Source organism: Pseudoalteromonas sp. M8 (genome assembly GCF_018141365.1).
Classification (GTDB): domain Bacteria; phylum Pseudomonadota; class Gammaproteobacteria; order Enterobacterales; family Alteromonadaceae; genus Pseudoalteromonas.
In genome coordinates this window covers 826,200-883,870 of the sequence record NZ_CP047239.1, presented here as the reverse complement: position 1 = coordinate 883,870, position 57,671 = coordinate 826,200, and the positions used below count along the sequence as shown (strand labels likewise).

The following is a 57,671-nucleotide window of genomic DNA, read 5'->3' as shown; positions in this document are numbered from 1 at the left end:
CAAGCACAGGGTGCTGATTTTCAGTGCGGTGATAGGTTTTGTTATCCGATACACTTAGGCAAATCACCGGTAGCTTACTAAAGTGACTCTTGTAAGCTTCTGAATCAACGAAGTATTTAAATAGCTTACCATGTAAGTCGCCAAAGTTAGCTGGGATGCTGAATTTAGGTTGATCTTTATTATGATCAAGTAATAGCACGCTAAAGTCGTAGTCACGTACGTAAGATGAGAAATTGTTACCAACAATTCCCTCAATACGTTCATTGGTTTTGTGGTCAACAATATTAGTTTTTAACACTTCAATTGACGGGAAAGTTTGCCCACTGCCTGCAATATCCATATCAACCGAGACTATCTCAAGTTCAACAGAATAACGGTCGCCTGTTGGGTTATCCCAGTTAGCTAATGCGTTAAAGCGATTATCAATCATCTTTAGGGCATTGCGTAAGTTTTGTTGGCGGCTTTCGCCTCTTGCTAAGTTAGCAAAGTTGGTGGTGATCCGCGTGCTGTTTGACGGATGGTAATTCTCGTCAAGACGAATGCTCTTAATAGTGAAAGTAAACTCGTTATTCATGTTCTTCAGGTATCCAATTCTAATGCTAACGCGCTCGGTAATTACGTTTCACTGCGATAAACAGATATCCACGGGACGCAGTGAGAGTGCCGAACATTAAGTGATGTAAGATTTATACGTGGATCACAAGATGAAGAAAAACGGTTTTATTTCACATAAAACATGAGTCTGATTCATGAGTTACAAAAATAGATGCCGCTTATTGAGTCGCATATGCAGAAAATATGAGCAATTGTAGAATGAAACCCACTGGAAATCTGAAAGTCTAGACTGCTAAATGTCTAAGTTGCATTTGTTTCAAGTAAAACGTGAGGAATATTCAAGGCTTATCTAAGTCAAAAGCACCAATGGCAAAGCGTTATGTTGTTATACTCGCCAGCGCTTAGGTGGCAGAAAGGCTAAAAGCAACGGCCATATTGCTCACTTAGGTGATTGCGCCTCAATTAAAAGAAGAGATAAGTGGAATGAGTGAGTTGATATTGTTGTTTGTGTATTGTGCACTACTCGGTAGTGTTGTCGGCTTTTTAGCCGGGTTGTTAGGTATTGGCGGTGGGCTGGTTATTGTTCCGGTGCTTAGCAGTATTTTATTGTACTTTAACGTGTTACCAACGGAGCAAGTGGTGATAGCCGCCGTAGCGACATCGCTGGCATCCATTTTATTTACTTCTACCTCATCGGCAATCGCGCATCATAAAAATGGCAATGTACCGTGGGATGTAGCGCCGTGGATAATGACGGGCGTTGCACTAGGCGCGCTTATCAGTGGTTTTTTGGCTGCGCTGTTACCCGAAAACGCAGTGCGCATTGTATTTGCAGTAAGTGTGGTATTGATAGCAATAAAAATGTTTTATAGCAGCAAAAATGAGAGCACAACCCAAAGGCAGCTGCCAAATAAAGGCATACTTACGGTATTAACGACGATCACCGGTGGTTTATCTGCCATGATAGGCATTGGCGGTGGGGCGCTTTTGGTACCGCTGTTGACGTTTTTCTCTGTTGATATGAAAAAGGCCATAGGATGCGCTTCTGCATGTGGCATTGTTATCGCGCTCTTTGGTTCCGTTGGCTACATTAGCTCGGGCAGTGCGCACTTTGCACTTTCGGATGGTTTCGCCGGATTTGTTTATTTGCCAGCCCTGTTAGGAATTGTGTGCACGTCTTGGTTTACCGCTCCAATGGGGGCTAAAGCCACGCATCACTTGCCTGTTGCCACGATTAAAAAGGTATTTGCTGTGCTGCTGTTAGTGATGGCTGTGAATATGGCGGTGAATTAAGTACTTTTGAGCCAAAACGAACTATGGCGTGTTTGGCTCAGAAGCTCTGCTAATCTTACTTTTTGAACGGATCTTCGGTTGGTTCAAAATGCTTGTTTAACTTGCCATTTCTGGTGCTATTGATGTACTCCCCAGATGGATCTTCGCTTATCAGTGTGAAGGCACTGACTGGCGATTCAAAGTTAAAGTTTGTCAATTCCACCCAAGCAACATGAGGCGTGCGGGCATTGCAAAAGTAATAGGTTTGGCTCCTATGCGCTGCAACGGTTGTCCACAAGGTATTAGATATATTTGGGCTGGCACTGCTTGTAAAATTATAGCCAAGGGGTACTGATGCACTTGCAGCAACCGAGCGAGCCTGTGCAAGGGCATCATGCTCATCGTTTGGTAAATCTAAGTGATTAAGATAAAACGCAGCGCGCTCGAATCTATCGGTTGAGTATGGACCGCCAGGGATCGTATGGCTCGGCTGACTGTTTTTATCACTCCATTGCCACAGCCAATAATCATTAATCCTTAGCTGATCTTCATAACTTGGTTCATTGGTAACTACGCGATAGTCAGCGCTGTGATGGATCTTAAAAACCCCATTCTCAACTTCGATAATGGCTGAATCGCCACTGATATCCGACACTATTAAATGCAATGCTGCGGTTTTACCTTCGCTGTTAGGTACTTCTGCACCAACGATCTGAATTTCTTGTTTGCTGAATACGTCAACGACTTCCTTGACGAGTACAAATTTGTCTAACACATACTGCAACCATCTCAGTACGCTCAGCTGCTTTTTACTTTTGCATGCTGATTTACCGTATGTCGCGCCTGAGTCGTACAATACATTTGCGACAAGCCCCATAGAGTTCATGCCATCGGAGGCTGCCCAGCCGCTGCAATCATCTCCTACCATAGCGACCACACTACTATAGGAAGATGTCCACGTAAGTGGGTTGCGAGTTCTCTCGCTTGCTATTGCCTCTAGCTCAGAAACTGGCTCAAGCCCCGATTTTTTTAGTCCTTTTTCAAGTACAAACAAGCTGGTAGGTAATATAAACATCCAGTCCATATTTCTGGCAGTAGCCAAATATGCTCTATTCCAGTTATTAAAAGCTCTAGTACACATAACAACCTCACAAGAAAATTAAATATCCTTTTGATGAGTGATTTCTCATCAATCTACTGTTTCATACTAGGCTTTGAAAAAGGCTAAATACATTACAGAAAGTTACAGTGCATTACAGGAGTGGTAAGTCAGTAACTATTAGCGTGAAAAACTAATGATTCGACAAGTATTCGTCTCGGGTTCCCTAAAACAAAAGTGGTGTGAGGTTAGTAGAATGAGTATATTTGCAAGAATTGGGTTAATTGCTATCAGGTATGACGTTTAGAGGAAATGGGATGATAAGAGAGATAACTCGGGAAGATTTTGAGTCGTTTTGGCCAACGTTTTCAGAAGTGATCCAAGCGCAAGAAACGTATGCATTTGACTCAAATATGAGTATAGATCAGGCATTTTTACTTTGGTGTGAAACGCCGCTCAAAGCTTTTGCATATGTTGAAAATGGGCAAGTACTTGGCAGCTATTATTTGCGACAAAATGCGATGGGTCCGAGTAGCCACATATGTAACTGTGGTTACATGGTGTCGAGTTTGGCTCGTGGTAAGGGAATTGCACGGCTGATGTGCGAACATTCCCAGCAACAAGCATTAGCGCTGGGATTCGAAGCCATGCAATTTAATAGTGTGGTATCGACCAATGAACTGGCGATTAAACTATGGCAAAAGCTTGGTTTTACCATTGTGGGCACCATTCCCAAGGCATATAAACACGGGAAATTGGGTTTGGTAGATAGCTATGTTATGTATAAATGGTTGGCTGATTAAAGTGGACAGGATCTGAAAGCTTTATTATATAGCCATCAAATCACAGGTGAAACTGGCTTGTTATCGCCAAAATAGCGATAGTCGAAAATCAGCAACAATGTAGTGCGGGATTTCGGATTGAAATAGAAGTAGCAACCCTTACTCTATGGTCTAACTCAAACCGTTAAGGATTGTTATGACTTCACTTGCTAACATGCCATTTTCTTTGCTCGAATTAAGCCCGATGAAAGAGCAAGATACCGTTTCACAAACCCTCGCTAACAGCGTGGCTTATGCGCAAAAAGCGGATGAACTTGGCTTTAAACGCTTTTGGATGGCTGAGCATCATAATATGCGTGGCATCGTCTGCGCAGCAACCTCCGTATTGATAGGGCATATTGCCGGACACACTCACAATATTCGGGTAGGGGCGGGTGGCGTGATGTTGCCAAACCATCCACCGTTAGTCGTCGCTGAGCAGTTTGGCACCTTAGAAAGCCTCTATCCAGGCCGTATTGATTTGGGATTAGGGCGCGCGCCTGGCAGCGATCCTATTACCAGCCGAGCACTACGTCGCGATGACAGACGTGCGGAGCAATTTGACGATGAAGTTGCTGAATTACAAGCCTTGCTCGGTCCTTATGACGGTAGATCCTCGGTGCGTGCCATTCCGGGCGAAAACACCAAGGTACCAATCTGGTTGCTTGGTTCGAGTCTTTATAGTGCCCAGCTCGCCGCAAAGCGAGGTTTACCTTATGCATTTGCGGGTCATTTTGCGCCACGATTCGTGCATGATGCTATTGCGCTTTATCGCCGCGATTTCCAACCATCAAAGGTGTTAGATAAACCTTATGTAACGCTTGGCTTACCGGTAGTTGCAGCCGATACCGACGAACAAGCGCAGTATTTAGCTACCACGTCAAAGCAACGTATCCTAGCGTTGATGCGAGGTCAGGCATTATGGTTGAAACCCCCGTTGATTCGATGGAGGGTCTATGGAATGCCCAAGAGCAAATGCAAGTTGAAAGCTTTTTAGGCCTATCTGTGGTTGGAAGCCCCGCGACTGTCCACCATAAACTCAGCATGATTAAACGTGAGTTAGCGGTCGATGAGTTTATTTTTACCAACGATTTATACGAGCTAAGTGATAGAAAACATGCGCTTGAAATCTTGGCGAGCTTAACGTAAAAGTCTGAGTGCGAAGGCAGTACTTAAGAGAAGGTTTGCGGTACACTGCGAGTTAAAAATTTACAAGGAACGAAAGTTGAAAACGATTTGGTTGTGTATCCTTTCTCTACTTATTCTGCCTTTATGTCGGGGCGAAAGAAATAGCGCGGACCTTTGATGACGCCCCATTACCGAGGAGTAAGTTGATGTCAGGTACGGAAAAACGACGCTCCGTGATGAAAATGAAGCACTAAGGTACTAGAAGCTAAACTTGCTGAGCTCGGGGTGTTTAAATCACCCTGAATAATAAGTTCAGCGAGTCAATATTTGCAGTAACAGTTAAAGGAAAAATAATGGATCAAGTCGTACGCGTCGGGGTTGGCGTGGTAATAATGCACGATAATAAAATTTTGCTTGGTGAGCGCATCGGCGCTCATGGCGCACATACTTGGGCAACCCCTGGTGGCCATTTAGAGTATGGAGAGGACATTGAGGCATGCGCGATAAGAGAGGTGCATGAAGAAACGGGGCTAGATGTTGTAAACGTTGAAAAGCTTGGTTTTACTAATGATTATTTTGCCAATGAGCAGAAACATTATGTCACTCTGTTTGTCATGGCAAGGTGCGATACTCATGATGCAGAAGTTAAAGAGCCAAATAAATGCAAACAATGGCAGTGGTTCTCGCTTGATGAATTGCCGCAGCCCCTGTTTTTGCCTTTGGTGAACTTTTTAGAAGAAAACAACACACTTTATCAAGGCTAAAATGGTAATTGGGGCACAGCATGGAAGAAATAGTCGTTAGATATATTCACTTTCTCGGTATTTTATTTTTGGCATCGACGCTCGCGATTGAAAACGTGTTACTCTCTAAATCAATGAGTAGTCAGAGTATTAAGCGGTTAGCGGTAGTTGATGGCTTGTATGGTGTCAGTGCGCTGGTAACACTTGGCGCGGGGTTAACGTTGTGGTTTGTAGTTGGCAAGCCCAGTGAGTTCTACACTAAAAATCCGATTTTCCATGCCAAAGTCGGACTATTTTTGTTAATCGCTTTGCTGTCTATCATTCCGACTGTGTTTTTATTGAAGCACCGTAATACAACAAAAGATAGTTTATTTGTGCCCCAGCGTATTATCGTCATTAAAAGGCTAGAAATGCTGTTACTTTTAGTTTTACCGCTACTTGCTGCACTTATGGCAAGAGGCTATGGGTTGCCCTCATCATGAAACAAAATATTGTCAATATTGCGCTCGTCGTCAAAGACTACGATGAAGCCATCGACTTCTACGTCAATAAACTAGGTTTTGAATTAATAGAAGACACCTATCAACCCGAGCAAGATAAACGTTGGGTGGTGGTGGCACCACCTAATTCTCATGGTACTGCGTTACTACTTGCCAGAGCTTCTACGCCAGAGCAGCAGGAGTTTATTGGTGATCAAGCTGGTGGGCGGGTATTTTTATTTTTAAATACCGATGATTTCTGGCGTGATTATGAGCGCATGACATCTATTGGCATTCGGTTTATTCGCGAGCCGCAAGAGCAAGATTATGGCACGGTTGCTGTATTTGAAGATCTCTATGGCAACCGCTGGGACTTACTGCAACTAAACCCTGATCACCCAATGGCAAAGAGATGATCTCTAAGTTACCAAAATGGGTTGAGATCGGCGCTTTTATATTGGCGCTCGTTGCTGGATTTGTGAATGCAATCGGCCTACTTAGCTTTGAGCACCAATCCGTTTCTCATTTATCCGGCACTGCGACTATGCTCGGAACTAGTTTTTTAGGTGGCAGCCTTAAAGAAACCCTGCACTTATTTGGAGTGTTACTCGCGTTCTTGCTTGGCTCTGCACTTGCGGGGTTTTTGCTGCATGGCACTACATTAACCCTTGGCAAGCATTACGATACCGCGCTGATACTTGAAGCTATTTTGCTTACCGTGTCTCTCGTCTTACTGATGCAAGGCTCATTTTACGGCCACTTTTTTGCCTCAGCCGCTTGTGGACTGCAAAACGCATTGGCCACCACGTACAGTGGAGCTGTAGTGAGGACAACCCATGTAACAGGAATATTCACCGACTTAGGACTGATGATTGGGGCATTGTTTAGAGGCGAGCCTTTGGATACCAGAAAAACAAAACTGTTTGTGTTGATCATTTCAGGGTTTGTGGCAGGTGGCGTGTTGGGCGCTTGGCTTTACAACAAGTTTCACTTTCAGGCGCTGTGGTTACCTATAACCATCTGTTTGCTAATTGCTGGTGTTTACCGCTTTGCGCTTAGGGATAAGGGGTAGCACACCGCTGTGTTGACGTATCTTGGTTTGGATTATTGACTACTTAATCGACATCGTATACATTGGCGCGCGATTTTAATTTGGATCTTTCCACGATGTTTTACATCCTATTTAAGAATTTTGTTAGAAGGCTTTGCTCCGCGCATTAACACGATGAAGTGTTGCTCGGAGCTTACTTTCTAAATCTTCATCAGAGACATTGGCGACTACTTGAATAAAGGTGGGCGGCGGCAGTGTATCTGATGATTGGAAAGACGAAGCCGGCGATGATACTTCATCGCCGGCTTTTTTGTGCCCGAAATTCAGTGGCACACATTTTCAAAGTTTTTTGAAACGGGAGGTCGGCATAACTGTCGACCTCCCGTTGTTTTATGGATGTAATTTAATGAATTTGCTTTTAAATGACCTGATGACGTCAGGTAGTGGCTCATACAAACACAAGCTTAATTTTAGCTTTATTTCTTTTGCTTTGCTGAACACCTGCAAGGTAAACGTTTGCTGCGCAAAAATGGGGTAAAGAGATGTTATTGACTTTATTACTCGCCTTTATTGCGTTTTTAGTCGGGGCCGATGAGCTGATGCTTGGGCCTATTCTTGAACCTATTGGACTCGAATTAGGTGTAAAGCCTGAGCGAGTTACACTGTTTATTACCACTTACAGCGTTGCCCTAGCGATTGTGGCTCCACTATTTGGGGCGCTCTCGGATAAAGCAGGGCACCGCGCTATCATCTTACCTGCAATCGTGGTTTTTGGTGGTGCCTCCATCGCGACAGGGCTTGTCACTTCATTTGAGTGGGGCTTAGTTGCTCGTGTGATCACGGGGATTGCCAGTGCTGGCATGCTCCCGATTGCGTTTGCCATCGCGGCAAGCTCTGGTGGAGATGCGCTCAAACGGATCGGTTGGGTGCAAGCAGGCTTAACTCTTGGCATGATCTCAAGTCCTGCGTTTGGCGCGTTTTTAACGCATTTAATGTCGTGGCGAGCGGCTTTTGTTGCACTCGGGATCGCCACTTGGGTTGTGGCGTTATTACTTACCGTAAACCGCCGTGCGATCCCAAGTGACAAAGCTGGAGAAGGCACCAAGATATCAGTCAAGCTATGGCAAATCCCCGGTGTTGTTGGCGCGTTACTTACCATGTGTATCGGTTTAGGTGGTGGTATTGGTTTGTTCAATTTGGTTGGGCAGCATTTACGAGATACACAAGCACTGTCAGTGTGGTTTATTGGTGTACTGTATGCCTTATTAGGCTTAGTGAGTGTTGCTGGAAACCTGATGATGCCAAAACTCGCAACCCACTTTGAAAGTGGGCGGCAGGTCATGCGTGCGTCATTGGTCGTTTGCCTCATTGCCAGTAGCGGTCTTTATTGGTATCAAGGTATCTCTCTCATACCGTTATACTTTTTGATGACACTTTGGGCATTGGCTGGCGGCATTGGTTCACCGGCATTACAGGCATATATTTCAGAACTTTCGCCTGCACATCGTGGTGTACTTATCTCACTGGCCATGAGCATGATGCACATTGGTGTGGCGATTTGGTCTGCCGTCGCAGGTTTTGCTTACAGCCTTGGTGCGGCCGCAATGGCGCTGCTTGCTATTATTTTGTTTAGTCTTGCCATTTTGTGTTTACGCCCCGTAAAAGGCGCATCAATTTAGGAGGTAACTAGTACCAATTAGCCTTAATACTTGCTCAATTTTAAGGAGCAAATCTGACGCTAACGGCGTTAAAAATTTCTCATTTAGAACAACTGAATAGCAAAATTTTCGCCCTGCCTACATGGATGTAGGTACCTTGGCGGTAGCGGTGTTATCGACAAGATTCTCTCGCCTCAAAATTGGAAGCTGAATTAAGCGAGTTGGTATGCCAGCCTGCATATTCAATTGAACACGAGTGCTTTTGATTGAGTAGAAATGTTTTAATCTGTGTGGACTTTCATTAGACGAAATAAATTGCTAGTATCATTTTTGATATTAATTCTCATTTTCATTTGCTTTGGGTTTCATGGTATTTGCAAAGTTGGTACATGGTTTGATCGGATGATGTTGCGTCTATATATGTGAGCACTGTAAATCAACAACTTGTTTTCTTTCTTTGCCAAATGGGTGGTTAAGCTAGGTTCCTTGTGGAGGAAATATGGAACAACTTATTCAAGATTATAAAATGCTACTAATCGGAGAGCCTAACATTAGGCCCATTGTTGCGGCTATGCAGCTAGGTGTGAGTGAAGCTGAGTTGCTAAACGCACAGCTGGATGAGCCTGTTACGTCTCGAGTTACCAGATTAGATGAGCATAAAATCGCGGATTTATTAAAAGGATTTAAAAAGCTTGGAAAAGTGATGGCTTTGACTAGAAATGGCTCTGTGGTGAGCGAGATAACTGGTTTGTATGAAAAGCTCTATGTTACAGGGCACAGTAACAAACTTAGTGCCGTGGCCATCAATCCAGGAGGGATTGATCTGCGGCTTTTCTTGCACAAATGGAAAAGTGTATTTCTTGTTGAAACGGATAAGCATACTAGTTTTCAATTTTTCGATGAAAATGGTCGCGCTGTACATAAGGTATATATGACTGCAGACGCCGACTTTAACGAGTTTGTGAACCTTAAAGCACGCTACCAGCTAACACATAGTCACAAGTTGGATGTAACGCCTTTTGAAGTCCTAGATACTAATATTAGGGACTTGAGTACTGCGCAACTAGATGATTTTAGGTCGCAGTGGGGCGAGTTAAATGATGTCCATCATTTTCCAAAGCTTTTAGAGACATACAACCTTGAACGCTTGCAGGCCCTTGAAATCGTTGGCTCACCATGGAGCTTTGAGCTACAAAGCTTTGACCTTGCAGATATATTTCAGCAAGCAAACATGTTTAAGCAAGAGATTATGGTATTCGTTGGCAATCCAGGTGCGGTACAAATCTTCTCTGGAAAGGTTGAAAACCTCAAACAAGTTGGCCCTTGGTTTAACGTATTAGATCCTGAGTTTAGCCTGCATATAAAAGCAGACGACCTAACCCGCGCGTTCGTGGTCAGAAAACCCACGGATAACGGCAATACTGTGGTTACCTCTATTGAGTTTTTTGATGCCAATCGCGAGACTGTATTAACGCTGTTTGGTCGCCGAATTGAAGGCAAAAAACAAACCGATGAGTGGCAGGCGCTATGTGAGCGATTGATCCATAAAGGACGGGTTGCGGCGTAATACTTGAGCTATAGAAAAGCTATCCTCTACAATCAGCTAAATTGAAAAGGGCTCTATAAAAGAGCCCTTTGGTTTTCTAGTGCCAAATAGGCGTGACTTCTGAGACCAAAATTATTCGTTTAGAGACGGTATTTTGCTGCACATTCTCCATTCTTGTCGCCATTGCACTATGGCAAAGTGGGCGGGAAGTACCACGTTGACACTCGTCCATAATCACTCCTGACCCCACTGGTAATTCAGCAAAGAGCCGAAGATCTTGGGTACTGACATTATCTATAGGGGTGTTTACCGCGACACCGTCAGCTATCACAAACTCCCCGCCTGACACATTCTCTCTGGCCAGCGTAAGGATTGAGGTAATCGTTTGATGACTTAACCCGTCGAAATGAAGCGTATTTGGGGTTACTAAGCAATCCGCATGAGGTGTCGGATAATAGCCAATAAACTGATGCTCAACATGGTACGACGGTGCTGGAATTGAATGTTGGATCAAAAATTCAGTCAGCGCTGCTATTACTGGGTGGTTGCAAATCAATGTACCGTCAGTGCAATGTGTTATTGCTTTGAACCATCTTTGTTTACCCCTGCGTCCGGGTTTAGTTGTTGGGACAAGCCGTAAACATAGTATTGGCCTCCTTGTCTATTTTCGGGGCTAATAAGGTGAGTGTTAGCGTCCTTGACGGTATAGCGCACGATACCTCTTGCATTTTGGCCGGATGGAATATAGGTGTCTAAGCCTAATTCAGGTTCTACCTGCTTCAGTAACGACTCAATATCTTGTCGTGAACCAACGTTTAAATTTGGCAAAGAATATTGGCAGAAACCATTTCTTAACAATGTAGTTTTAGTCATCTTTGATTCTCCTATCTGTCTTTGTTGATTTGTTTTCTTAAAAATTTCAATAAGCTTTTTCATATTCACCCCATCTGATGTGTTTTGGTATTTATAGGTTTTCATTTAACTGTATGATTGTGAAGGAAAAATAAGGAATAAAAACGGAATGGGAACGGAAATTTATAGTGGTTTTATAAGTGAGTTATTTATTACGTTGCTAAGCTTTGATGTCTAGATAGGGGCAGTGAGCTTTGTGAACAGCCTTCAGTAAATTGCAAATTATAGAAGGTTGCCAATTCAAACCCGCATTGCATCCAGGAATGATATTTCTGCAATTTTGTGCCAAGCGATAGGGGTGGTTATTTCTACCTTGACAGACTTGTTCGGCAATGAATTTGCGTCTGGTTTCGCTGACAAAGTCCGATTGATAAATGTGCAGAACAGTTAGTTAGCTAGTATCGGTATGATTTTAAATAATTTTATTTCAGTGCCAAGTAATGGTCATTGATATTCACAATGATGCAAGTTACCGAATGGTAGTTACCTTCATAATTTATATTTAAGTAACAAAGTGAAAATAGATTTGAAAATTGTGTTCTAATTGTATAGAAATGTAATCTAAATGTGGTTTTTAGATCTGTAAGCGAGATTTTTGATATGCCTAAGGGTAAGGAGCGCGAAATGGAACAAGTTTATAACTTTGCGGATGAGGTGCAATTAGAGTCCTTAAGGCAGCTGATTGTTGAGAAGATTAATCAAAACGGACTGTCCGAGCAGCAAGTTACAGACAGTGCTTACATGAGTGATAGAAGTCTTCGCAATTATAAGACGGAAGGCTACTTAGCCAGTTTAGCGCCACTCTCGTCATCGACGGTAAGTAAGCTAAAGAATCTATTGACTGCGCTTAATATTGAGCCTGAAGAAGCGCTGGAATACCACCAAAAGCGAATAGAAAATCAACAAAACAACCACCACTCAGACCCTACAAATCAAAATGGCCAGCAAAGCAATACTCAGTTTCAAGGGTGCACCTTTAACGGCGGGGCGAATGGCCCAAATGTTATCACTGGTAATAGGGATATTACGCTTAATTTTGGTGCTAAAGATTAAAGGTAATCTTAAATTCTGATAAGGGGTGGCTTAACCCTGAAAATGTAAGCTAGTTAAGAAGCTTGTATCTCTATAACGAAGTGCTCGTTTTTAGAAGCTATTAAGGTTTAATTACTTCTTTTTTATATTTAAAAGTGATTTTATATGAGTGCGGATCCAAAGGAAGCGGAAGCTGGTTCAAGCATTGGCATCGAAACCAATGCATATGAGAATGATGTTCCTCAGCAACTGAGCCAGTTTGATAGTAGTACGTTTGAAGAGGCCGTGATCCAAGGGAACAGAGATGTTCAGGTCAATAACTATTTTTCAAACGCTGATAAGAAACCACTGAAGTATGAAGCACTTCAGTTAAGAACGTTTCCAAAAATTGCGAGTAATGAGGTCATTTTAGATGACATCAAGTTAGCCGAACTTAACAACTTCCTCGTTTGTCACAACTGGCTGATTATTGGAAAAAATAACGAGAATGCCTTTTATCTCTCAGAGGCTATCGCTGCTGCTTTACAGCACACCGACATATCATCTTACTACATACGTCACAATTCATGTCGAATGACTGAGTATTTAGAAGCAAGATTTCCTTACGTAGAAAGTCAACACGCTTATGTTATTAGGCAACCAATAGAAGACCTAGAAAGTTTCGAGCGCTTTATCGAAACCCGTGAAAATCTAAATGCACTGACGTCTAAACTAAAAGCACGTAAGGCAACGCTGCTTATGGTATTGGATAGTAAAGGCGATAGTGACTGTCCTAGAAGGATCCAGGAATACCTGCGTTTCAACTCTGTAAGTTCTATGCTTGGTTATTGGCAGCCTGCAGTTCACTTTACACATGACCCATTACCTGTGGCAGCACTAGATAACGACGACTGGTTGGACTATTTAGTTATTACACTAACTTGTTGGTTTAACAATATGCCACTGGTGTTGTTTCAAAATGCAATTGCTAAGGCATTTGACCATAAATTAAAACAAGCTAAAGAAATAGGAGAAGGAGTCGAAGCGTTAACTCATGCTTATGCTCGTTGGCAGCAAGATCCTGATGCGTTTTTAAAATTAGCTGGGCTTGAGCTCACATCACCGTCGGGCTTAGGTATTTGTTGTATCAGGCTAAGTTCGATTAAGCAGGCAAGCGTATATCGAGAAAAGTTGCTTACAAACAATCCATTCCAACTAGCTGTACTCTCGCCAATTATTGAGGAAGTCATTTTTGATCAGGATATAACAAATGAACTCATTGACATAGATGCACTTTTTTCAGACCTCGCCTACTTCTACTTAAAGCTTTCTGAAGTCGGGGTAATTACTATTAACAGTGACTACCTATTAAAATTATTTGAACGTTATCGTCAGTGTCCAAATTCAAAAATAATTCATTTTATCTCATTTGTTAGGGCGCTCTCTTATCAAGATAGATTCAAAATAGCCATCGATGAATTTATTTATCAACTACTAGGGCAAGTGGAAAAGAAAGAGAAAGATTTAATATCTATTTCAGACTTAGAAATTCATATTGACAACTGGGTGCCAGTATTTAAATCAACCTATGAAAATAAGCTTAAAGAGATGGTGTGTGATTTCAAAAATCACCTCTATTTTTTGTTTAATACTCTAGCCTATTCAATTGAATTTGAAAGTGAGTCTGAAGTTTTGTCATTAGAGTATATATTTTCTAAAAGCTATGAGCTTGGGTTGGATAAGAGTAAGAAATGTCCTAGCTTTGCGCTGCTTCGCTACTATTTTTCAGGGTATTTATATAGCGACTCCTTTCACTTATTAAAAATACTAAAAAGTATACCTTCCGATAGTGAGAAGTGTGTTTTAACTTTAATGATTGTGAGACTTTTTGTTTTTAGTCTTATGCATCGTGTGTTAGAGGGAAATAACCAAGTTGATGATAAGGCTACCTCCTACTTGATTACGTTAATGTTTGAAGAGGGGGCGGAAGAGTTAATTTACCAATTGCTCGCGATGCCAAGTTTGAGCGAAAGTCTAAAGAAGAGAAACATCACAGCATTTTTAACCACATCAATTTATATAAAGCAAACGCTGCTCCAAGCGCAATATATCACCGATGAAAGCGAATATGAGCATTACGACATGATGCTTACGGAGTTAAATGAAAAATTCAAACGATTGAATCAATTGTTTGCCATTGCTTGCACCAGAAAACAGTACGAGCAAATTAAAGCAGATTTAAGAATTCAGCGAGATAAGGCGGTAGAGCAGTACAGAAATTGTATATCAGATAAAGAGTTGAGGATGCTACTAAAGCTAAAAAAAGGCGTGTTAAGCGAAGCTATTAAACAATTTAAAAAACCTAGAAGAGAATCCTACCATGCATGAAAGCATCTCTAATTTGAGCAACTTAATCAGAAAAGTCGATACTAACTTTCACAATCCGAGAGTTCATGGAGAAGGATTTGTTGTCACTTGGAATAAGAAAACCAACCAAATCGTAACCAAGCAAGGTTTGCTATCTGATTTATTTAATAAGAAACATTATGAATATTTCTTTGTTAAATCTCATACAAAACCAATCGTCATTAGCAAAATTCCATTTGAATGGCATGAAGGTGCAAGTGAGATTGCACTAGAGTTTTACGCTACCTTTCAGCTTAAAATTACAGATCAAACTGAAGCACATAAGTTAGTCGAAATCTTGAGTATGTCGGGCACGCCGGAAAAAGGATTATTTAATTTAATAGATAAGCACCTGCATCACTGCATGTCGAAAATGTATAAGAAATGCTTGGACTCACAAAATAGCAACTTATTGGATGAGTTTTATCAGCAAGAGCTACAGCGTGGAGAAAGCAGTGAATTAAACACTTCGGTGTGCGAGCAAATGCAGCAAGAATTAAAAGGAATGGATTTTAATATTGGCTTTACGTTGCGTAATGCACCAGAGCGATATGCCGAATTTAAATATAGTACCAAGATAAAAGAAACGGGCTTAGAAGTAACGTCCGAATGTCAAATGACATTGAATAACTATCAAGCCTATCGCAAGTCTGAAATTAGCGATATCGAGGGGGTGGTAGCACACATGAAGGCGGGTATTGAGAGAGCAATCCGTCAGCATATTTTGGGCAAATCTGAAATGGATCTGCTGAGCAACTTCAAAACGGCAACGAGTCAAGACGTCTCTATCTCCGATCAGGTTAAAAATAGTGTTAAGCAACAAGCTACTGCGATTGGTTATGAACTTAATTCATTTCATACATTACCAAACATTGCTCCGCTGAGGTTATTAAATGGGTTGATGCTCACGTTTGATAAAGAAGATGGCGCATTTAAAACGGGGATGTTTGGTAGCCGTGTACGGTTAAATATTCGCATGGAAGTTAAGGCGAAAGAAGGAGAGTTTGAGAAATACCGTCACTTATTTGCAAGTAGTGAAAACGACAATCAGATTGATTTGTTAGCAATAACGCAAGCGCAAATTCTCGACAGAATAAAAGTACTAGTACACGACATTTGCAAAGAAGTGATGTTGAATGACAAGTTTAATCATTACAAAGCATTAAGTCAGTTTGAAGAATTAATCCGGCCTCAACTTGAAGATGAAATTGGCAAACGATTAAGTGAACAACATGGCTTGGTGGTAAGTATTAAGTCACTTATGGCAGTTGAATCTGAAGATGCCATGAGGCTTGAAGAGCTAAGAGGTAAAAAAATACCAATCCAATTTAAGCATTTTTTTGGTGGACAAGACGGGATTGGTGCCGAGTATTCATTCAGTGGTGCATTTGAAGTGCTCGGTCTAGTCGTCAGTGACGCCGGTGGTGAACATAGTTGGGAAACGTTTGAAAAATGGGATTTTGGTTACCGAATTGATTCTCCTGAGCGTCATACCAACACCGCCCTTAAAGGGAATGACGATAGAGTCTGTAAAAAATTGGCGATTGAGAATGAACTAGAAGATATAAAACAGGAAGTTATTAGGCTTTTCAAGGCATCAACATTACTTATCCCTTCCATTACGCTTTGGGTGAATAAACGCGAGTATAACGCAAAGTTACAAGATGAATTGCTCTGTGAGGTATCAGCTCTGTTGAGGCGCAGCCGAGGAATGGATCTACTGATTGAAAGACTAGAAATTAAAGACGAAAGCCTGATCCAAGCGCAGCTTGATAGTCGAGATCGTAAGCTCAAATCAATTGCCGATGTCGATAGTATGCGTTTAGAGCAGCGTTTAGTTGATTTAAAACAAAGCAAAGACGAAAAGCAAAAGCTTGCGGACGAAGTTACAGAAAGAAGATTGAGTTTCCTGCGCGACAGCGATGATTTTGAGGACTTACTAGACGAAAAAGAGCGTATCGAAAATGATTACCGTCATTTAAATACTAAAGAGTCGACCATAGAAGAGCTACTGCCAGCCCCTAACAGCCATGCCTCGAGCGATATCGAAGAATTAGCTGATGTACTTACTAAATCCAATAACCAGTGGGAAACGAACGATGAAAAGTAGAAAAAACCTTGTTGCTGCTTCAATCATGACAGCTTTGCTATCCGGGTGTGCAATGACTGACGACACTAAAACTCGAGCTGAGGGAGCATCGACAGGTGCACTCATTGGTGGTGCGCTTGGTTTGGTATTAGGTGACAATAAGCAAGCCGCTATGATTGGTGCATTGATTGGTGCTGTTGCCGGTGATCTTTATGCCAAGAGTGTGGTTAAGAAGAAGCAGGATTACGCTAATACTGAGTTATATATGCAAGATGTGATTAAAGGGGCACAAGAGAAACTTATCGCAGCAAAAAATGAAAGAGAAAAAATTCATTTGGAAATAGAAGGTTATACCGCGCAGTTAGAAAGCATTGAGGCAGAGTCTCAAAAACGTAGTGCTGAGTATAGTAGCTTAGAAACGCAAAAAGATAGCCTGTCTAAAGCGGTTTCCAAGTCAGCTAAGTTAGTCGAGATATTGACTGAAGAAATTCAGTACCAAAAGGACGTGCTGGCACAAGAAAGAGAAACCGTTTCTGTGCAATTAGCTTCACATAGTGAAACGGTTATTCAACAACTTCTTGCTGAAAAGAACGAGCTAGAAGTCATGCAAGCCCAGCTAGCTTCATTAGATAGACGGAAATTATATTAATGCTGAAGCGGGTTATATATTGCTTGTTTTTGTCTTTGCTAGCAGGTTGTAAGACGACAGGTGATCCGACAACTGGTGGGTTGTATGGATGGAGCGAAGAAAAAGCAAAGCAACGACAGGCACAGCTAAACCGAAGAGTAGTGGATATCGAAGCTCAAATGAATGCGATTGAAGAAGAAAATCAAGAGCTTGAAAGTGACAAGGTACAACTAACACAGTTGATAGTAATACAAAGTGAGAAGTTAAACGCTTTAATTGCAAGCCATGATGCGTTGCTGGATAAGATAGAAACATACAAAGGTCTTGAACATATTAATCAGACAAAAATTAGCCAGCTGAAAACACGTTACCCATGGCTCGGCCTGAGTCGAGAGGAGGTATTGAGACAATTTCAGGAAGCGGCAAGCGAATCACGACAACAGCAAATGCTAAACCAGCTAGAGAGTGAGCTTGAATCACTAGCACAAGAAATAGATATGATACTTTGAGTAATGTAGATGTCGATTAAACCAATAAAAGCACAATATTATTGCAACAATATAGAACACTGCAGCAATGCTCGGGCGCATAAGTTATTTACTAAATCATATGCCAACAAGTGTAGTGTTTGTGCTCAGCCATTACTGTTTGCGCGTTGGCATTTTTCGTTTGTCACTTCCTTTAGTTGGGTACTTTGTTTATCAACATTGGCAGCGCTATCTTATCCATATTTTTTTCCTAAAGAATATGAAAATATTACTTTTTCTGGTGTGAAGACTGAAGTTCAAGAGTCTAATGCCGTTGTGGAAGTTACTCTTCATCGAACAACAGGCATTGATTTAGTACAACAGATAGAGTTGATAACAGAAGATGGTACTGCAAAAGCAGCTGAGGACTATCGAGCCCTTGATATTGCTTTACAGTTCCAGCCTGGTGAAGTGCAAAAATCAATAAATATTCCTATTATTCCTGACTCCGATGTCTATGAAAACAATGAAATGTTTTACATTAAGCTGAAAAATGTGAAAGGGCAGCCGTCACATATCGTGATGATTGTCGAAGCTGGAGTAAACAAAGACTTAGTGGAAAAAAGCAGCCTTTTGGTAAGTAACCTTTCAGCTCTTGCAGCGGACCTTTCGAATGATTTGAAACAGCTTGAGATCCTTGGTAACTATCTGTCAACCAAAGAAAATCCAAAGGCGAACTTGGTCAAGAATTACCGTAATACTCAAGATAATATTCAAAGAGCGAGAGAAAAATACATCGTTCTTTTTAATGAAGCTTTAGATTTGGACCCTAATGTTTTGAGAAATGCATTGGATTCCCACCTTGAAGCGCTGAAAAAACAACAGTTTCATACTCAATATGAAGCAACAACTGTGATGAAAGCTCAGTTACTTGACTACTTGAGTTCCAGAGTTTCTAACTCGCCTAAGTGGCTCGAGGAGTTAGGTGAGGTAGTACAGCTTGAAGTGAAAGCAAATAACAATGGTAGTGTTATCTAATCTGAGTTGCTTATTTATTGGGCTAACTTTCAACTAAGCCAATGGGCAGCGCACTCAGCGCTGCTGCATACTCCCCATCAACAGAAGTGAAAATCGAGAGAACTTTTGTTCATTATTCGATGAGTTAGCAATAGCTCATTGAAGCATCCTCAAATACTGCGAGCCTTTGGTTTACGGTGTTTAAGTTCAACCATTACATCGAACTACAATATTTACCTGTAAAACTTTCAAACAAAACGATTGCTGACTAAAGAGCTGGCAGAAGGTTGTCTGTAGCTGACGTTTGTAAAAATACAGAGCTAATTTGAGATCCTTTTATATCAAGTGCTACAAGTAGCACCTTGCTTTACTTCCAATCTATTTCCTATTTCTTTCCTAATCCATTAACTAATTGATATTAAATAGCTTATTGGTTTGTGAGTTTTCCAAATATCGGCCTCTGGCATCTGCCATTATCGCCTTAACCTTATGTCTATCGGGCAAACAAGCAAACGCCTGATGTAAGGTGAACTCTGGCTGCAGACAGATTTTACCTCTCCTTTAAAAACAGAATGAGAGGAATTTACTATGTCTTTTAAAATAGAAGCATGTAATTTAAATAATATTGATGTCGCAGTTAAAACGTTGAAAGAAAACTATGTGGAAAACTTTCCAGCTATCAGAGTTACTAAAGATAAAATCTTAGGTAAAGGTATTTCTCTATACCTACTTAGTGATATAAGCCAAGTTCCACATAATCCAATAGCGACTTTTGGACTGAGCAGTGCGTATGAAGATGAAGATGTTTGGAAAGAAGTAAGGGCATCATTAAGCGATGACTTTGACCCTAAAAAGGATGCAGTTGTAGGCCAGCTTAGTATATCGAGTAAAGATGTCGCAATTACCAGAGTCGTTTATGGCCTGTTATTAGATAAAGCACAACAGATGGGTTATGAGCGGTTGTTTTTTATCCTGAGAGGAAATGTTGATTTTTATAAAAAGTTATTTAACGCTATACTTATTAAAAGTGATTGCAACTATGATATTGGGGTTGATAGAAAAATATCTGCTCTAGTTGTTGAAACGAAAGAGATAAAGCAAAGGGGCCTTCGCTTCCTAAATCGAAACTTATCATCTTGCTTTAATAAGAGTGATAGTCTAATTAAAAGGGAAATTATGAATAAATCTCATTGGGATGAATATAGTAGTGCATTTGACTCTATTATTACTCCACCACAGGTTGAACTTTATAATACAATTGCTCCGCTGTTGTCAGGAGTTGTACTGGATGCTGGATGTGGAAATGGAAACTTAGCCGCTTTTGTTAATGGTGAGGTTTCTACTTATCACGGCGTCGATACATCTCTTGATATGGTGCAAAAAGCCAACGCCAATCTGCAGAGACTTAAAGAACCACAGCGGTTTCAAGCATTTCATGTGCAACTCGAAGAATTTGTAAATACACATCAATACGACGTGATTACATTAATAAACAGTGTTTACGCGATGGATAATCCGTCTTTGGTTTTTAAACACTGCTATAACTTACTTGCTCCGGGTGGTCTGTTAATTATCGCAAACCCCAATGAAAACATGACAAAATCTCACATGGAAATGATGATTGAGTTGTATGAATCGCAATTTAGTGGCAATCCTGCTGTTGCAGACTTTAAGAGATTGAATTTACAATTTGTCACACAATACCAACATTCGTTTTATACTTTAGATAAAGTTGAAGGTTGGCTAGAACAAGCTGGACTGTCTGTAACAAACAGAGATTGCACTCACTTTCATGGTGCAATGAATTTAATCGTAGCTAAAAAGTAGGAAAATAAAAATGCGCTATCAAGATCTAGTCGATTTGTTGAATGCTTCGAATCAAGCAGAATACACTGCAAGTTTTTATCGTGCCATATCACATATCGGATTTGATAGCGCAATTTATGGTTTTTTGCCAAGCCATGAATTTGTTAAACACTTGAATCAAATGCCTATCATACTAGCCACCGAAAACGCCCCTCTCGATTATTTAAAGTACTATCAGGAAAATGAAATTTTTAAGCCTGAGAAGGATATCTTCGTGGCTCAAATACTGTCAGGGCATCGAAAGCCAATCAATTGGTGGCGGGACTTACAGAGTTTTAACCCCACTGAGTTACAAGTTGCTACCTTAGCCCATGCAAAAAACGAATTTGGTCTCAATAACGGTTTTGTCGTCCCGCTCATGTGCGACCACAGAGGCTACGCTTGTGTTACTTTGTATAGCAATTTAAGTGATAAAGACTTTAATCATCTGGTACAGGAAAATGAAGAACAAATCGGGTTATTTTGCTCGGCGTTGAACAGCAAAATCTTCTCAGATCCAAACTTAGTTGCCGAGTTATACGACAATTATATAAAAATGAGCGATACAGAGCGTCAAGTGATGCGATACTTGGTTTCGGGGAAACCGATGAAGCAAATTGAAGATCATATTGGAATAACCTATCGCTACGCTGCAAAAGTAATTGATAAATTTAGAAAAAAGCACGGAAATGTTCCAAAAGACAAATTGCTCTATTCGCTAGGGCACTACTTTAGTTGATTTAACGCTAGTATTTCATATCTGACTTATCGCACTAACGGACGAGTTTGTCTTTAATGTGGCAGGTTACTTTGAGCGAGGAGTGGATATTAATGCCAACTTGTTTTTGGACAGAAATGAGCTTCGGATGTTGAGTTAGCAAAGCAAATTCGCATTAAATTTTGTATGGGAAGAGCTATTTTGAAAACAGATAAATGATTCGGTAATGTGTTTAGATATTACTTCAGCGTTATTCATCAAGCAAAACATGAAGCTTTGAACGGACAAAACAACCAAATGCATCAATTTGACGAAAACGGTACACTGCCCTCATCCAAAGCAATCACGACAACAATTTCTTCTCGCTTTTTTGACCCAAACACTCGCCACTACACACCAAACCCGCTAAGATACAAAAATTACAATTTGTAGGTTTTGTGAGTCATATGAAAACAACCAAGATAGACCCTCAACTACTTGAAAAAGCCATGATCATTTTCGCTGAATTAGGTTTACCGATTGAGCAGGCCATCAACGTATTTCTAGCAAAGTCCGTTCAGGCCAAAGGCTTTCCGTTTTCTGTTGCCCTTGAAAATGAAGCAGCAGCTCAGGAGGCCTCACACAGCCAAGCACAAAACAAAATCAGCAATGCCGAGATAACCGAAGCTATCCAAGACTTGGTTGAGCACGCTCTACCACTGAGTGAAATAGAAAATCTCACGCAGCTAACCTATTGTCGCAACACCTTTGGGTTGTCATTCCCGGTGCTTAAGCTGGCTAAATCACCACGGCCAGAAGACATTCGCAGTGCAGCCAAAGATGCCAAAGAGCGCAACCGCTACTCCACCACTAAAGTAGCCCAGCGAGATGAAAAAACTTACGTGATTTGCACCCAATGGACAGACAGGCACCGCAATGCGTTTTGTCGTTGGCAAGCCATCTTTAGCTAGTACGCAAAAAAACAACCAAACAAAACACTGATTTTTAACGATTTAACTTTATTTAGGCAGTATCAATGAACTTACAAGACAAAGAACAAAGCGCCAAACTCTCCAGTGCTATTTGGCGTATGGCAGATGACCTATGGGGTGATTTCAAACACACCGACTTTGCACGCATCATCCTGCCCTTTTTGCTACTGCGTCGTATTGAATGCGTGTTGGAACCCACCCGTGAGGAAGTGCGCAAGTTCTATCTGGCCGAGAAACAATCGGGCATTGACCTTGGTTTAGTGTTGCCAGAAGTCGCGGGATTTGCCTTTTACAACACCAGTGAATACAGCCTGGAAACCTTAGGCGCGTCAGATACAGGCGACAACCTAGAACACTACATCAGCCAGTTCAGCAAAAACGTTCGTACCATTTTTGATGAGTTTAAATTTGGTCAAACCATAGAAGATCTGGAAAAAGCCAAGCTGCTCTACCGCATGGTGAGCTACTTTGCCAATCTCGACCTACATCCTGATGTTGTGTCTGATCGCGTATTGTCTGATGCCTATGAAGAGCTGATTTTTAAGTTCGCCAGCTCGGTCAATGAAAAGGCCGGGGAATTTATGACTCCGCGCGATGCCGTGCGTCTTGCCACCAAACTGGTGCTGGCAGCGGATGAAGATATTTTTAGTGAAAAGGGCGTGATCCGCACCATCTATGACCCAACTTGTGGCACGGGCGGCTTCCTTTCCGATGCCATCAGCCAAATTGAAGAGATGGGCAGCAGCGCCAAAGTCGTGCCTTTTGGTCAAGAACTCGACCCCGCGACTCATGCCATGGCGTTGACCAATATGATGATCCGTGGCTTTGATGCCAACAACATCAAACAAGGCAACACCCTATCCGACGATCAGTTACGTGCCGACAAGTTCCACTACGGCCTTGCCAACCCGCCATTTGGCATTAAGTGGGAAAAAGCCAAGAAAGAAGTAGAACGTGAGCACAAACAGCTCAAATACGCAGGTCGCTTTGGCCCTGGTCTACCCAGTATTTCTGATGGCTCCATGCTGTTTTTGTTGCACTTGGTATCAAAAATGGAAACGCCTGAAAACGGCGGTGGCCGCGTCGGTATCGTGCTCTCAGGCTCGCCACTGTTTAACGGCGATGCAGGCTCAGGCCCATCAGAAATCCGCCGTTGGCTGCTAGAACAAGACTTAGTCGAAGCGATTGTTGCCCTGCCAACCGATATGTTCTTCAACACCGGAATTGGCACCTACATCTGGATTTTGTCTAACCATAAAGAGCCAAGACGCAAGAACCAAGTGCAACTGATTAACTTGGCAGACATCTGGACGCCAATGCGCAAATCACAAGGTGATAAGCGAAAGTACCTGAGTGATAAACAGATTGACGACATTGTACGCGCATACGATGGTTTTGAAACCAGCGAGAACTGCAAGCTCTTTAACACCACCGATTTTGCCTACCGCAAAGTCATCATCCAGCGCCCACTGCGCGCCAAACTCAATCTCACTAAGGACGGTATCGCCCAGCTGAAAGACTTAGCGACGTTCCAAAAGCTCAAACCTGAACAGCAAGCGGCGTGGGTACAACATCTCACCGAAAACCTTGGCCTTCAGCCTTATGAATGGGCACATTTGGCAGCGAAACACAATCACAATAAAGGTGACTTTGGTAAGTGCCCGAAGGCACTGGCTACGGCCTTAACTACGCACTTTATGTTGATAGATCCGCAATTCGAGCCAGCACTGGATGAAAAAGGCCAAAAAATTGCTGATCCAAAACTCAAAGACACCGAAAGCATTCCCTTTGATCGTGATGTTGAAGATTACTTTGCACAAGAGGTGCTACCGCATGTGCCAGATGCCTTTATCGATCACTCAGTGCGTGATGAAAAAGACGGCGAAGTGGGCATTGTCGGTTATGAAATAAACTTTAACCGCTATTTCTACCAGTACGTGCCGCCACGAGATTTGGGTGTAATTGATAGCGAGCTAAAGGCATGTGAAGCGCGCATTCAGGCACTGCTCAATGAGGTGGCGGAATGATCACGCCTTATCAAAAATATGCTGGTAGCAATATTAAGTGGGTTGAGGCTATACCAGAGGATTGGAAATCAGCCCCTTTATACACTGTTGCCTCTGAATCAAAACTGTCAAATAAGGGAATGATAGAAGATAACCTTTTATCGTTAAGCTTTGGCCGTATTAAGCGCAAAAGTATTGATACACAAGGTGGGCTTCTACCTGCTTCATTCGAGACTTATCAAATAGTTAATGAAAATGACATCATTTTTAGACTAACGGATTTACAGAATGATAAGCGCAGTCTTCGCTCTGCCCAATGTATGGAACGAGGCATTATCACGTCGGCATACGTTGCAGTCACGCCAAACGCTATTAGACCAAGATATCTTCATTATTTGATGCGAGCATATGATGAAACCAAGGTTTTTTACAACCTTGGGGCAGGCATGCGTCAATCTCTTAAATATGACGAATTAAAGCGCTTGCCTATTTTATTGCCACCTGAATTAACGCAACAAGCGATTGAAAAGTTCCTCGATCGCGAAACCCAGCGTATCGATAGTCTGATCGAGGAAAAACAGACCTTTATTAAGCTACTGAAAGAAAAACGCCAAGCGCTGATCAGCCATGTGGTCACCAAGGGGCTTAACCCCAATGTGGAGATGCAGGACTCTGGCATCGAGTGGATTGGGCAAGTACCGAAGCATTGGAGTGTCGTGCAACTAAAACGCCTTATTGATTCAATCGAACAAGGCTGGAGCCCTGAGTGTTTAGCTACCCCAGCCAAAAACGAAAGATGGGGAGTACTAAAGTCTGGTGCAGTTAATGGGGGTGTTTACAGTCAAGATGAAAATAAAGAGCTTCCTGAAACACTATCTCCAAGACCAGAAATCGAAGTAAAGGTTGGCGATCTCATAATGTCTCGAGCCAGTGGTTCAAGAGAGTTAATAGGCTCTGCGGCTTATGTCTACGCGACAAGAGAACGACTAATGCTCTCAGATAAGTTATTCCGGCTACATTGCAAAGAAGAAGTGGACGCTGAGTTCGTAGCAATTGCTTTAGGCTCATTTCCATTGCGACGCCAAATTGAGCTTGCTATTGGCGGTGCTGAAGGCTTAGCAAACAACCTATCGCAAGCAAATATTAAAAAACTACTTATTCCTAAACCACCAAAAACTGAGCAGGAAGCGATTACTTCTCACATAAAGTCAGTAAGTTCAAAAATTGAAGATTTAATTATTGAAACAAATAACTCTATTGCTCTTTTAAAAGAACGTAAGACTTCCCTTATCAGCGCAGCAGTCACAGGGAAAATCGACGTCAGGGAGGCGGTGTAATGGCAGCACATCATGAAGTGCATTTTGAACAATATATTACCGAGCAGTTGGTGAACAATGGCTGGAAAGAAGGCCACTCCAGCCATTATGACCAGCAGCGCGCCATTTACCCGCAAGATGTCATGGATTGGGTAAAGGCCACTCAACCTGATGCCTGGCACAAGCTGAATAAACTGCATGGCGCGAATACCGAGCAGGTGCTACTAGAGCGTTTAGAAAAAGCACTTGCCAGTAAAACAGGTGGCACCATTAATGTGTTGCGCAAAGGGTTTACCATTGCAGGTTGCGGCACCATTGCCATGGGCCAACGCAAACCCGAAGATGCGCGCAATGAAGAGCGTATTGCCCGTTATGAGCACAACATTTTGCGCGTGGTACGCCAGCTAAAATATTGCCCGACCCGCGAGTGGGAAATTGACTTGGTGTTCTTTATCAACGGCCTACCCGTAGCCACCGCCGAGCTCAAAACCGATTTCACTCAATCGATAGAATCAGCGATAGCGCAGTACAAGCAAGACCGCTTACCCGTTGACCCAAAAACCAAGCGCAAAGAGCCGCTGTTAACCTTTAAACGTGGCGCAGTGGTGCATTTTGCCATGTCTGACACAGAAATAGCCATGGCGACCAAACTGGCGGGAGAAAACACCTATTTTCTGCCCTTTAACAAAGGCCATGACGGTTCTACCTCTGATTTACCCGTGCATATCAACTTACCGGGTGAAGATGGTGAGTATCCGGTCAGCTATTTCTGGCAAGAGATCGCCCAAAAAGATAACTGGTTGCGTATCTTCTACAGCTTCGTGTATGTCGAAACCAAAGAAGTCGCCGATAGCAATGGCAAGGTTCAGCGTAAAGAGACGCAGATTTTCCCCCGTTACCATCAGCTTGATGCGGTAAACAAGATGATTGACGATGCCCGCCAGAACGGTGCAGGCATGCAGTATCTTTGTGAGCACAGCGCAGGCTCAGGCAAAACCTCGACCATTGCCTGGACGGCCCATGATTTGATTCGTTTACGCAGCCCAGAGGGTAAAGCGGTCTTTAAATCCGTAATCATTGTGACCGACCGCACCGTGCTGGATTCGCAGTTGCAAGATGCGGTGCAGCAGCTGGATCATCAATATGGGGTGATTAAGGCGATTGACCGCGAAAAGAGTAGCGAGTCAAAATCAAAACAGCTGACAGATGCACTGCTAACAGGCACGCCGATCATTGTTGTTACCATCCAAACCTTCCCGTATGCGTTAGAAGCAATTCTGACCAATCAATCTTTGGCACAAAGTAACTTTGCAGTGATCATTGATGAGGCTCATACCTCACAAACTGGCTCTACAGCCAAAGGTTTACGCGCAGCGCTCACGATAAACCTGAGCCCTCAAGAGTTGGAGCAAATGAGTATTGAGGACATTCTTACTAAGGTGCAAGAAGCGCGTGCCATGCCCAAGAACGTCTCGCACTTTGCTTTTACAGCAACACCCAAGCACAGCACTAAGATGCTGTTTGGTCGCCCGAAAGACCCTAGCCAGCCAGTGTCAGATGAAAACAAACCAGAATCGTTCCACCTCTACACCCAACGTCAGGCCATTGATGAGGGCTTTATTCTCGATGTGCTGGAGAATTACACCCACTACGATACGGCTTACAAAATAGGTGAGAACAATCTGGATGAGAAGCGCGTAGACAGCAAACAAGCCCGTCGCGCTTTGGCGCGTTGGATGTCACTGCACCCAACCACTGTCAGCCAAAAAGTCGAATTCATTATTGAGCACTTCAAAGCCAATATCGCTCACCTTCTGGAAGGTGAAGCCAAAGCCATGGTGGTCACATCTGGCAGGCCGCAGGCGGTGAAATACAAGCTTGCCTTTGATAAGTACATTAAAAAGCATGGTATCGAAGGTATTCAAGCCTTGGTTGCCTTCTCAGGCAAAGTACCGGGTAAAGATTTGGGTGATGAAGACAGCCAAGACCCACTGGGGATTGATTTCGACAAAGAGTACACCGAGTACAACTTAAATCCCGACACACATGGGGCTGATCTGCGTCACGAGTTCGAGAAAACCGAATATCGCGTCATGCTAGTCGCCAACAAGTTCCAAACGGGCTTTAACCAACCCAAACTGGTTGCAATGTACTTGGATAAGAAGATCTCAGATGTAGAAGCGGTGCAAACGCTGTCGCGCCTAAACCGCACCTACCCAGGCAAAGACACCACTTACGTGATTGATTTTGCCAATGAGCCACAGACCATTCTCAATGCGTTCAAAAAGTACGACAAAGGCGCGCAGCTCAACGAAGTGCAAGATGTAAACGTCATCTATGACATCAAAGAGATTCTGGATGAGCAAAGCATCTACAACCATCAAGATTTAGAGTTATTTAAGCAAGCGCGTGGTAAATCGATTCTCGGCCAGGCACCCGACAAAAAGTCACACGCACACAAAAAGCTGCTTGCTGCCACACAACGTCCTACCGATGTGTTCAACGTTAAGCTCAAAGAGCTGGTTGATGCTGCAAACCATTGGGATCAGCAATACAACAAAGCGCACCTTGCGGGTGATGAGAAAGCGGCGAACTATGCCGAATCGCAACGCAGCGAGTTCACCAAGCAGCGCGAAGCTCTGATGCGTTTTAAATCGGATTTAGCTCGATTTGTGAAGCACTACAGCTACATGGCGCAATTGATTGAGTTTGGTGATCCTGAACTGGAAAACTTTGCCGCGTTTGCTCACTTGCTAGCACGTCGATTGAAAGGGGTAACACCGGAAAACATCGACCTCAGTGCGCTAGTACTGGAAAAATACAAGATAAAACCTTCAACTACCGGTTTACCAGATGGCGTAGCAGAACCTCTTAGGCCAATAACACCTAATCCAAGTGACCCTAATGACAGAGAAAAAGTCTTTCTAAAAGATATCATTCGCCGTCTCAATGAGTTGTTTGGTGATGTAGGGGACGAGCCTGGTCGCAGAAACTTTGCCAACGGCACCATTACTCGTATCAACCAAAACCCAGTGGTCGTTGAACAGGTAGAAAAGCACGACAAATCGATTGCACTTAAAGGTGATCTACCGCAGGCGGTGAAGCAAGCAGTTGTTCAAGCTCTGCTGAAAGAAGGCGATATTGCCCGAACATTGCTTAAAGACCCACAAGTAATGGCAAGTTATGTTGAGCTGATTTTTGACATGATGAAGCAAAATAGCTGCATTGATGAACAGATAACACATGGTTAATCTAGGGTTTTATACCTTAAACGTTAAGTAATGAGATAAGAAATGACATATTGCGATGAAGACCTGAAATTAGCTAAAGATCAGGCAAGAGAAATATGGAAGATACTTGATTATGTTCGAGGGGCTTCTCCTATATCGAACTATCGTTCATTAGCGTATTCAATTTTCTTCATACGTTATCTCCAATCTAATACCGGTCAGCATTTTGAGGCACCAAGGTTTGATTCTTTTAATGTTATAGCTAGTTACTCCTACGAGTTGATTGAGGATGCAGTTCATTTAGGATTAATTCATCGCGATGTATCTAATTTCCTTTGTGATTACTTAAAAAACACATTTCTTTCATTCGACAACGTTGATGAGTCTTTTGTTCGTCATGCAATCAGAGATAGGTTATTAAATAGAAGCGCTTCCATAGTGTCACTTTCTCTAGCTGAACTCGATTTACTCTTTGCTGAGAATGAAGGGAAATCAGGAAGTGAGTTTTACACTCCCAATGATGTTAACCAGTTGGTCACTGCGCTCGGATTGCGTTATCAACCAAAGTCAGTGTGCGATCCATTTGCAGGGGCTGGAAACACAGCGTTTTCTTTTTTCAATGTAAGTAAAGAAAGAGTTTGTATAGATACTCAAGAAGTCAACAAGGACGCATATTTTCAACTAATAATAAGCCGAGTAATCAGAGGGATAAAAGGTAGAGACTTTTTTGGTGACTCCTTATCGAATCCCATCTATCAGCAAAATGAATACGACCTAATTATTTCCTTTCCACCTTTTGGAATGAAAATCCCCAAATCATCTCGGGAAGATATTTACTATTCAAAGGGTAATGAGTGGCTAGACGTAGCCAGCATTCTGCCTGAAAGTAGAAGTGATTGGTTCGTAACGCTATCAATGCTGTCAGCCCTTACTGAGAAAGGTAAGTTGTTAGTTGGTATGTCTCTGGGAGCCTTAACGAGAACAGGCTCTGAAGCCAAAGTTCGCGAATATTTAGTGTCTCAAGCAGTTATCGAACAGGTCATTTTATTACCTAAAAGCATCCATTACTCGACGTCAATTCCGACAGTGCTTCTTGTTCTCAACTCAGGGTTAGGGAATAAAAACAATAGAAGCGTCAAATTTGTCGATGCTTCGTTGTTTTATGAACCAGCTCGAGGTCGAAATGTTCTCTCCCCGGACAACATAAATGCGATTGTTGAGGCTTGTGACAATGACGGCCGATTTAGCATTAGCTTACTCCCTCGGCAGATAGCAGAAAGACAATTTAACTTAGATCCTTCTCTTTACGTACGAAAAGACCTGAAAGTTAGCGAAGTCACTGTAAGCAACTTTAGGGGATACACAAATTTCAAAGTGCCAATGCACCCTTCTTTGAATGTATTGGTTGGAGAAAATGGTGCCGGTAAAACTTCAATATTAGAAGCTGTAGCGTGCGGGCTTGGTCCTTTTCTCACAGCTATGCCTGATGCAAAGGGAAAGCTGATAAAAAGATCGGATATTCATGTCAGTTCGAACGGGGTTGCGAGTTATGCTCGTATAGCGATTGAGACAACATCAAGCTTGAGTTGGGACCTTGTAGCAAAAGGGGCCGGGACATCAGAGCCTCCGAAGATAGGAACGGCAGCATTAACTGGCTACGCCAGTCAGTTGGTTGATAGCCAATCTGAGTTTCCATTGATCACCTACTATGGAACAAGTCGCGCCCTCACCCCAACAAGTTCTAAAGTAGCAATAAACCCCTTCGAAAAAGATATTCGTGGCGAAGGTTATGACTCTGCTCTAGATGCTAAGGTGAACTATGGCATTATAAAAAACTGGTTCTCGAAAATTGAAGTAGATGAACTTCGAAAGCGTGATGAGCTAAAAGATCACAAGTTTATCCACCCGGCTAAGAGACTTGTCTCTGAGGCTGTTTATCAGATTGTAGAGCGAGTAACGAGCATAGAGTTTGATAAAAACAGCAATGATGTTGTGGTGCATTGGAAAAATGAGAAGGATGAGTGTGTAAAGCTTACCCTAGAGCAACTAAGCGAAGGCTATAGAAATATGGTTGCTTTAACAATCGACTTAGTGCGACGTACCTATTTACTTAATCCTACCAGTAACAACCCATTAGCAGTGAATGGGATTGTTCTAATAGATGAAATTGAGCTTCACCTGCATCCGAGATGGCAGCAGAAAGTTCTAAATGATCTGACAAGTTTGTTTAAAAACATCCAATTTATTGTTACCACACATAGTCCTCAAGTACTTACTACTGTTCATGCTGAATCAATCCGCATTGTTTCTGCCGATGAAAGTGAAGCAAAACTATTAATAGGAACGAGTACTTATGGTTCTGAAAGTACAAGAATGTTGGAAGACGTCTTGGGAGGTAATATTCGACCTCAACACCTTGAAATTGTCCAAAAGTTAAATCGCTATACTGAGCTGGTAGAATCTGATAAGTGGGACACTGAAGAAGCGTTAGAACTAAAAGAAGTGTTATATAGGTGGGGTGGGCAAACAGAAGCGGAGCTTCAAAAATTGGAAACAGATATTCGAATTCGTGAGTTTGAGCGAGACAATGAAAATTATTAATAAAGGAGTCGAGCCCAATCGGCTAGGTGTATTCAGAGCTGCAAACCCTGATGCTTTGTGGGATAAAGATAAAAAAGACAATGAATTGATTGGCGAAACTTTCCGCTGTTGCGGTGCAAGATATCAGGAAACACAGCAACAACTACGGACGGACCAAGGCAATTTATGTGCATATTGTGAACAGGATTTATTGTCAGGAACAAACGGAGCTCTAGATGACTGCCGTATCGAGCATTTTCACCCAAAATCAAAACGCGAGCAGGGAGAGCCTAACTGGGGGTTAGATTGGGCTAACTTACTAGTTGTTTGCTGTGGAGGAAATCAGAGTAAAGTTGTTGCTCCTGAAAAGAGATTTGATACTGATCCTGAAAACTATTCTTGTGATGTACTTAAAGGTGACAAAATTCTAGATGCGATTATCTTCAATCCACTCAATTTACCTGACGCCAATATTTGGAAATTTTACCGCTCAACAGGTTTGATTGATGTAAATGAAACTGTTTGTGAGGCTCAAGGTCTTGACGTCAAAATGGCACGCCGAACAATCAAGGAACTAAATCTAAACTCTCCACGGATAATGCGAGCTCGAAAAGCTGTTCTCGATAACCTCAATAACCTAATTACAGAGAAGTTGAGGAGTGGACAAACAATAGAGCTGGCCCGTAGATCCATAGCTGCATCAGTACTTAGAAAAAATAAAGCTGGTGATTGGCCCTCTTTTTTTAGTGTGACACGCTTTTACTTAGGGCAGCAAGCTGAAGGCAGTTTAGTTCAACCACTTTAAATAACATTGATCTGTTTAGTTTTAACCAAGCCTGATCTTTATTGAACAATCAAAGTGCTATCCTTATGGAGAAAAAAGTGATGATTTTGGCGCTTTCCTAAGTTAACTGATTGAATCGCTGTTTAAAGGCATTTTATTAAATAAGAGTCAGCCCGGGTATAACTTCTTACTCAAAACTTGCACCAATCCTCGGCATATCGACAAAGTGACCGTCGACAACAGGGAAGTATTTACAGCATGTCACGACTGGAGATATGCGAAAAAAGCATTATTTCGGCGTTAATTTTCTAATGTGAATAGGTTTTTATAAATCGCAATAGGGTAAATAGTCTAAACAATTTCGGGGCAAATGCGAGTTAGTACCAAACGTCCGCTTTTTGACACACATACAACAGCCAAGTTTAATTTAGCCCTGTTATTCTGGTTTATTAATGTCTGGTGGTTTGGCTGTGGTCTCTAATTAAGTCAACTATGGCTAGGTTTTATGGCCCACTCATCAAATTGTGCATGAGTGGGCCTGCTTTATTTTAGTTTGTTGAGCGATCACTTACGATAGGTGATGGTGGGTTTTTGGGCTTATTACTCTGGTGTAGCATAAAGTAATATTGTTGGCGTTCATTGGATTGATTATTGATATCAATACGTGCAACTCCTGCTATTACGTCTAAACCATCGGCACTCTTCACCAAGGGGTAGTCGTTTGGACCGAGAGAGAGTAGGGATACTCTGTTGAATACCAAAGTTTCTACATTCTGAACTGTTTGATGTTGGTTATCTTCACCGACATCAAAATAATGGTTGCCGCCGTATACATCTTTTCCAATGTTACGCATAAATGCCCCCATACTGATAAGGAAGTTGTTTTCAACTTCAATGCCTTTTAGCCCATAGAACAGCTCGTGCTCACCGACAAATACAATTCTTCCCCCCTGTGCAGCAAATTGTTTTAAGCGACTGACTTCATCCGGAGAATATGAGTTAAGTGGAGTCCAGAGTACGATAAGTTTTATTTGTGGGTCATCAAGATCCCAATCTTCTAGAGACTGATATGTAATAACTTCAAAGCCTAAATCTTCCCAAGTACTGTACAGGTAATTAATAGATTGGCATGACCAACTGCAGCGAGAATCATGAGATCGATCTAGGACTATTTTAGAACCTTGGGCACGGAGGCTGTTTCCTGAAAAACTGGCTAGGTTTTTCGCAAATTGCGTGTTATCAGCTTTGTAAATCCGCTCATCATCTAGAATATTGACATCATTGAATACGATTAAATCTCCACCAGCTGCAGGTGCGACGTTACTGTCAAACGTAAAACCAATAATTGAATTTGCTCGGCTCCCCTGACTATCTGTCGCATAGAGTATAATGCTGTTTTCACCTTGAACAAAAGACTCCGCTGGTTGAGTGAGTGCGAAACTGCCACTATTAAGCGCAAAGCTAATGTCTCTTTTAGCTTCTCCATTTATAGAAATAAATAATTTGGCGATACTTGATTGAACTGTTTCAATCTTGCCTTCTATTAAGATGTTACTACTCAAAATTGCGCCAGGTGTTGGAGACAATATTGTGATTTGTGGTGGAACTTTTAATGTTAACTCAGATGTTGGCTCCGAAATTGCGCGATAAGCGCTTAAATCGCTTTCGTTTCCTGTTAAAGCAACATCTATGATACATGCTTCAAGCCTGCTTTTTATGCTTACATACTTTTGGCACAATTCTTTAACCCGTTGATATTCCGCACTACCAATTTGTGCCTCTAACCTCGCTTGAGTTAACAATGTTCGTGGAAAGTTAAGGTCAACGAAGCTTTCAGGGGTCTCATCATTGAAGTAGTCGAACAAAGAGGATTCGGATGTTACACGCCAACTATTGCCGTAAATATCATAAAGTTGATTGAAGTTACCTTTGTCTTCAATTTGATTGCCGTTAGCATCCGTTAAGTCATTGTCGACGTTGCCATCAAAGTATCCAAGTAACCCATTAACGCTGCCTGCACGAGAGTTTGGTAAAAGCACTTCTGTCTCGACAAATTCACCCCGCCGATACACTTTTAGTAATGAGGTGTCTGGCCAAGTTATTTCGTAATGACGATTATTTTGTTTAAAGATACTTGCTTGATTAGAAAGCTCACTAGCACCGTTATTCAATGTTTGTAATTGACCATCAATAAGCACGGCAAGGCCTTCATCATTGGGGTAAAAGGTGACTCTTGTTCCTGCGACATTTGCGGCGACAGCGGCATTGAAAGACACGTGTTGATTGCCAGGGACTGCGACATAACGGCCCTGAATCTCAAAAGTGTCGATATTGGACTTGGCTAAGATATACTCACCAACGCCATTAAATCCATAGTTTAAGCCGTCAAACGTACGTAAGTTTGGGTCTCCTGTGACACGAGCCTGCTTGCGCGGGTTGCCTAGGTTGTCGTCAATTGGGTTGCTACCATCTACGGGCTCACCACTGAGCAGAATTAATTGAACTGGTTGGTTGGTGTCCTCGGTAACAGTGATTGTAATGCGCTCTGGTTGAAAACCCGATTTAGAAGCGATCACATGATAATCACCAACTGCGAGTGGTGGAGAACTAAAGGCGCCACTGGTATCGGATGATAATTGTTGAGAAAGGCCAGTGCTTACGCTTGTTAGTGACACATCAGCGTCTGATATGGGGCTACCGTCAACGTCGGAGATAGCACCTGTAAGCGTATTGAATTGAGTCTCAAATGGGCATACTTCAGAGCCCCAAATTGGTTGCTCCAAATCATAAAGAGGAATCTTTTTCTTCTTAGCTTTACTTGTCAGCCCAAGAATATCGCCTACAAAGCCGTAATCTAGGTTGGCATTAACTCCTAATCCTACTGAGAGTTCAAGTTTACAATTTGGCTCATGATTTGCGCTTTTGTAGTTTGCTTTAGCAGCATATTTTGCATATGGGCCCATTGCTAACCCTGCTCCAGGGCCATCTAACTCTATCTTATTCCCAAATGGTAATGGTACAGACAACTCGTAAGCAGAAAGCATAAACTGTAGCTCTGCTTTTACTTTTGCTGATGTTTCACCTGATAGTTCGTATTCAGGTCCAATTTGAGATATGACAGGCACAAAGCTGTGAACTGGGCTCAGTTTTTCGTTTTGATATTTGAATCCGGTTCTATAGTTTCCTGATGCACTAATACCCATCTTTAAATTTGCTTTACCAGCAACAATAACATTAGCGCCAAGTTGTGGGTGTAATTTGACGTTTAAAAATAAAGGAATAGGCCCCACGAATAGCTTAACATTTTTGTTAATAATGGGATTGAATACCTTGCTTTTGTTCAGGCCTCCTTTGTAACTGTAGTTCGCTTTTAGATAAGTATTAGTGAGGTAATCTGCTTGAGCAATTGTAGAAAAGTGAGTTACCTCACCACGAATAATTGAAAACTCTATTCCTATCTGGGCGCTTGAGTTCATCTTTAGTTCTACAACAGACGTGACTTCAGGGCTTAGTTTTTGTTGCAGTGTTCTTGAGAACGTTAAGATAGGAACATCTACACTCGACTGTACCGTATTATTAGCAGTTGAAATCGACTGATTAAGTGTCGCTGCTTGGTTCGTGATAACAAGGTCTAGTTTAACGTCTGCATCTGGAAAAGCTTTGTGTAATGGTGCTTGCGAGGTAGTTAAAATATTACCATTAATATCAAGAACCTCACGCATAAACCCGGTGTCGCCATCAGTGGTGACACCGACTATAATATCACCGACTTGTATGTCGCTTAACGCACCTGCGGTGAGTGTGAGCCTACCCATCTCTGGGGTAATTTCTACTCCCGATTGGCCATCAACGATAAAGGTTGTGTAACCGTCAACGGCTCTTGTTGCCGGCTTCAATTCGCTGCTCGGGTCTAATGTAGCGATGACTTCAGCATCTTCAAGCGGTTGCTCATCATGGTCACCTGTGTAGTCAACAAAATCTATTGCTTCAGCAACTTCTACATTGGCGCTTGCAGAGGTAGAGTAGCCTGATTTATCTGAGACTGTGACCGTAAACTCAAGGTTATCTCCAGTGTAGTCTTCAGGGATTTTTAGTGAAGCAAAATCAGGTTTATCGTTATCAATGTTAAGCTCTATATCTGTTGATTCTTCCCATACAATGCTGTCAATTTCAACGGCACTCGATATATCTGCTTTTAATTGTGCCCACGACCCTTTCGCGATGCTCTGAGGTACTTGCAATTGAATCGTTATGTTGTTCAGGTTGTTTACGGTGACAACTACCTGATCAGTAGCACTTCCTCCTTCATCATCAATAACTGTTAATTCGAAGCTTAACTCCTCGTTTTCTGTGACATCTGGAGCCACAAATGAGGAAATTGCGTTGCTTTGGTCCGATAGCAAAACTGGGGGGCCTGAAAGTTGCTGCCACTGGTAGCTTTTAATCACCCCATCGTTATCTGTGCCACTACCGTGTAATGTGACGGTTGCCTTTTCATCGACCGTTTGATTTTCTCCTGCTTGAGCAATCGGTAAGCTGTTCGTTGGTTTATTTATATCGTTATCTGAGTCCCCACCACATGCGACTAAAGCGCCTGTTAACAACGTAATTAGGGTTGTGCGTAGAGGAATGTATTTATGCAGATCCATAACCATCCTTATGTATTTGAGCGAGAGCAAGTTGCTTTGGAAAAAATAAGAATGCGTGAAAAAAACAGCATGAGACAGGGTCGAAATTTCCACCTTGTTCAGTATCGGTTCATTGAATAAATTAACTAGGTGTTAATAAAATCAAAAGGGTTATGGACATGGAACACGGCACTATATCACAACAATCTACAGGAAAATCTATATCAGGCGTTTGGAATTTGCCTTTACTGCTTTGTTTGCTCTTTCTGTTAGTGCAGCTGGCTGGGTGTAATGCGATGCACACTGCGGTGAAAAAGCGAGATTTAAGAGTTGAAACTAAAATGAGCGACTCTATATTTCTAGATCCAGTCAGTCAGGACAAGCGCACAGTGTTTTTGCAACTCAGAAACACATCGGATAAGCAGGATTTAGTCATCGCTAACGAGATACAAACTGCATTATTGTCAAAAGGCTACAAGGTTGTTAATGACCCAGATGCAGCGCACTTTTGGATCCAAGCGAATATTCTCAAAGCTGGCAGAACAACCGCTGATGAAAATCGAGGAATTTTAGCCCAAGGCTATGGTGGGGCTGTAGCGGGTGCTATTGTTGGTGTTCAGTTTGGTAGTGGTCGAGGACAAGCTGCTGCAGGCTTGCTTGGCGCAGCTGCGGGCTTTGTTGCTGATGCAATGGTGGAAGACGTTTATTTTAATATTGTTACTGACTTACAGGTTTCTGAGCGCGCGAAATCGGGTGTCGAAGTACAAGAAGGTAATAGAGCTAAACTAAAGCAAGGTAACTCAGGCTATAAATCGGTGACTTCAAACGAGGTGACCGACCGTAAAAAGTATCAAACACGGATCGTTTCTACAGCGAATAAAGTAAATCTAGAATTTGTTGAGGCTCGGCCTAAGCTAGTTCAAGGTTTAGTAAATTCTATTTCGGGTCTGTTGTAGCAAGGTGTGCGGTAATAATGGAAATATAGTATTAGCATGGATGTGAGGCGCCAATACTATATTTCCAGCTATTTTTAACTGTTATCGGTCACTTTTTACAAATACTGCAACCAAGGTGATGGATCAACGTGTTTTTAGTGGCTAATTCATTTTGTAGGCCAATACAATACCCCAATCAAAGTGGTCAACGCTTAAATATTCCCCATGATTTGTGCCTAATAATAATTTGGCTAGTGTGTAACGTAAAAGTAGCGCGTACAAATGCAGAAAACAAAGGTGTGCTGGGAACCGAGCCTATTCTCTTGGTGCACGGGTTACGTTTTTGCGTAGCCTTTCTAGCATAGCTAAGCTTAAATTCATTGCAGCGAATGTGATGAGAATAAAGTGAAGTGATGGTGGGCACTTCGTCACATTAAATACCGACCTTGCTTTCGGTATCACTGAGCTAAAGTGTCACCATGCCACCGTTTTACCGTAAATATTCCCGCCTTGTAACAGCACAAACAGCATGAGGAAAATACTACCAAGTGTCAGTGCTGCGCGCTCAAGCAATTGAGAGCTTTCGACCAAATACACAAAAAAAGCGTCAATTGACAATTTATTAAATAACAATAATACGCGGAGGTATGTTATATTGTATCAAAATCTAAATTCCAGAAAATAGAGATACCAGTGAACAAAAAATTACTACTCTCCCTCATTTTGGTGGCTAATGGCACCACTGCGCAAGAATCAGCTTCAAATCGTAGCCCAAACGGGGAGATAGAGCATATAGAGATTAAACAGTTTCGGCAGCCCTATCGTGGTAATGTACCTTTAGTTCAAACGCCTCAAGCAGTCGATACCATTAGCTCAGAACTGCTTGAAAGCGAAAGTATTACTCGCTTTATGGAAGCGTTAGAACTCACACCGAGTGTTGTTAGGCAAAATAACTCTGGAGGCATGTTTGATAGCTTTGCTATCCGTGGTTTCTCGGGTGATGAAAATAATCCATCAGGTTATCTTGTCAATGGTTTTAATTCTCGAGGCTACAACGGCAATAGAAGTACAGCCAATATCGAAAGCATTGAAGTCATGAAAGGTCCAGGCTCTGCGTTATATGGGCAAGGGGAGCCCGGTGGCACTATCAATATCATTACCAAAAAGCCTCAGTTCGAAGAGCAAGGTTATATTCAAGCAACGTTTGGTAATTACAGTAAAAAACAGTTTGAATTTGATTACACAAACTCAGCTACCAAAGAAACTGCTTATCGACTAAATGGCGCATATGAAGATTCAGACACACATAGGAACCATGTTTCAATCAATAGCTTGCACTTATCGCCGTCGGTACTGTGGAATATTTCTGATGACACGAGTCTGAGCTATGAAATGGAAGTACTCAATCAGAAAAAGCCGTTGGATAGAGGTGTGTATATTCTAAATAATAACTTTGATGACGTTAACACGGACGCTTTTTATGGTGATATTCGTGATGGTGCGCACCAAGTTGAAGCCTTAGGTCATCAGTTAGTGTTAAATCATAAGGTAAGCGATGATTGGCACATACTCACCGGGTTTGCTTATCGAGATTCTTCATTTGAAGGTGTATCTTCAGATACCGAATTATCAGATGGTCGACAGCTGATATACACAGACGCGAGCCTACTTTCTCGTCAAAGACGTGCTCGAGACTACCAGGCTTTGGATGTTTCTGCGCGTATTGAACTCAGTGGTGAAATTGAATTAGGTAGTGTAAAGCACAACATTCTAGTGGGCGTTGATCACTATAACTTTGACATTGATACTGATTATAAAGTATGGCGTACGGCATGGGGGTCGGGCGATACCACCTATAGCATTAACCCAAATAATCCAGACTACACGCAAACACAACCAGAACCTGTTCTAAAGACGTTGACCGAAGAAAACCAAAAAGGTCTCGGTATTTATGCTCAAAACTTGATCGAACTGACCGAGAAATCGAAAGTATTAGTGGGTGTCCGTGTTGATAAATTTGAGCAAGACATTCTTAACCTTCGTAGTGATGAAGCGCAAAGCCAAGAGCAAACCGAGTTTACACCACGCTTGGGTTTTATTTATAACGCGAATGACAAAGTTAATCTGTACACAAGTTACGCAGAAGGGTTTAGGCCAAATCCAGGTTTAGATTCTAATCGTAATGCGTTTGAACCAGAGGAAACTAAATCATTTGAGATTGGCGCTAAATGGCAAGGTGTTGCGGATCGTTTCTCGGGTAGCATTGCACTTTTTGATGCGCAAAAAACCAATATGCTTACCGCTGAACCTGACACGGGCTTATCGGCAACCTTGGGCGAAGTAGAAAGCCAAGGTATTGAATTTCAATTAACGACTGAGTTAACCGACGATACTGTGCTCGCGCTTGCTTATGCTTATACCGACGCAAAAACCGCAAATGATGTGATTAATGCAGACTGGGGCGTGCCTATTCCCAAAGGCTCACGTTTGATTAATGTTGCAGACCATATTGGTCATGTTTCACTGAAGCATTACACCACACTTTTAGGAAAAGAATCCTATCTTGGGGCAACCGTGAATTATGTGGGTGATCGTCTGGGCGAAACAACAGACGCAAACTTCATTTTGCCATCCTATACGCTAGTTAATTTATCGGCATCGGTTGAATTAAATGACAAGGTAAGTGTGAAACTGGACATCAACAACCTGTTTGATAAGACCTATTTTGAAAACTCCTATCACAAACTATGGACCATGCCGGGATCACCTACAACATACAGCGCAAGTGTGAAGTATCAGTTTTGATCCCTAATACGAGCGTAAAGTCTTAGCATATTTTAAGTCTTCTGCTTGTCGAGAGAGTAACAGTCTGAGTCATTTTACTTGGACTGTTTTTTCGTTTTTAACACGAGAAAGAGTGTAATGAATAATCTTCAAAACAGTAAAACACGGTTGTCTTCTATCGATATACTGCGTGGCATCGTGATGTTATTTATGTTGGTTGACCATGTGAGAGAGCGGTTTTTCTTGCATGTACCAGTTCTTGATCCAATGGACATTCATACCACGAGTCCAGAGTTGTATTTTACCCGTTTAAGTGCCCATTTTTGTGCGCCTATTTTTGTCTTTTTGACAGGTTTATCGGCTTGGTTGTATGAAAACCCCGCAAACGGTGCGAAGCGGTCGGCCCAGTCATTTCTTTTAAAGCGTGGCCTATTTTTAATTTTACTTGAAATGACACTGGTTAATTTTTCTTGGTTTGGCGCGTATCAAACACTGTACTTGCAAGTTATTTGGGCAATTGGCGTCAGTATGGTGGTATTGGCACTGATGGTCGCTTTACCCCGCAGGGTGATTGCAATATTGGGTGTAAGTATTGTTGCTGGTCATAATTTATTGTCGCCCATCGAGTTTGCACCGAACGAAATAGGTTATACCGTTTGGACTATTCTGCATGACCGAGGTTATTTAGTCGCAGATGCTGTTGTTAACGTAAAAGCGTCTTATCCGGTTTTACCTTGGATTGGCGTTATCTTGTGCGGCTATGCGGTAGGGCCTTTATTTTCAGGCTCAGTGTCATCGCAAGCACGTAAAACCATTTTATTGCAAAGCGGAGCTGCGCTATTAGTCGGGTTACTGGTTTTAAGAGGATTAAATCTATACGGAGAAACACTTGATTGGTCTCAACAGGCAACAACACTTCTCACCACAATGGACTTTTTTAACTTTACTAAATATCCGCCGTCTCTCGATTTTATTTTACTTACCTTGGGAGTTGGTGCATTCGTATTAGCGTTTTTAGAGACTAATGCGCTCAGAGTATTAGAGCCGGTTCGAGTATTAGGGTCAGCGCCAATGTTTTTCTACATTACGCACCTATACGCGCTACTTGTTCTTAGTATATTGGCACAATGGCTATTTGGTACGAATCAGCACTATGGTAGCAGTCAAACTGCATATTTTGGCTTTTATCATGTTTGGCAGATATGGCTATTCGCAATGTTTTTAAGCGCGCTTTTATACCCATTATGTAAATGGTTTGCAGGCTATAAACGAAAAACATCAGCGAGATGGGTAAAGTATTTTTAAATATTTAAATGCTGTTTAAGTTGTTGTTTTTCATATAAGCGAATGGAAGACACCCACCCATCATAATATAGATGCGAATTGTGGTTGGGGTTGGGGGTCATTGACTTGTTCTATCACGCATTTAGAGTGGATTGAGGTGCTTAGACCCGATGTTAGTATCAAACATAATGAGGGGGCATCAAGGTAAAAAGGCAGTTTAGCAGCGAAACGAAGAGGAGCGGCTTGGAACGGAAACTTAAGGACGGAGTTACTTTTTGATTAATCTATGGGCAAATTGGAGTCGTATCCAGACCTTAGACCTGATGATTTAGTTAGCTCTACTTGTACAATACAGTGTTGTTGCGTCCGCTATTCTTGGCTTCATAAAGCGCTGTGTCTGCCTGCTGAATCATTTTCTCAGCTGAACATTCTTTTGTTTGATTGGTTTGTTGGCTAGCATGCCAAGCGGATATTCCAAGGCTTATAGTCCATTTTACAGGCTCTTCCGCGTCACTTTTTACTTCGATATTTTCGACGTGTAGTCTGATCCGCTCAGCAAGATTTTTTGCGTCTTCAATTTTGGTGTTGGGCAGAATAATTGCAAATTCTTCCCCGCCGAGTCTCGCGACTAAATCAATTTGCCGGGAGAGAGTAACGCAGGTATCTGCAAGGCAACAGATAACGCGGTCACCAGTCGGGTGGCCATAGGTATCGTTGATACGCTTAAAATGATCAATGTCTAATAAAATGAGGGCACAATTGCTCCCTGAACGGGCATTTCGGTTAACCTCTGTTTTAAGCACAATGTCGAAATGCCTGCGGTTTGCTACGCCGGTTAAAGGATCGGTTTTTGAGCCTTTTTCTAAAGCAAGCTCTAGACAAAAACGACGATAATAACTCCACGAAAATATCAGCATGACAAACAACGCCGCTAGGCTGTACTGAAATGCTATTTGAAAATACGTGTCGTGCAATACGTCACTCGTTGACTGTGCAAGCTTGAAGTAAATAACAAACAAAAAAGCCAAAACTAAAAAAGTGATTTGAATATAAACAGACACGCTAATCAGGATAAAAAATATAAGAAATGGAAAAACCGCTACCGTAGTTACTGTATGCAGAGCTTCCTCCCCCAATATCTCAGCTGCTTTTACTGCATGAAAAGCGAGAGCGGCTGTTGTTAAGGTAATGATTATTGTGGTTATTTTAAAGCTTTTAGTTTTATAAACTGAAATTGCAGGTATGATGAGTAAAAACAGGTACAGTCTGAGGTGGAATAGCTCATCTTCTACTGTTGGTTGATTCTTATAGTCGAACAACCCTTCAATAAATCCTAGCGGAATTAATAACAGTAATATCGCTACAGTGTAAATTCGGTGGTCAAGAAATTTTTTCTGTAGATATACCGCGTTTGATTCAAGCTTGATCATGTCAAATACGGCAGCTAAAGATGATTTATTGCTATTTGCCATTGCTGAAGTCCCTGTTGCTACCTTTGGGTTCTGATGCGAAAATTGTTGGAAACAAATTTTGTACTCTGTTAAGAAGGTTTAATTTAAGACTTTAGTCAAAAGTGTAGACCAAACGTTTAGCGGGTGTCATTGAAATTTTTTACGAATAATTTTATTAAAATGGATAGGTATGAAGACCACCAAAGTTGCCAAACCTTCGCGCGGACGTCCTGCCGGAGATCATGATGAAAAACGCTATGAATTGTTGAATATTGCGATTGATTTGCTCGCCAATGAAGGTTATGCAGGTTTATCAATGCGTAATCTTGCCAATAAAGCCAAGGTAACTACCGGTGCGATTACCTATTATTTTGCTAATAAAAGTGAGTTAATGAAGGGAATATCTGATGAATTATTTAGACGGTTTACACTATTACTGGCAAGGAATACTGACTTTGATGTAGAGCGGGCGATAGAAGAATGGGTTAGCTGGACTTATAATGACGACGGCAACCTTTGGAAAGCATTTTTACAAATCCAGTCTTATGCTGCTGAGGATGAATCCTTTGTTAATTACGCGCAAAAGCGTTATGACGTTTTCATTTCACAACTACAGCTTTTCATAGAAAATGGTCAAAAAACTCAGCAAATCAGAAATGACATTCCTGCTGACATACTAGCTGAACAGCTCAGTGCTATGGGAGATGGCCTGATGATAATGCGATCCATATATCCCAACAGGCTGTCTGCAGACAAAATAACTCAGTTTAAAAAAGGTATAATCACTTTGCTTAGACCTGCAATGACCGTGTGATGCATGCCACACGGTCAACACTACGTTCCGAATATTGTGCTAAGGGTTTTTCGCTTTAAAAATCAGCGCATATAAAATTGGCAACACTATCATTGTTAGCGCGGTTGCAAATATCAAACCGGCAATAATGGTTACTGCCATAGAGACAAAAAATGCATCAAAAATAAGCGGGATCATGCCTAAAGCTGTGGTAAGCGCTGCCATAGCAACAGGGCGTAGCCTGCTTACACCGGAATTTAATATCGAGTCTATCAGAGGTTTTCCCTCGCTTTGCTCTAAGTTAATTTCCTCGACCAACACTATGGCATTTTTTATAAGCATGCCAATCAGACTTAAAAAGCCTAACAATGCCATAAAGCCAAAAGGCTGATTGGTTGCCAACATGCCAGCTGTCACACCTATTAAAGCAAGCGGAACACATAACCAGATAACTAAGGTTTGTTTTAACGAGTTAAAGATGACTATCGTTATTAAGATCATCGCTAATATAAACACAGGAATACTCGATGCCAGCCCCTGCTCTGCTTTGCTGGCGTCTTCATATTCACCACCCCATTCCAGGGTATAACCAGAAGGCAATGGGATAGCTTCTACTTTCGGTTTTAACATGGCAAACAGCTCGGATGCTGTGCCTGTTATCGGATCAGCGAAAATAGTGATGGTTCTCTCACGGTTTCTTCTGAGAATTAAGCCATCTTCAAGCTTGGTTTCAAAGCCCAGCAGAACCTGCCTTAGCGGGATCATTTTTTGCGCATTAGGGCTCCAGATTTGTAGATTGTCTATGTTAGTGATGTCTGAGCGCTCTATTGCTTCAGCCCTGACAATAATTGGCAGCAGTAAATTGTTTTCTCTGTATACGCCGGTTGTAACGCCTTCAAAAGCTTCTTTGATGGCTTCGGCTACCATTGCCCGGTTAATGCCGTTGGCATTTGCCTGCTCTTCAGCAAGCACTGCTTCAATGTACAACTGCTTGTTTCGCCAATCAGTTCTGACTCCTTTGGCGTTACTTTCTTTAGAGAACACCTCAAATACTTTATCGGATGTTTCTCTTAAAACGTCAGTATTAGGCCCGCTGATCCTTGCTTGGATTTTGCCAATTGTGCCAGTGCCAAGTTCAAAAGGTGAGGCATAAACTAGCGCATTCGGGAATTGCTGTAATAGATCTGTTTCAATTTTAGGAATTAACGTTTTAATTGTGTTGTAATCGTTAACATCGACTAAAAATTGAGCATAGCTGCTATTGGGCTGCTGTGGCTGATATGTCAGCAGAAATCTCAGCGCACCTTCGCCAACGGTTGTCGTCACGTGCTCAATATTGGCTAATTGCGATAAGTATTTTTCAACTGATTGAGCATTTTTCTGTGTGTCTTCTATGTGTGTTCCCTGTGGCAACCAGAGATCAACCATAAATTGAGCGCGCGTTGAACTGGGGAAAAAGTTCTGCTGAACAAACGAAAAGCCCCACAAAGACAGCACAAAAACGCCGATCACAGATGCAGAGCTTAAATACCTGCGCCTGATACAATATGCTAAGAAGTTTCGGTATTTGGTGTAAAACGTGCCTTGGTATGGGTTTGCTGGGTCGTTGATTTCTGGCGCTTTTAAAAACATCACGCATAGCAGCGGGGTGACGGTAACAGCGATTACCCAACTTAACAACAAAGATACCATTACCACCTGGAATAATGAGCGACAATACTCACCTGTCGCATCATTAGAAGTACCTATGGCAGCAAAAGCCAATATTGCAATTAAAGTAGCACCTAATAGCGGCAAAGCCGATTGATTCACCACTTTCGGGGAGGCACTTTTAGCACTTTCTCCTTTTTGCATTCTTATCAACACGCCATCGACAATTACAATAGCATTATCAACCAACATACCGAGCGCAATGATTAAAGCTCCAAGAGAAATACGCTCTAACGCTACGCCCATAGGAGCAAGGAAGATGAATGAACCCGCGATAGTTAGAATTAATACAAAGCCGATGAGTAGGCCGCTTCGTAGTCCCATAAAGAACAGTAAAACCACGATAACAATGACCACAGCCTCCGCCAGGCTTGACGTAAAGCCTGAGATGGCTTCTTTAACGCCCTCTGATTGTAGCGAAACGTAGCCAAACTCAATCCCTGCTGGTCGCTCAACTTCTAACGCCGACAACTTAGCTAAAACAGCTTCCCCCATCTCTACAACATTGCCGCCAGAAACGGTCGAAATGCCTAAACCGATACCGGCTTTGCCATCATAGTAAATAAGCTGCGAACTTGGCGATTCATAACCTCTGCTTACCTGAGCAATGTCGCCCAGGTAAAACTGTTTCGTCTCATGGGTAATCAGGAGTTTCTCAAAATCACTAACCTGCGTAAAAGCACCTGTTGTGGAAATAGCAAGGTTAGCGCTGCCGACATGCGCTTTACCTGCATCAACCACCAGACCTTTGCTGCTTAATTGCGCCGTGATTACATCGGGCGACATACCTAACTGCGCCATACGGGCGCGATTAAACTCAATATATATCGCTTCCCGTTTCTCACCGAAAGTGGTTATTTTTCCCACATTATCAACAAGCAATAGTTGCTGCTGGAGGTTGTCAACGTAGGTTTTTAGTTCTTTAAAGCTGTAACCATCACCAGTAACAACCATAAAAATACTGTAAACGTCACCATAATCATCCATCACTAACGAAGGACCCGCACCTGGCGGTAAATACGGTTTCACGTCATCTATTTTCTGCCTTAATTTGTTCCAGACTTGCGGCAAGGTTTCCTTGTTATAGTTCTCTTTAATAGTTACCGTTATCGTTGATAAACCCCGTTCAGATTTTGAAGTTACCTTGTCTAATTCACCCAACTGCTGCACTGCTTTTTCAAGTAACTCTGTTACTTCCTGCTCGACCTCCAAGGCTGAAGCACCGCTGTAGGGCGTGATGATTAATGCATCTTTTATGGTGAATTCAGGATCTTCCAAGCGACTCATACCATTAAAAATGTACAGGCCAGAAATGAGCATAACTACGGTTAAAACCAGCGTCACAACTCTGTTATTTATAGCTACGGCTGCAATACTCATGATTTAATCCTTCATAGGGTAAACAGGGTAGCCGTCATATAAGCTATGCACGCCGGATACTGCTATTACATCGCCAGACTTTAACCCAGAAACAACGTGAGCTGTTTTATCTGTGATATTGCCAACTGTAATGGGTTGTTTGGTCACTTTCCCTTGTATCTGATCATAAAGCCAAACAAAGGCAGAGTTATCGCTATTACCTACAACGGCATCCAGTGGAATTAAGAGTGTATTTTTCTGCTCATTAAGCTCGGTATAAATAGCATGGCCGGTCATACCTGAGCTAACAGATACATTGTCTGGTACGCTAAAGGCAACTCTGACTTTATAAGTTCTAGTGACGGTATCTGCCTGCCCAGAAAATTCGGTAATAGTGCCTTCAAACCGTTCATCGGGAAATGCACTCAGTGAAACAACTAATTGATTTTCAAGATTAATATCAGCGGCAGATTTGACTCTTTCCCCTTGCGCCCAAATGGATTCAGGCACACTTACTACCATTTCATACCCAGCTTCACTATTGATTTGCATGATCGGTTGCTTGGCATGCACAGTAGCAAAGGGCTCAATATCCCTTGTCACTATGCGCCCGGAAAATGGTGCTATTAACTTAGTTTCCATTAACGCCTTATCTGCTTGATTAAAAGCCGATAATGCGACGTCAAGGTTCCTTTTAGCCTGTTGCAGCGTCTGAGCAGTAACAGCATTTGCTTTTAGCGCTTTTTTATACCTTTGATAATCTGCATTAACAACGGAAAGATCTGACTTAGCACTGTCTAGCTGTGCTTTATAGTCACGATCGTCCAATTCCGCTAATACCGTACCTTTTTTGACAAAGTCTCCTTCTTTGATATGTAAATCAATCACTTTTCCCGGAACTTCAAATGCCAAAATAGTCTCTTTGACAGAAGACACACTGCCTGGATAGCGGTAAGTTGAGCTTGTTGCGGTTTGCTCCACAGCAAACAGTTTAACTGGCCTAGACACTTGCTTTTGGACATCAGGTTGGGCTTGTTCACATCCAACAAGCAATACAACGGATCCGAAAAGGAGAAAGATTACCTTTAACAGGTTTGGAAAATTTTTCATCGGGTTCCCCCAGTAAAGTTGTTCTAACATCGAACACAGGCTTCAGCCTGAACCTAAACAGCCAGTGCTCGTCAATGGAGCAATTCTAATACAGTTTTTGTATTTAACAAAACACTTGTTATGTAAATTTGGGAATTTTCGAATCAGTCGCCGTTATACGCAAGTTCTAACTTTAGATACAACAGACTATCTCTTTATATTTAAGTGGATTTTTATGAAACTAACCTCAAGCTTTCTACAGCCAGAGTGCATTGATTTGACATTGATAAATTAGACATTTCCCGTCCATCCCAGGCGTCTGCATTTACTTTTAACAGAAAAAGATGTTCTAATTCCGCTCTTGGCTATCTGATTCAAATCTCAGGTTAAATAGTATAATTAACACTCGGACTGTGATTTATAAAAGCTCTCTAACTTATCTAAAAAACCATACAGTTTTTGGTTCATTTCGTCATAGTTATGGTTCAGTAAAATCTCTGGCTCATCTACAAATCGATACTGTAAAGCGTCACTGAGGTCGTCATTTTCAATCAGTAATGCGACGATATCTTTAGTAAATTCCATATGGCACTGAAAGCCGTACACCAAGTCGCGATAGGCGACAATTTGCCTTGGGCACCCCGCGCTATATGCAATCACTTGTGATCCATTGGTGAGCCCCGGCATATCATTATGCCAATGACCGACATCCAAAACTTTTCCAAAATGACTAAATAGTGGATGTGTCATCCCAGCTTCCGTCAAGGTTATCGGGTATTTTCCTATTTCACGTTCAGGGCTAGGTTCAAATGTTGCACCTAACGCTTCACCAATGAGTTGCGACCCTAGGCATATACCAAGCACAACTTTTCCGGCGGTAATCGAGTTCAAGATGACTTCTTGCTCACCTTTTGTATCGAAGTGTGGGCATTGCTCAATAGTTGTCGACGGATTTTGAGGTCCTCCCATTACAATCAAAAAATCTAGGTTTTTGGCATTTTTTGGGAGCGGTTCTCCTTGATAAACTCGCGAGTAGGTAATGGTATGGCCGCGTTTATTTGCCCACGATTCATAGGCGCCGGGCGCTTCGAAATGTTCATGAACGATAAAGTGAATATGCATCTTTGTGCCTTTTAATTAACGATAGGCTGTAGATGGTATATTAAATTTGGATGGCGTAATTTATACTAACAGACGTTTAATGTTGATAAGTCGCCAAGATGCAAGCTAATGACCTCATCAAAGGTTCTCCTAATAAACAAATCATAACCAAAACGACGAATATGGCTTCTGGTTATATTGATGACTTTCACTCACATTTGTGGCATCAAATTGTGTTTCCTTTGCAGGGGCTGCTGCAATCAAGTATCGGCGATAAAAGCGGGATTGTTCCTCACAATGGCATGCTCTACATACCCGCAAATACAGTGCATAAATCCATAGCGATTACAAATACACAGTTTTTGGCGATTTACCTTAATCCCGACAAATATGTTCAGTATGGAGACAAACCAAAATCCTGTCTGGTAACGCCATTTATTAAAGCATTAATACTGCTTCTATTTGAAAACGAGACGCTCACTCAAGCAGAGTCCAATATCACACATTTGCTAACGGTATTGCGAGATCAGATCGAGATCGCAAACCGTTATGAAATACCTTTGCTCATACCTACCGATAAACGTCTTTTATCCATTTTCTTACAGCTTAAAGAGCAACCGGATTTACCATTTACGTTAAAGGAATGGGCAACAAAAGTGGGCGCTTCTGAGCGCACTTTGTCGCGATTGTGCTCAAGAGAGTTTTCCCAATCATTTTCACGGTGGAGACAAAATGTGAGGTTAGTTTTATCTTTGCAATTGTTAGAGTCGCAAAAGAGCATACAGGAAATTGCTATCGAGTTGGGGTACGCTTCTGACTCTGCGTTTGTGCAAGCGTTTAAGAAATTATTCAATCAAACACCGAGAAAATACCGAATTGCCAACTTACAGCACAACGTAAATTTATTTTGAGCAACTTCTGCTGCTTTTAGGTTACCTGCGCTAGAGACGAAAGTATCTTATCGCGAATGCTTTTAAGTTCTTCCCGCTTTATGTAGTCTAGGTGGGATTTGATTATTGGAGGCATTTCGCGATGTTGCGAATTCTTTTATGTGCTAGCTTAGGATTAGCACCAAGTTTTGGGTTGGTTGCCAAAGAGGTAATGACCCCTGACAAGCTTTGGCAAGTAAAGCGCGTAAGTGCGCTTGGGTTATCTAAAGACAAAACCCATGTGATTTATCGAGTTACAACGCCTAGTGTTGAAAACAATGACTTTGATAGCAAAGTTTATCAAGTGCCGTTAAAGGGTGGGGTGCCCCAGCTTTTAAGCGCATATCAAGGGATATTGTCAGACGACAACATTTCGCCAGATGGCAGCAAAAAACTATTTCATGACACCGTCAATGTTGAAGCTGTGTTGGCGACGGATAGACATAAAGCACTTACGCAAGCAGATGCTTATGTATTTGATGATTTAAATTACCGCCATTGGGATACTTGGAAAGACGGCAGTGTTAAACATGTGTTCTATCAGGACCTGACTACTGAAGAAAAAGTCGACATCATGAAAGGGATGCCTTTTGATAGTCCGACGTCACCATTTGGTGGTTCAAGCGATTATGTTTGGGGCCCTAAAGGTGAAAATATCTACTACGTCAGTAAAAAGCTGACTGGCGCAGAATATGCGAGCAGCACCAACACAGATATTTATCGTTATAACTTAGCCAGTAAGAAAACCACCAATCTAACCGAGCAAAACTTGGGTTATGATAAAAGCCCTGAGTTCTCATCGACAGGGTTGCTGGCTTTCTTACGTATGGATGAAGCGGGTAACGAGGCGGATAAAAATGACATTATCGTTAAGTTGGGTGACAGAGAAGTCAACTTAACTGCGCATTGGGACGGCACGGTAAGCAGTTTTGAGTGGAGTCATGATGGTAAGCATATTTATTTTATTGCACCAGTTGACGGAACAATCCAGCTATTTCAAGTAGCGGTGAACACCAAAACCAAAGCTAATCCAAAAATTAAGCAGCTAACTAAGGGCATGTTTGATGTAAATAGCATTGTTGCCGCCCTAGACGATCAGCTAGTGGTTACTCGCAATAGCATGAATCAAGCAAAAGAGATCTTCCGCTTTGATCTGAATAGCAAAAAGCTTGTTGCGCTGACAAATGTGAACGAGGCGTTTTATGCTGATTTGGATTTACCTAACGTTGAAAAGCGAATGGTGAAGACAAAAGACGGCGAAGACATGCTAACTTGGGTTATCTACCCACCTAATTTTGATAAGCGTAAGCAATATCCAACGCTGTTATACCTTCAAGGTGGTCCACAGTCGCCGTTATCTCAGTTTTATTCCTTCCGCTGGAACTTCCAAGTGATGGCATCACAAGGCTACATTGTGGTTGCGCCAAACCGCCGTGGTATGCCAGGGCACGGTGTGAAATGGAACAAAGATATCAGCCAAGATTGGGGTGGTAAGGTAATGCAAGATTACCTTGACGCAATCGACGATGTTGCGAAAGAGTCATACGTTGACAACAAACGTATCGCGGCAGTTGGTGCAAGTTTTGGTGGTTATTCTGCGTTTTACTTAGCTGGCAATCATGATGGCCGCTTCAAAACTTTTATCGCGCACTGTGGCATTTTTGATTTGCGCAGTATGTACGGCACAACCGAAGAAATGTTCTTCGTGAACAACGAATTGGGTGGCGCGTACTGGGAGCAAAACAATGCGGCCATCAGCAAGGCATACAATCAGTTTAACCCAATCAGCTATGTGGATAAGTGGGATGCTCCGATGTTCGTGATCCATGGTGGTAAAGACTACCGTGTACCGCTGAGCCAAGGAATGCAAGCCTTCCAAGCTGCTAAACTACGAGGCTTGAAAAGCCGTTTTCTTTATTTCCCTGAAGAAAACCACTGGGTACTGACACCGCAAAACGGAATAGTCTGGCAGCGTGAATTCTTCAAGTGGTTAGAAGAAACTTTATAATTGATGTCACTACTAGTTAAGAAAATGCCAGATCGCACAGTGTGTAGTCTGGCATTTTTGTTTTGTAGTGTAACCTTGGCGCTGTACAAGTATTGATGTGCCTAAAAATTGGCGGCATATTGAATTAATCAAAGGAAAATAGAAGGAAAAATTAAATGATTAAAAGGATAATAAGTGGTTTTTGGTTACTTATGTTGGCTGTGAATACACAGGCAGCTGAAGAAGCGTTAACGATTGATAGTGTAGTGCCTAACAATATGGAACTGGCTTTTCCGAATGATGCCAATATTTACCCAGATATCAGTGACTTCAAGGTACTTAACGCGGTACTGATGAGTAACGAAAACGGTGAGCGCTGGGCAATGATCACGATTAAAAATCAATCGAGCGGGCGTCGGACATTAACACAAAAACACCTGCTGGCACTAACAGCTAACGGGCAAAGGATCGCGCCGATGAAGCTTTCTGAAAGCTTTGATGGCGGAGAAACGCTTTCACTCACACTGGCTTTCGGTGAGAACAAGTTTCCGTTGCTTAACGTGTATACGCGAAATTAATAAGCCTTAGTAGCATCACTTTTTACAACCATAGTCACTGTGCTAAACGTTGCGACTTAGGTAACCATGTTTGTTAGCACCTGATATTTAGCCTCTAACAAACTCCGATAGATCCACATCAGCAATTCATCAATTAAAAATAAGCAATGCATCAAGTTTTAAAAGTTTTTATTTCATAAGCTTAGCCAAAAATGGAGAAAAGCATGAAAATACTTTTAAAAAGTTTGATGTGGTTAAATTGCGCGTTGTTTGCGTTAGTTACTCACGCTCAGATAGCCTCAAAATTACAGCATATCACTGTGAGTTCAAAGTTAGTGGGAGGGCCTGTTGATGTACAAACATATTTGCCTTTTGATTTTGATGTTAACCGAAAAGAGCCATACTCGACGCTTTATACAACTGCGGGAGAGAGTCGTTTTGATGTACTGAAAGCTGAAGTGGACTGGTTGAGTCACACTAGTTTTTCACCTATCCCGCAACTTGTGATTGTGCGAGTGCCCAAATTGAATTTTGCTGGGGCTGACAAGTTATCTGACCAAGCGTATTTTGCCTTGCTAGCTCGCGTGTTAGCAAGTGAAGTTGAACCAACATTGATACGGCAATTTAATCTTTCGCCGTTTAAAGTCATTGAAGGGTACTCAAGCAGGGCGGCGATTGCTTTGAATTTATTAGGAAAGATGCCCGGGTATTTCCAAGGCGCGATATTGTCTGCGCCAGTTTGGAGTCAACTTCCCAAGCAACTAAAAGAAGATATTAGTGACAACATCGCCAAGGGCGAACTTACCAATAACCTATATATCAGTCTTGGCAGCTTTGATGAAAATAGACCGTTTTTTGCTGCGCTCGCCGTTTCAAAACGACACCAACATTTGATGTTGGAAGACTTAAGTCAACATCATTATCATGTAGGCGCACAGCTAGCGCTAAGACATGGATTACAACATATTCTTGGCGCAATAAAGCTTCAAGATTATGCTCAATTTGACAAGTCAGGCCTGAATGGGTTGCGAGAATATCACCAAAAACTAGAACAGCGCTATGGGTACTCGATTGATATTAAGGCCAATCAGCTTGCTCTAGGGCAATATTTATTCGCGCAAGGCAATACAATACTTGGAAAAAACGCGTTCGATGAGCTACTTACGACTATGCCTAACTCTGTTATTTACAATTTACGTTATGGACAGACTCTTTTGAATGCGGGCGATACAACACAAGCAACACTTCAGCTAAAGCGTGCCTTGCTGCTAGCAACAGAGCAAAAAAATGAAGAGGCCAAGCAGTATATTGAACAAGTATTGTCTCGGCTTTAGCATTATTAAGAGTGATATAAAGGTGGCGCACATGTGTGAGCCACCTTTATATTAGTGGTTTTCTGGTTCTGTTATTTTTACTTTAACTTGGTTTGCGCTAAGTGTTTTTGGTGAGTCAGCTAAAACCTTAAAAGGATGTAGTTGAACATCTGTGATCAAGCGAGTCTGCTCGTCGGATTTGCCCAATGTATCCAAAACTTGCGTGTTGATGTTATAGCGCCAGATAGTCGCCTGTTTGTCGGGAATAATCAGCTCATTCCCACGTAGGTAAAAACGCCAATGCAAGGTGATTTTGTTTGTTATTGGCTGTGGTTTGAGCGAATTGTTGACGAGTACTTTTAAGTTTGGCTCATCTGGTGTGGCTATATAGACAGTACCGTTTTGCTGTATTTGTGCCCAGTGAACCTGCCCCTGATAAAGTGGCTGTTTATGGTTGGTTACAGGGTCGAAAAGTACTAGCTGTTCATCGCCAAGATCATTGATGAGAAGGTAGTTACTTCCTTTTATTTCAATTGATTGCATTATAATTTGCTTTTCAAATAAAGCAGGAAAAACTTCAACGCCAGTGACTAAATTGATTTTCAGTAAACTTTGTTTTGATGCTGCCCACAATTGTTTACCATCGGCTGTCCAAACAAAAGACGAAATATGTTTGTTATGGGTGAGCGGGATCTCTTGCTGTTCTTGCTTTAACCAAACTTCATTGGTGCCTGTACGATTAGAGAGAAATGCAATGGCATTTCCACTTGGTTGGAATTGCCCTGATAGCTCGTCGTAGTGGCTGATTGTAAGTCGGCTTGTAGAGAGGTTGTCTTGAATATTAATCTGCTTTTGTTCTCGAACTAGTGTCGCTAAATAGCTATTACCTTTAATGTATTCAGTGATGTAAAACGATTCTGAGCCGATTGCCGGAATGGCTTGTACAAGCTTGAGGTTTTGAAAAATATAGAGCGCAGATGCGGTTGAAAGTATGTGTGTTGTATCTGGCCCTTCTACTAACATCAACGAACGGTCTAATTCTACATCAGACAATTTTTCTTGTTGAAGAAGAAAAAGCTCGTTTTCTTTGCTAATCATATAAATAGAGAGATAAGCCTCTTCATCTGGATCTTGGGTGAGTAAAGTAAGTTGATCCTCATTAAATGAGGACGCTAAAACTGTTGCTGCTATAGGTAAAGAAGTAAATGTGACTGAGTCTGAGTGCGGAGTAAAAAGGGCATACTCGTTATTGGCGATAAGTAACACTTGATGACCAACCCAGTAGGCTTGCCGCACTTCGTTATTTAAGCAAGGAGAGATCACTTTTCTGGCAGCAAATCTTGGTAACACGACGATAGCTTGATGACACTTAGCTTGTGATTTTGTTTTGCGTGTTTCAATGAGTACTGCTTTTTTACCCTCTTTGTTAAGCTGAGGTTTGCCAACAAAATCCAATGCACGGGTAACTAACTTAGTTGTTTGGAAATCCAAATCCTTTACTTTTAGTTCCGCTGCTTGCGGTGTTCTGGCCACATATAATAACCTTCTACCTGAGGTGAGTGTCGCAGTGCTCTCCAACTCCAATCCGTAACTTACAGGTGTAACCTCTGAAAGTTGGAAATTAGCTTTTGGCATAGTTGAATAGCTAAACAATATACCGAAGAGGATGATGAAACCTGCGAAATAGAGAGCACAGGTTCTCAGCTTTTGGCTTAAATTAGTATGCTGCTCCCCAACCTGTAAACGATAGCCCTTTTTATGAAAAGTCTGGATAATACGTTTATCACTATCTCCAAGTAGTTTTCTAAGCTGAGCGATGCATCGTTGAAGGGCATTTGGGGCGACGACGGTATTTTGCCATACAGAATTAAGTAGGTGCTCTTGCGTAACAAGCGTGCCGCGATGCTGATAAAGTATTTCAAGTACTGCCAGCACCTTAGCCTCTAATTTGATTGTCTCATCAAGGTAGGTAAGTTCACCCGTGGCTAAGTCTAGCTTACGGTTATTGATTGTTATCATTATTATTTGGGAGCAGCAGTCGATACAGCTAGTCTATCTTGTATTGGATATAAAAATAACCCATCAAGGTTTATTTCACTTTATTAACTGAGCCATTATTTAGAAAATTGGATCACTGGGGCACTGGTTCATTTTGTAACGTAAACAGCCCCATATTACTAGCGCTTGGCAGCCAAACTGCTAACCGCGATTGCAGCGCTTGTTGATCCAAGTTTAGGTGGTTAGCGCTGTAGGTTACCGCTTCTTGATAGCGTAGCGGTTTGTTTCTCAGATGTAGTAATAAGTCTGCTTGCCAGTCATTCAATACACTCATTTTGATGCGATATTGTTGGCGCGATATTGCAATATGCGTTTGCTCAGGCGTTGGCAAGGTGTACGGCTTTGCTTGCTCAAGCTGGGTTATAAGCGGCAGCAAAGGGTAATCGGTTTGAATAAGCTGTACTGATTCTGGCACCGAAATGACAAAATTTTCTGCGATACCGCAAAGGAGCTCAATCTCGTTTATTACTGCAGTTGATTGCTCGGTTTCCAGTCCTGGTTTTAACAGTGCAAGCGCTTTGGCTCTTTCAAACTTAGCCAGCTCTGAAGGCAAGCTAAACATAGCTTGCTGGTGGGCATTAAAATCACCGGTGGGTTTAGTGTGTGCTAAAAAATCAGCGAAGCGCGAGCCTAGTTGATGTAGTGTCCAAGACTTAGAGGGTAAGGTGACGATAAAGGCTTTGGCGAAGGTGTCGAATACTTCGTCGCCCATAAACTGGCGAAGTAGTGCAAACTCTCCCCGAAGACATTCGACTAAACGCATCACATAGCCTGCAGCATAGATGTCTACTCTTCTCATGGCTCCCAGTGTTTTACTACTTTTTACACAGTCATGCAGCGTTAAACCATGCGGATTTGCAGCGGTATTGAGTTTTTGTGGTAGGTCGCCTCGCACCATTAAAACGGTGCTAAGCCACTGCTGAGTTTGCGTTAAGTCTGGCGTTTTCATTATGTTAATTCTGCTCGCTCTTTGACGATTGGAGTTGACAGCGCGTTGGTGTTAGTAATTGTATCTTGTTTTGGAATATGCCCTGCCAGTACCAGTTTTGCTTTGCTTAACTCATCAACGAGTTCAGGAAAGCTGGGGATATTGGCATCCCATTCAAGTAAGGTCGACACGCCACCCGTTAACTGCTGCGCCAGTTGATAAAGCTGCCAAACCTTGGCGGGCACTGGTTGGTCATGGGTGTCTATCAAACAATCACCGCAGTCGCTAGGACCGGCTAGATGGATTTGAACGATGTGCTCATGGGGGAGTTGACGAATAAACGCTTCAGCGTCAAAACCATGGTTAAAGCTACTAACAAAGACGTTGTTTACATCCAATAGCATGCCGCAGCCTGTTGCGGTGACTAACTCAC

Annotated in this window: 42 protein-coding genes and 1 pseudogene (2 of these 43 cut by a window edge); 31 read left to right on the top strand and 12 right to left on the bottom strand. The window is 42.1% G+C overall.

Annotated elements, in window-relative coordinates:
* Positions 1-574, bottom strand: the 5' portion of a protein-coding gene (locus GSF13_RS03535; RefSeq protein WP_211865190.1) for a DUF1852 domain-containing protein. 404 nt of this gene lie to the left of the window's left edge; 574 of the gene's 978 nt are visible here — the first part of the coding sequence; the start codon lies at positions 572-574; its stop codon lies beyond the left edge, outside the window.
* A 464-nt stretch (positions 575-1,038) separates the two neighbouring features.
* Here GSF13_RS03535 and GSF13_RS03530 point away from each other — a divergent pair, with 464 nt between their 5' ends.
* The gene (locus GSF13_RS03530; protein ID WP_211865188.1) at positions 1,039-1,848 is read left to right on the top strand and encodes a sulfite exporter TauE/SafE family protein; all 810 of its coding nucleotides are present in this window, start codon (positions 1,039-1,041) and stop codon (positions 1,846-1,848) included.
* Between the two features lie 55 nt (positions 1,849-1,903).
* Here the strand turns inward: GSF13_RS03530 and GSF13_RS03525 are convergent, their stop codons facing one another.
* A complete protein-coding gene (locus GSF13_RS03525) occupies positions 1,904-2,929 on the bottom strand; it encodes a linear amide C-N hydrolase (protein WP_249122625.1) in 1,026 nt (341 codons plus the stop codon).
* Positions 2,930-3,243: 314 nt separating this feature from the next.
* On the opposite strand from GSF13_RS03525, the gene GSF13_RS03520 reads away from it, so the two are divergent.
* The 8 genes and pseudogenes from GSF13_RS03520 to GSF13_RS03485 all read left to right on the top strand — a co-directional run bounded on the left by GSF13_RS03520 (position 3,244) and on the right by GSF13_RS03485 (position 10,373).
* Entirely contained in the window at positions 3,244-3,729 is a 486-nt protein-coding gene (locus GSF13_RS03520; protein ID WP_010603786.1) for a GNAT family N-acetyltransferase, read from the top strand.
* A 175-nt stretch (positions 3,730-3,904) separates the two neighbouring features.
* Positions 3,905-4,896, top strand: a pseudogene (locus GSF13_RS03515) (LLM class flavin-dependent oxidoreductase).
* Positions 4,897-5,228: 332 nt separating this feature from the next.
* Entirely contained in the window at positions 5,229-5,639 is a 411-nt protein-coding gene (locus GSF13_RS03510) for an NUDIX hydrolase (RefSeq protein ID WP_102058367.1), read from the top strand.
* 20 nt (positions 5,640-5,659) lie between these two features.
* Entirely contained in the window at positions 5,660-6,100 is a 441-nt protein-coding gene (locus tag GSF13_RS03505) for a DUF2214 family protein (RefSeq protein ID WP_211865184.1), read from the top strand.
* Positions 6,097-6,513: a VOC family protein gene (locus tag GSF13_RS03500; RefSeq protein ID WP_010603775.1), complete on the top strand. Its 417-nt coding sequence runs from the start codon at positions 6,097-6,099 to the stop codon at positions 6,511-6,513. The genes GSF13_RS03505 and GSF13_RS03500 overlap by 4 nt, the downstream gene beginning before the upstream one ends.
* Positions 6,510-7,169 carry a YoaK family protein gene (locus tag GSF13_RS03495; RefSeq protein WP_206472547.1) on the top strand — a complete coding sequence of 220 codons (660 nt, stop codon included), beginning with the start codon at positions 6,510-6,512 and terminating at the stop codon, positions 7,167-7,169. The genes GSF13_RS03500 and GSF13_RS03495 overlap by 4 nt, the downstream gene beginning before the upstream one ends.
* Before the next feature lie 521 nt (positions 7,170-7,690).
* On the top strand, positions 7,691-8,827 hold the full coding sequence (locus GSF13_RS03490) for an MFS transporter (RefSeq protein ID WP_174169547.1): 1,137 nt from the start codon (positions 7,691-7,693) through the stop codon (positions 8,825-8,827).
* A 478-nt stretch (positions 8,828-9,305) separates the two neighbouring features.
* On the top strand, positions 9,306-10,373 hold the full coding sequence (locus tag GSF13_RS03485; protein WP_102058371.1) for a ChuX/HutX family heme-like substrate-binding protein: 1,068 nt from the start codon (positions 9,306-9,308) through the stop codon (positions 10,371-10,373).
* Between the two features lie 76 nt (positions 10,374-10,449).
* Here the strand turns inward: GSF13_RS03485 and GSF13_RS03480 are convergent, their stop codons facing one another.
* Both GSF13_RS03480 and GSF13_RS03475 read right to left on the bottom strand, forming a co-directional pair.
* Positions 10,450-10,908 carry a hypothetical protein gene (locus GSF13_RS03480; RefSeq protein ID WP_349251760.1) on the bottom strand — a complete coding sequence of 153 codons (459 nt, stop codon included), beginning with the start codon at positions 10,906-10,908 and terminating at the stop codon, positions 10,450-10,452.
* Positions 10,909-10,928: 20 nt separating this feature from the next.
* The gene (locus GSF13_RS03475; protein WP_211865181.1) at positions 10,929-11,225 is read right to left on the bottom strand and encodes a hypothetical protein; all 297 of its coding nucleotides are present in this window, start codon (positions 11,223-11,225) and stop codon (positions 10,929-10,931) included.
* Positions 11,226-11,888: 663 nt separating this feature from the next.
* On the opposite strand from GSF13_RS03475, the gene GSF13_RS03470 reads away from it, so the two are divergent.
* From GSF13_RS03470 to GSF13_RS03405, 14 genes are all read left to right on the top strand, one after another.
* Positions 11,889-12,317: a hypothetical protein gene (locus GSF13_RS03470; protein ID WP_010603770.1), complete on the top strand. Its 429-nt coding sequence runs from the start codon at positions 11,889-11,891 to the stop codon at positions 12,315-12,317.
* A gap of 144 nt (positions 12,318-12,461) precedes the next feature.
* Entirely contained in the window at positions 12,462-14,663 is a 2,202-nt protein-coding gene (locus GSF13_RS03465; protein WP_211865179.1) for a hypothetical protein, read from the top strand.
* Positions 14,656-16,791 carry a hypothetical protein gene (locus GSF13_RS03460; protein WP_206472543.1) on the top strand — a complete coding sequence of 712 codons (2,136 nt, stop codon included), beginning with the start codon at positions 14,656-14,658 and terminating at the stop codon, positions 16,789-16,791. The genes GSF13_RS03465 and GSF13_RS03460 overlap by 8 nt, the downstream gene beginning before the upstream one ends.
* Positions 16,781-17,419, top strand: coding sequence for a glycine zipper domain-containing protein (locus GSF13_RS03455; protein ID WP_158299154.1), 639 nt, complete (start codon positions 16,781-16,783; stop codon positions 17,417-17,419). Before GSF13_RS03460 ends, GSF13_RS03455 begins: the two co-directional genes overlap by 11 nt.
* Positions 17,419-17,907 (top strand): hypothetical protein, encoded by a 489-nt coding sequence (locus tag GSF13_RS03450; protein WP_010603766.1) that lies wholly within the window; start codon positions 17,419-17,421, stop codon positions 17,905-17,907. The genes GSF13_RS03455 and GSF13_RS03450 overlap by 1 nt, the downstream gene beginning before the upstream one ends.
* 9 nt (positions 17,908-17,916) lie before the next feature.
* Positions 17,917-18,903 (top strand): Calx-beta domain-containing protein, encoded by a 987-nt coding sequence (locus GSF13_RS03445; protein WP_211865177.1) that lies wholly within the window; start codon positions 17,917-17,919, stop codon positions 18,901-18,903.
* Between the two features lie 567 nt (positions 18,904-19,470).
* Positions 19,471-20,709, top strand: a complete 1,239-nt coding sequence (locus tag GSF13_RS03440) for a class I SAM-dependent methyltransferase (RefSeq protein WP_010603764.1) — start codon at positions 19,471-19,473, stop codon at positions 20,707-20,709.
* 10 nt (positions 20,710-20,719) lie between these two features.
* The gene (locus tag GSF13_RS03435) at positions 20,720-21,466 is read left to right on the top strand and encodes an autoinducer binding domain-containing protein (protein ID WP_010603763.1); all 747 of its coding nucleotides are present in this window, start codon (positions 20,720-20,722) and stop codon (positions 21,464-21,466) included.
* Between the two features lie 425 nt (positions 21,467-21,891).
* Entirely contained in the window at positions 21,892-22,395 is a 504-nt protein-coding gene (locus tag GSF13_RS03430; RefSeq protein WP_211865175.1) for a type II toxin-antitoxin system RelB/DinJ family antitoxin, read from the top strand.
* Between the two features lie 65 nt (positions 22,396-22,460).
* Positions 22,461-24,443 carry a class I SAM-dependent DNA methyltransferase gene (locus GSF13_RS03425; protein WP_211865173.1) on the top strand — a complete coding sequence of 661 codons (1,983 nt, stop codon included), beginning with the start codon at positions 22,461-22,463 and terminating at the stop codon, positions 24,441-24,443.
* Positions 24,440-25,759, top strand: a complete 1,320-nt coding sequence (locus tag GSF13_RS03420; protein ID WP_211865171.1) for a restriction endonuclease subunit S — start codon at positions 24,440-24,442, stop codon at positions 25,757-25,759. The genes GSF13_RS03425 and GSF13_RS03420 overlap by 4 nt, the downstream gene beginning before the upstream one ends.
* Complete coding sequence (locus tag GSF13_RS03415; protein WP_211865169.1) at positions 25,759-28,989, top strand: DEAD/DEAH box helicase family protein; 3,231 nt, start codon at positions 25,759-25,761, stop codon at positions 28,987-28,989. The genes GSF13_RS03420 and GSF13_RS03415 overlap by 1 nt, the downstream gene beginning before the upstream one ends.
* Before the next feature lie 42 nt (positions 28,990-29,031).
* Entirely contained in the window at positions 29,032-31,569 is a 2,538-nt protein-coding gene (locus GSF13_RS03410; RefSeq protein ID WP_211865167.1) for an N-6 DNA methylase, read from the top strand.
* Complete coding sequence (locus GSF13_RS03405) at positions 31,556-32,353, top strand: retron system putative HNH endonuclease (protein ID WP_211865158.1); 798 nt, start codon at positions 31,556-31,558, stop codon at positions 32,351-32,353. The genes GSF13_RS03410 and GSF13_RS03405 overlap by 14 nt, the downstream gene beginning before the upstream one ends.
* Positions 32,354-32,880: 527 nt before the next feature.
* On the opposite strand, the gene GSF13_RS03400 is transcribed toward GSF13_RS03405, so the two are convergent.
* Entirely contained in the window at positions 32,881-36,981 is a 4,101-nt protein-coding gene (locus GSF13_RS03400; RefSeq protein ID WP_211865157.1) for a VWD domain-containing protein, read from the bottom strand.
* Between the two features lie 158 nt (positions 36,982-37,139).
* Between GSF13_RS03400 and GSF13_RS03395 the strand changes: the two genes are divergently transcribed.
* The 3 genes from GSF13_RS03395 to GSF13_RS03385 all read left to right on the top strand — a co-directional run bounded on the left by GSF13_RS03395 (position 37,140) and on the right by GSF13_RS03385 (position 41,984).
* Complete coding sequence (locus GSF13_RS03395; protein ID WP_099031941.1) at positions 37,140-37,916, top strand: complement resistance protein TraT; 777 nt, start codon at positions 37,140-37,142, stop codon at positions 37,914-37,916.
* A 672-nt stretch (positions 37,917-38,588) separates the two neighbouring features.
* Positions 38,589-40,700: a TonB-dependent siderophore receptor gene (locus tag GSF13_RS03390; RefSeq protein WP_174169538.1), complete on the top strand. Its 2,112-nt coding sequence runs from the start codon at positions 38,589-38,591 to the stop codon at positions 40,698-40,700.
* Positions 40,701-40,817: 117 nt separating this feature from the next.
* Positions 40,818-41,984 carry a heparan-alpha-glucosaminide N-acetyltransferase domain-containing protein gene (locus tag GSF13_RS03385; protein WP_211865155.1) on the top strand — a complete coding sequence of 389 codons (1,167 nt, stop codon included), beginning with the start codon at positions 40,818-40,820 and terminating at the stop codon, positions 41,982-41,984.
* Positions 41,985-42,301: 317 nt separating this feature from the next.
* Here GSF13_RS03385 and GSF13_RS03380 read toward each other — a convergent pair whose 3' ends face one another.
* Positions 42,302-43,435, bottom strand: a complete 1,134-nt coding sequence (locus tag GSF13_RS03380) for a GGDEF domain-containing protein (RefSeq protein ID WP_211865153.1) — start codon at positions 43,433-43,435, stop codon at positions 42,302-42,304.
* 169 nt (positions 43,436-43,604) lie between these two features.
* Here GSF13_RS03380 and GSF13_RS03375 point away from each other — a divergent pair, with 169 nt between their 5' ends.
* Positions 43,605-44,228, top strand: coding sequence for a TetR/AcrR family transcriptional regulator (locus GSF13_RS03375; RefSeq protein ID WP_010603755.1), 624 nt, complete (start codon positions 43,605-43,607; stop codon positions 44,226-44,228).
* A gap of 39 nt (positions 44,229-44,267) precedes the next feature.
* Here the strand turns inward: GSF13_RS03375 and GSF13_RS03370 are convergent, their stop codons facing one another.
* The 3 genes from GSF13_RS03370 to GSF13_RS03360 form a co-directional block, all read right to left on the bottom strand.
* Positions 44,268-47,297: an efflux RND transporter permease subunit gene (locus tag GSF13_RS03370; RefSeq protein ID WP_211865151.1), complete on the bottom strand. Its 3,030-nt coding sequence runs from the start codon at positions 47,295-47,297 to the stop codon at positions 44,268-44,270.
* Between the two features lie 3 nt (positions 47,298-47,300).
* Entirely contained in the window at positions 47,301-48,386 is a 1,086-nt protein-coding gene (locus tag GSF13_RS03365; protein WP_206472528.1) for an efflux RND transporter periplasmic adaptor subunit, read from the bottom strand.
* Positions 48,387-48,764: 378 nt separating this feature from the next.
* Positions 48,765-49,487 (bottom strand): type 1 glutamine amidotransferase, encoded by a 723-nt coding sequence (locus GSF13_RS03360; RefSeq protein ID WP_211865149.1) that lies wholly within the window; start codon positions 49,485-49,487, stop codon positions 48,765-48,767.
* A gap of 98 nt (positions 49,488-49,585) precedes the next feature.
* On the opposite strand from GSF13_RS03360, the gene GSF13_RS03355 reads away from it, so the two are divergent.
* The 4 genes from GSF13_RS03355 to GSF13_RS03340 all read left to right on the top strand — a co-directional run bounded on the left by GSF13_RS03355 (position 49,586) and on the right by GSF13_RS03340 (position 54,273).
* Complete coding sequence (locus GSF13_RS03355) at positions 49,586-50,377, top strand: AraC family transcriptional regulator (protein ID WP_010603751.1); 792 nt, start codon at positions 49,586-49,588, stop codon at positions 50,375-50,377.
* 121 nt (positions 50,378-50,498) lie between these two features.
* Entirely contained in the window at positions 50,499-52,403 is a 1,905-nt protein-coding gene (locus GSF13_RS03350; protein ID WP_211865142.1) for a S9 family peptidase, read from the top strand.
* A gap of 155 nt (positions 52,404-52,558) precedes the next feature.
* Positions 52,559-52,960: a hypothetical protein gene (locus GSF13_RS03345; protein ID WP_102058384.1), complete on the top strand. Its 402-nt coding sequence runs from the start codon at positions 52,559-52,561 to the stop codon at positions 52,958-52,960.
* Positions 52,961-53,163: 203 nt separating this feature from the next.
* On the top strand, positions 53,164-54,273 hold the full coding sequence (locus GSF13_RS03340) for an alpha/beta hydrolase-fold protein (protein WP_211865140.1): 1,110 nt from the start codon (positions 53,164-53,166) through the stop codon (positions 54,271-54,273).
* A 51-nt stretch (positions 54,274-54,324) separates the two neighbouring features.
* Here GSF13_RS03340 and GSF13_RS03335 read toward each other — a convergent pair whose 3' ends face one another.
* From GSF13_RS03335 to GSF13_RS03325, 3 genes are all read right to left on the bottom strand, one after another.
* Entirely contained in the window at positions 54,325-56,271 is a 1,947-nt protein-coding gene (locus GSF13_RS03335; RefSeq protein WP_211865137.1) for a winged helix-turn-helix domain-containing protein, read from the bottom strand.
* A 112-nt stretch (positions 56,272-56,383) separates the two neighbouring features.
* The gene (locus GSF13_RS03330; protein ID WP_211865136.1) at positions 56,384-57,259 is read right to left on the bottom strand and encodes a DNA-binding domain-containing protein; all 876 of its coding nucleotides are present in this window, start codon (positions 57,257-57,259) and stop codon (positions 56,384-56,386) included.
* On the bottom strand, positions 57,259-57,671 hold the end of the coding sequence (locus tag GSF13_RS03325) for a DUF692 domain-containing protein (RefSeq protein WP_211865134.1). 538 nt of this gene lie beyond the right edge of the window; the window shows 413 of its 951 coding nt (coding positions 539-951); its start codon lies beyond the right edge, outside the window; its stop codon occupies positions 57,259-57,261. Before GSF13_RS03325 ends, GSF13_RS03330 begins: the two co-directional genes overlap by 1 nt.

What these genes read in the sequence shown, in the direction of transcription:
- GSF13_RS03530 (WP_211865188.1), top strand. Translation starts at nt 1,039, where the DNA reads ATGAGTGAGTTGATATTGTTGTTTGTGTATTGTGCACTACTCGGTAGT.
- GSF13_RS03520 (WP_010603786.1), top strand. Translation starts at nt 3,244, where the DNA reads ATGATAAGAGAGATAACTCGGGAAGATTTTGAGTCGTTTTGGCCAACG.
- GSF13_RS03510 (WP_102058367.1), top strand. Translation starts at nt 5,229, where the DNA reads ATGGATCAAGTCGTACGCGTCGGGGTTGGCGTGGTAATAATGCACGAT.
- GSF13_RS03505 (WP_211865184.1), top strand. Translation starts at nt 5,660, where the DNA reads ATGGAAGAAATAGTCGTTAGATATATTCACTTTCTCGGTATTTTATTT.
- GSF13_RS03500 (WP_010603775.1), top strand. Translation starts at nt 6,097, where the DNA reads ATGAAACAAAATATTGTCAATATTGCGCTCGTCGTCAAAGACTACGAT.
- GSF13_RS03495 (WP_206472547.1), top strand. Translation starts at nt 6,510, where the DNA reads ATGATCTCTAAGTTACCAAAATGGGTTGAGATCGGCGCTTTTATATTG.
- GSF13_RS03490 (WP_174169547.1), top strand. Translation starts at nt 7,691, where the DNA reads ATGTTATTGACTTTATTACTCGCCTTTATTGCGTTTTTAGTCGGGGCC.
- GSF13_RS03485 (WP_102058371.1), top strand. Translation starts at nt 9,306, where the DNA reads ATGGAACAACTTATTCAAGATTATAAAATGCTACTAATCGGAGAGCCT.
- GSF13_RS03475 (WP_211865181.1), bottom strand. Translation starts at nt 11,225, where the DNA reads ATGACTAAAACTACATTGTTAAGAAATGGTTTCTGCCAATATTCTTTG.
- GSF13_RS03470 (WP_010603770.1), top strand. Translation starts at nt 11,889, where the DNA reads ATGGAACAAGTTTATAACTTTGCGGATGAGGTGCAATTAGAGTCCTTA.
- GSF13_RS03465 (WP_211865179.1), top strand. Translation starts at nt 12,462, where the DNA reads ATGAGTGCGGATCCAAAGGAAGCGGAAGCTGGTTCAAGCATTGGCATC.
- GSF13_RS03460 (WP_206472543.1), top strand. Translation starts at nt 14,656, where the DNA reads ATGCATGAAAGCATCTCTAATTTGAGCAACTTAATCAGAAAAGTCGAT.
- GSF13_RS03455 (WP_158299154.1), top strand. Translation starts at nt 16,781, where the DNA reads ATGAAAAGTAGAAAAAACCTTGTTGCTGCTTCAATCATGACAGCTTTG.
- GSF13_RS03450 (WP_010603766.1), top strand. Translation starts at nt 17,419, where the DNA reads ATGCTGAAGCGGGTTATATATTGCTTGTTTTTGTCTTTGCTAGCAGGT.
- GSF13_RS03445 (WP_211865177.1), top strand. Translation starts at nt 17,917, where the DNA reads ATGTCGATTAAACCAATAAAAGCACAATATTATTGCAACAATATAGAA.
- GSF13_RS03440 (WP_010603764.1), top strand. Translation starts at nt 19,471, where the DNA reads ATGTCTTTTAAAATAGAAGCATGTAATTTAAATAATATTGATGTCGCA.
- GSF13_RS03435 (WP_010603763.1), top strand. Translation starts at nt 20,720, where the DNA reads ATGCGCTATCAAGATCTAGTCGATTTGTTGAATGCTTCGAATCAAGCA.
- GSF13_RS03430 (WP_211865175.1), top strand. Translation starts at nt 21,892, where the DNA reads ATGAAAACAACCAAGATAGACCCTCAACTACTTGAAAAAGCCATGATC.
- GSF13_RS03425 (WP_211865173.1), top strand. Translation starts at nt 22,461, where the DNA reads ATGAACTTACAAGACAAAGAACAAAGCGCCAAACTCTCCAGTGCTATT.
- GSF13_RS03420 (WP_211865171.1), top strand. Translation starts at nt 24,440, where the DNA reads ATGATCACGCCTTATCAAAAATATGCTGGTAGCAATATTAAGTGGGTT.
- GSF13_RS03415 (WP_211865169.1), top strand. Translation starts at nt 25,759, where the DNA reads ATGGCAGCACATCATGAAGTGCATTTTGAACAATATATTACCGAGCAG.
- GSF13_RS03410 (WP_211865167.1), top strand. Translation starts at nt 29,032, where the DNA reads ATGACATATTGCGATGAAGACCTGAAATTAGCTAAAGATCAGGCAAGA.
- GSF13_RS03405 (WP_211865158.1), top strand. Translation starts at nt 31,556, where the DNA reads ATGAAAATTATTAATAAAGGAGTCGAGCCCAATCGGCTAGGTGTATTC.
- GSF13_RS03400 (WP_211865157.1), bottom strand. Translation starts at nt 36,981, where the DNA reads ATGGATCTGCATAAATACATTCCTCTACGCACAACCCTAATTACGTTG.
- GSF13_RS03395 (WP_099031941.1), top strand. Translation starts at nt 37,140, where the DNA reads ATGGAACACGGCACTATATCACAACAATCTACAGGAAAATCTATATCA.
- GSF13_RS03385 (WP_211865155.1), top strand. Translation starts at nt 40,818, where the DNA reads ATGAATAATCTTCAAAACAGTAAAACACGGTTGTCTTCTATCGATATA.
- GSF13_RS03380 (WP_211865153.1), bottom strand. Translation starts at nt 43,435, where the DNA reads ATGGCAAATAGCAATAAATCATCTTTAGCTGCCGTATTTGACATGATC.
- GSF13_RS03375 (WP_010603755.1), top strand. Translation starts at nt 43,605, where the DNA reads ATGAAGACCACCAAAGTTGCCAAACCTTCGCGCGGACGTCCTGCCGGA.
- GSF13_RS03370 (WP_211865151.1), bottom strand. Translation starts at nt 47,297, where the DNA reads ATGAGTATTGCAGCCGTAGCTATAAATAACAGAGTTGTGACGCTGGTT.
- GSF13_RS03365 (WP_206472528.1), bottom strand. Translation starts at nt 48,386, where the DNA reads ATGAAAAATTTTCCAAACCTGTTAAAGGTAATCTTTCTCCTTTTCGGA.
- GSF13_RS03360 (WP_211865149.1), bottom strand. Translation starts at nt 49,487, where the DNA reads ATGCATATTCACTTTATCGTTCATGAACATTTCGAAGCGCCCGGCGCC.
- GSF13_RS03355 (WP_010603751.1), top strand. Translation starts at nt 49,586, where the DNA reads ATGCAAGCTAATGACCTCATCAAAGGTTCTCCTAATAAACAAATCATA.
- GSF13_RS03350 (WP_211865142.1), top strand. Translation starts at nt 50,499, where the DNA reads ATGTTGCGAATTCTTTTATGTGCTAGCTTAGGATTAGCACCAAGTTTT.
- GSF13_RS03345 (WP_102058384.1), top strand. Translation starts at nt 52,559, where the DNA reads ATGATTAAAAGGATAATAAGTGGTTTTTGGTTACTTATGTTGGCTGTG.
- GSF13_RS03340 (WP_211865140.1), top strand. Translation starts at nt 53,164, where the DNA reads ATGAAAATACTTTTAAAAAGTTTGATGTGGTTAAATTGCGCGTTGTTT.
- GSF13_RS03335 (WP_211865137.1), bottom strand. Translation starts at nt 56,271, where the DNA reads ATGATAACAATCAATAACCGTAAGCTAGACTTAGCCACGGGTGAACTT.
- GSF13_RS03330 (WP_211865136.1), bottom strand. Translation starts at nt 57,259, where the DNA reads ATGAAAACGCCAGACTTAACGCAAACTCAGCAGTGGCTTAGCACCGTT.